This is a genomic window from Symbiopectobacterium purcellii, assembly GCF_052050035.1.
Classification (GTDB): Bacteria; Pseudomonadota; Gammaproteobacteria; order Enterobacterales; family Enterobacteriaceae; genus Symbiopectobacterium; species Symbiopectobacterium purcellii_A.
The window spans coordinates 5,170,379-5,226,287 of sequence record NZ_CP189882.1 but is presented as its reverse complement, the minus strand read 5'-3'; the positions used below and the strand labels follow the sequence as shown (position 1 = coordinate 5,226,287).

The 55,909-nt window shown below is 44.5% G+C and carries 61 protein-coding genes and 12 pseudogenes (2 of these 73 cut by a window edge); 42 read left to right on the top strand and 31 right to left on the bottom strand.

Annotation, left to right across the window (positions count from 1 at the left end; all coding sequences use genetic code 11):
- From ACQGXV_RS35485 to fcl, 7 genes are all read left to right on the top strand, one after another.
- Window positions 1-627: the 3' portion of a hypothetical protein gene (locus tag ACQGXV_RS35485; RefSeq protein WP_440864636.1), read on the top strand. Its footprint begins 252 nt before the window's first position; only the last 627 of its 879 coding nucleotides appear in the window; its start codon lies off the left edge, out of view; it ends in the stop codon at window positions 625-627.
- Complete coding sequence (locus tag ACQGXV_RS35480; RefSeq protein WP_440864635.1) at window positions 618-1,832, top strand: glycosyltransferase; 1,215 nt, start codon at window positions 618-620, stop codon at window positions 1,830-1,832. The genes ACQGXV_RS35485 and ACQGXV_RS35480 overlap by 10 nt, the downstream gene beginning before the upstream one ends.
- A 246-nt stretch (window positions 1,833-2,078) precedes the next feature.
- Window positions 2,079-2,819, top strand: coding sequence for a glycosyltransferase (locus ACQGXV_RS35475; RefSeq protein WP_440864634.1), 741 nt, complete (start codon window positions 2,079-2,081; stop codon window positions 2,817-2,819).
- Entirely contained in the window at window positions 2,809-3,639 is an 831-nt protein-coding gene (locus ACQGXV_RS35470; RefSeq protein ID WP_440864633.1) for a DUF6492 family protein, read from the top strand. The genes ACQGXV_RS35475 and ACQGXV_RS35470 overlap by 11 nt, the downstream gene beginning before the upstream one ends.
- On the top strand, window positions 3,636-4,724 hold the full coding sequence (locus ACQGXV_RS35465) for a glycosyltransferase (protein ID WP_440864632.1): 1,089 nt from the start codon (window positions 3,636-3,638) through the stop codon (window positions 4,722-4,724). Before ACQGXV_RS35470 ends, ACQGXV_RS35465 begins: the two co-directional genes overlap by 4 nt.
- A gap of 92 nt (window positions 4,725-4,816) precedes the next feature.
- Complete coding sequence (gmd, locus tag ACQGXV_RS35460) at window positions 4,817-5,932, top strand: GDP-mannose 4,6-dehydratase (protein ID WP_440864631.1); 1,116 nt, start codon at window positions 4,817-4,819, stop codon at window positions 5,930-5,932.
- A 5-nt stretch (window positions 5,933-5,937) separates the two neighbouring features.
- On the top strand, window positions 5,938-6,903 hold the full coding sequence (gene fcl, locus ACQGXV_RS35455) for a GDP-L-fucose synthase (RefSeq protein ID WP_440864630.1): 966 nt from the start codon (window positions 5,938-5,940) through the stop codon (window positions 6,901-6,903).
- Between the two features lie 709 nt (window positions 6,904-7,612).
- Here the strand turns inward: fcl and ACQGXV_RS35450 are convergent.
- On the bottom strand, window positions 7,613-8,572 hold the full coding sequence (locus tag ACQGXV_RS35450) for an IS30 family transposase (protein WP_440867809.1): 960 nt from the start codon (window positions 8,570-8,572) through the stop codon (window positions 7,613-7,615).
- 303 nt (window positions 8,573-8,875) lie between these two features.
- On the opposite strand from ACQGXV_RS35450, the gene ACQGXV_RS35445 reads away from it, so the two are divergent.
- The 4 genes from ACQGXV_RS35445 (at window position 8,876) to ACQGXV_RS35430 (ending at window position 13,857) form a co-directional block, all read left to right on the top strand.
- Window positions 8,876-10,285: a mannose-1-phosphate guanylyltransferase/mannose-6-phosphate isomerase gene (locus ACQGXV_RS35445; protein WP_440864629.1), complete on the top strand. Its 1,410-nt coding sequence runs from the start codon at window positions 8,876-8,878 to the stop codon at window positions 10,283-10,285.
- Between the two features lie 20 nt (window positions 10,286-10,305).
- Entirely contained in the window at window positions 10,306-11,739 is a 1,434-nt protein-coding gene (locus ACQGXV_RS35440; protein WP_440864628.1) for a phosphomannomutase, read from the top strand.
- Window positions 11,740-11,834: 95 nt separating this feature from the next.
- Complete coding sequence (locus tag ACQGXV_RS35435) at window positions 11,835-12,560, top strand: glycosyltransferase family 2 protein (RefSeq protein ID WP_440864627.1); 726 nt, start codon at window positions 11,835-11,837, stop codon at window positions 12,558-12,560.
- A gap of 130 nt (window positions 12,561-12,690) precedes the next feature.
- A complete protein-coding gene (locus tag ACQGXV_RS35430) occupies window positions 12,691-13,857 on the top strand; it encodes a nucleotide sugar dehydrogenase (protein ID WP_440864626.1) in 1,167 nt (388 codons plus the stop codon).
- 287 nt (window positions 13,858-14,144) lie between these two features.
- On the opposite strand, the pseudogene ACQGXV_RS35425 reads toward ACQGXV_RS35430, so the two are convergent.
- Together ACQGXV_RS35425 and ACQGXV_RS35420 are read right to left on the bottom strand one after the other, a co-directional pair.
- Window positions 14,145-15,082 (bottom strand): annotated as a pseudogene (locus ACQGXV_RS35425) (integrase core domain-containing protein); the annotation flags it as partial.
- A 36-nt stretch (window positions 15,083-15,118) separates the two neighbouring features.
- Window positions 15,119-15,667, bottom strand: a pseudogene (locus ACQGXV_RS35420) (transposase); the annotation flags it as partial.
- Between the two features lie 85 nt (window positions 15,668-15,752).
- On the opposite strand from ACQGXV_RS35420, the gene ACQGXV_RS35415 reads away from it, so the two are divergent.
- Window positions 15,753-16,652, top strand: coding sequence for a transposase family protein (locus tag ACQGXV_RS35415; RefSeq protein WP_440862689.1), 900 nt, complete (start codon window positions 15,753-15,755; stop codon window positions 16,650-16,652).
- Window positions 16,653-16,689: 37 nt separating this feature from the next.
- Here ACQGXV_RS35415 and ACQGXV_RS35410 read toward each other — a convergent pair whose 3' ends face one another.
- Both ACQGXV_RS35410 and ACQGXV_RS35405 read right to left on the bottom strand, forming a co-directional pair.
- A complete protein-coding gene (locus tag ACQGXV_RS35410; RefSeq protein ID WP_440864625.1) occupies window positions 16,690-16,875 on the bottom strand; it encodes a hypothetical protein in 186 nt (61 codons plus the stop codon).
- A gap of 625 nt (window positions 16,876-17,500) precedes the next feature.
- Window positions 17,501-18,666 (bottom strand): IS3 family transposase gene (locus ACQGXV_RS35405; RefSeq protein ID WP_440864624.1). Its coding sequence is split into 2 segments (ribosomal slippage): window positions 17,501-18,423 and window positions 18,423-18,666, totalling 1,167 coding nucleotides; the frame shifts between segments, so codons are not numbered across the junction.
- 160 nt (window positions 18,667-18,826) lie between these two features.
- On the opposite strand from ACQGXV_RS35405, the gene ACQGXV_RS35400 reads away from it, so the two are divergent.
- Both ACQGXV_RS35400 and ACQGXV_RS35395 read left to right on the top strand, forming a co-directional pair.
- Window positions 18,827-19,192, top strand: a complete 366-nt coding sequence (locus ACQGXV_RS35400; RefSeq protein WP_440862584.1) for an IS630 transposase-related protein — start codon at window positions 18,827-18,829, stop codon at window positions 19,190-19,192.
- A complete protein-coding gene (locus ACQGXV_RS35395; protein WP_440862665.1) occupies window positions 19,116-19,649 on the top strand; it encodes an IS630 family transposase in 534 nt (177 codons plus the stop codon). The genes ACQGXV_RS35400 and ACQGXV_RS35395 overlap by 77 nt, the downstream gene beginning before the upstream one ends.
- A 79-nt stretch (window positions 19,650-19,728) precedes the next feature.
- Here the strand turns inward: ACQGXV_RS35395 and ACQGXV_RS35390 are convergent.
- The 4 genes and pseudogenes from ACQGXV_RS35390 to rfbA form a co-directional block, all read right to left on the bottom strand.
- A pseudogene (locus tag ACQGXV_RS35390) lies at window positions 19,729-20,366 on the bottom strand (transposase).
- A gap of 278 nt (window positions 20,367-20,644) precedes the next feature.
- Window positions 20,645-21,490 (bottom strand): dTDP-4-dehydrorhamnose reductase, encoded by an 846-nt coding sequence (rfbD, locus tag ACQGXV_RS35385; RefSeq protein ID WP_440867808.1) that lies wholly within the window; start codon window positions 21,488-21,490, stop codon window positions 20,645-20,647.
- Window positions 21,490-22,023 (bottom strand): dTDP-4-dehydrorhamnose 3,5-epimerase, encoded by a 534-nt coding sequence (gene rfbC, locus ACQGXV_RS35380; protein ID WP_440864623.1) that lies wholly within the window; start codon window positions 22,021-22,023, stop codon window positions 21,490-21,492. Before rfbC ends, rfbD begins: the two co-directional genes overlap by 1 nt.
- A gap of 139 nt (window positions 22,024-22,162) precedes the next feature.
- Window positions 22,163-23,035, bottom strand: coding sequence for a glucose-1-phosphate thymidylyltransferase RfbA (gene rfbA, locus ACQGXV_RS35375; protein WP_440864622.1), 873 nt, complete (start codon window positions 23,033-23,035; stop codon window positions 22,163-22,165).
- A 188-nt stretch (window positions 23,036-23,223) separates the two neighbouring features.
- Here rfbA and ACQGXV_RS35370 point away from each other — a divergent pair, with 188 nt between their 5' ends.
- Complete coding sequence (locus tag ACQGXV_RS35370; protein WP_440864621.1) at window positions 23,224-24,144, top strand: sugar phosphate nucleotidyltransferase; 921 nt, start codon at window positions 23,224-23,226, stop codon at window positions 24,142-24,144.
- 34 nt (window positions 24,145-24,178) lie between these two features.
- Here the strand turns inward: ACQGXV_RS35370 and ACQGXV_RS35365 are convergent.
- Window positions 24,179-24,664: pseudogene (locus tag ACQGXV_RS35365) on the bottom strand (integrase core domain-containing protein); the annotation flags it as partial.
- Window positions 24,665-24,754: 90 nt separating this feature from the next.
- Between ACQGXV_RS35365 and ACQGXV_RS35360 the strand changes: the two are divergent.
- From ACQGXV_RS35360 to ACQGXV_RS35345, 4 genes are read left to right on the top strand one after another with little or no spacing between them, the layout of a single operon-like run.
- Complete coding sequence (locus tag ACQGXV_RS35360; RefSeq protein ID WP_440864620.1) at window positions 24,755-25,216, top strand: transposase; 462 nt, start codon at window positions 24,755-24,757, stop codon at window positions 25,214-25,216.
- Entirely contained in the window at window positions 25,217-25,582 is a 366-nt protein-coding gene (locus ACQGXV_RS35355; RefSeq protein ID WP_440862584.1) for an IS630 transposase-related protein, read from the top strand.
- Window positions 25,506-26,039: an IS630 family transposase gene (locus ACQGXV_RS35350; RefSeq protein ID WP_440862665.1), complete on the top strand. Its 534-nt coding sequence runs from the start codon at window positions 25,506-25,508 to the stop codon at window positions 26,037-26,039. Before ACQGXV_RS35355 ends, ACQGXV_RS35350 begins: the two co-directional genes overlap by 77 nt.
- A complete protein-coding gene (locus ACQGXV_RS35345; RefSeq protein ID WP_440864619.1) occupies window positions 26,000-26,611 on the top strand; it encodes an IS30 family transposase in 612 nt (203 codons plus the stop codon). Before ACQGXV_RS35350 ends, ACQGXV_RS35345 begins: the two co-directional genes overlap by 40 nt.
- Before the next feature lie 38 nt (window positions 26,612-26,649).
- Here the strand turns inward: ACQGXV_RS35345 and ACQGXV_RS35340 are convergent.
- A pseudogene (locus tag ACQGXV_RS35340) lies at window positions 26,650-27,207 on the bottom strand (helix-turn-helix domain-containing protein); the annotation flags it as partial.
- A gap of 281 nt (window positions 27,208-27,488) precedes the next feature.
- On the opposite strand from ACQGXV_RS35340, the gene gndA reads away from it, so the two are divergent.
- The 7 genes from gndA to adrA all read left to right on the top strand — a co-directional run bounded on the left by gndA (window position 27,489) and on the right by adrA (window position 35,949).
- Window positions 27,489-28,895: an NADP-dependent phosphogluconate dehydrogenase gene (gene gndA / locus ACQGXV_RS35335; RefSeq protein WP_440864618.1), complete on the top strand. Its 1,407-nt coding sequence runs from the start codon at window positions 27,489-27,491 to the stop codon at window positions 28,893-28,895.
- Window positions 28,896-29,035: 140 nt separating this feature from the next.
- Window positions 29,036-29,974 (top strand): IS30 family transposase, encoded by a 939-nt coding sequence (locus tag ACQGXV_RS35330; RefSeq protein ID WP_440864617.1) that lies wholly within the window; start codon window positions 29,036-29,038, stop codon window positions 29,972-29,974.
- Window positions 29,975-30,607: 633 nt separating this feature from the next.
- Window positions 30,608-30,961, top strand: coding sequence for a hypothetical protein (locus ACQGXV_RS35325; RefSeq protein WP_440864616.1), 354 nt, complete (start codon window positions 30,608-30,610; stop codon window positions 30,959-30,961).
- Between the two features lie 75 nt (window positions 30,962-31,036).
- Window positions 31,037-31,714: a YjbF family lipoprotein gene (locus tag ACQGXV_RS35320; protein WP_440864615.1), complete on the top strand. Its 678-nt coding sequence runs from the start codon at window positions 31,037-31,039 to the stop codon at window positions 31,712-31,714.
- Between the two features lie 9 nt (window positions 31,715-31,723).
- Window positions 31,724-32,503 carry a capsule biosynthesis GfcC D2 domain-containing protein gene (locus ACQGXV_RS35315; protein WP_440864614.1) on the top strand — a complete coding sequence of 260 codons (780 nt, stop codon included), beginning with the start codon at window positions 31,724-31,726 and terminating at the stop codon, window positions 32,501-32,503.
- Window positions 32,503-34,671 (top strand): YjbH domain-containing protein, encoded by a 2,169-nt coding sequence (locus ACQGXV_RS35310; protein ID WP_440864613.1) that lies wholly within the window; start codon window positions 32,503-32,505, stop codon window positions 34,669-34,671. Before ACQGXV_RS35315 ends, ACQGXV_RS35310 begins: the two co-directional genes overlap by 1 nt.
- 216 nt (window positions 34,672-34,887) lie before the next feature.
- Window positions 34,888-35,949 carry a diguanylate cyclase AdrA gene (gene adrA / locus ACQGXV_RS35305; RefSeq protein WP_440864612.1) on the top strand — a complete coding sequence of 354 codons (1,062 nt, stop codon included), beginning with the start codon at window positions 34,888-34,890 and terminating at the stop codon, window positions 35,947-35,949.
- A 32-nt stretch (window positions 35,950-35,981) separates the two neighbouring features.
- Here the strand turns inward: adrA and ACQGXV_RS35300 are convergent, their stop codons facing one another.
- The 4 genes from ACQGXV_RS35300 to ACQGXV_RS35285 are packed head-to-tail and all read right to left on the bottom strand — an operon-like array spanning window position 35,982 to window position 38,727.
- Window positions 35,982-36,572: a hypothetical protein gene (locus tag ACQGXV_RS35300; protein WP_440864610.1), complete on the bottom strand. Its 591-nt coding sequence runs from the start codon at window positions 36,570-36,572 to the stop codon at window positions 35,982-35,984.
- A complete protein-coding gene (locus ACQGXV_RS35295; RefSeq protein WP_440863855.1) occupies window positions 36,511-36,705 on the bottom strand; it encodes a hypothetical protein in 195 nt (64 codons plus the stop codon). The genes ACQGXV_RS35300 and ACQGXV_RS35295 overlap by 62 nt, the downstream gene beginning before the upstream one ends.
- Complete coding sequence (locus tag ACQGXV_RS35290; RefSeq protein ID WP_440864608.1) at window positions 36,683-37,894, bottom strand: IS256 family transposase; 1,212 nt, start codon at window positions 37,892-37,894, stop codon at window positions 36,683-36,685. The genes ACQGXV_RS35295 and ACQGXV_RS35290 overlap by 23 nt, the downstream gene beginning before the upstream one ends.
- A gap of 50 nt (window positions 37,895-37,944) precedes the next feature.
- Window positions 37,945-38,727, bottom strand: coding sequence for a transposase family protein (locus ACQGXV_RS35285; protein ID WP_440864607.1), 783 nt, complete (start codon window positions 38,725-38,727; stop codon window positions 37,945-37,947).
- 676 nt (window positions 38,728-39,403) lie between these two features.
- Here ACQGXV_RS35285 and ACQGXV_RS35280 point away from each other — a divergent pair.
- A pseudogene (locus tag ACQGXV_RS35280) lies at window positions 39,404-39,571 on the top strand (transposase); the annotation flags it as partial.
- A gap of 23 nt (window positions 39,572-39,594) precedes the next feature.
- Here ACQGXV_RS35280 and ACQGXV_RS35275 read toward each other — a convergent pair.
- The gene (locus tag ACQGXV_RS35275) at window positions 39,595-40,128 is read right to left on the bottom strand and encodes an IS630 family transposase (RefSeq protein ID WP_440862665.1); all 534 of its coding nucleotides are present in this window, start codon (window positions 40,126-40,128) and stop codon (window positions 39,595-39,597) included.
- Window positions 40,052-40,417 carry an IS630 transposase-related protein gene (locus ACQGXV_RS35270; protein ID WP_440864605.1) on the bottom strand — a complete coding sequence of 122 codons (366 nt, stop codon included), beginning with the start codon at window positions 40,415-40,417 and terminating at the stop codon, window positions 40,052-40,054. Before ACQGXV_RS35270 ends, ACQGXV_RS35275 begins: the two co-directional genes overlap by 77 nt.
- 36 nt (window positions 40,418-40,453) lie before the next feature.
- On the opposite strand from ACQGXV_RS35270, the pseudogene ACQGXV_RS35265 reads away from it, so the two are divergent.
- The 3 genes and pseudogenes from ACQGXV_RS35265 to ACQGXV_RS35255 form a co-directional block, all read left to right on the top strand.
- Window positions 40,454-41,209 (top strand): annotated as a pseudogene (locus ACQGXV_RS35265) (IS5 family transposase); the annotation flags it as partial.
- 210 nt (window positions 41,210-41,419) lie between these two features.
- Window positions 41,420-41,665, top strand: a pseudogene (locus ACQGXV_RS35260) (transposase); the annotation flags it as partial.
- The gene (locus ACQGXV_RS35255) at window positions 41,643-42,431 is read left to right on the top strand and encodes a transposase family protein (protein WP_440864604.1); all 789 of its coding nucleotides are present in this window, start codon (window positions 41,643-41,645) and stop codon (window positions 42,429-42,431) included. The pseudogene ACQGXV_RS35260 and the gene ACQGXV_RS35255, both read left to right, overlap by 23 nt.
- Window positions 42,432-42,468: 37 nt before the next feature.
- Here ACQGXV_RS35255 and ACQGXV_RS35250 read toward each other — a convergent pair whose 3' ends face one another.
- From ACQGXV_RS35250 to ACQGXV_RS35215, 8 genes and pseudogenes are all read right to left on the bottom strand, one after another.
- Window positions 42,469-43,425, bottom strand: coding sequence for an IS110 family transposase (locus tag ACQGXV_RS35250; protein WP_440864603.1), 957 nt, complete (start codon window positions 43,423-43,425; stop codon window positions 42,469-42,471).
- 146 nt (window positions 43,426-43,571) lie between these two features.
- Entirely contained in the window at window positions 43,572-43,781 is a 210-nt protein-coding gene (locus ACQGXV_RS35245; protein ID WP_440864602.1) for a ParE family toxin-like protein, read from the bottom strand.
- Window positions 43,782-43,956: 175 nt separating this feature from the next.
- The gene (locus ACQGXV_RS35240) at window positions 43,957-44,298 is read right to left on the bottom strand and encodes a phage antirepressor KilAC domain-containing protein (protein ID WP_440867807.1); all 342 of its coding nucleotides are present in this window, start codon (window positions 44,296-44,298) and stop codon (window positions 43,957-43,959) included.
- Window positions 44,299-44,307: 9 nt separating this feature from the next.
- A protein-coding gene (locus ACQGXV_RS35235) for an IS3 family transposase (protein WP_440867806.1) occupies window positions 44,308-45,452 on the bottom strand; the annotation gives its coding sequence in 2 pieces (ribosomal slippage) (window positions 44,308-45,230 and window positions 45,230-45,452; 1,146 coding nt in all).
- Window positions 45,453-45,670: 218 nt separating this feature from the next.
- Entirely contained in the window at window positions 45,671-45,922 is a 252-nt protein-coding gene (locus ACQGXV_RS35230) for a hypothetical protein (protein ID WP_440867805.1), read from the bottom strand.
- Window positions 45,923-45,945: 23 nt separating this feature from the next.
- Window positions 45,946-46,116, bottom strand: a pseudogene (locus tag ACQGXV_RS35225) (IS5/IS1182 family transposase); the annotation flags it as partial.
- A 22-nt stretch (window positions 46,117-46,138) separates the two neighbouring features.
- Complete coding sequence (locus ACQGXV_RS35220) at window positions 46,139-46,672, bottom strand: IS630 family transposase (RefSeq protein WP_440862665.1); 534 nt, start codon at window positions 46,670-46,672, stop codon at window positions 46,139-46,141.
- On the bottom strand, window positions 46,596-46,961 hold the full coding sequence (locus ACQGXV_RS35215; protein WP_440862584.1) for an IS630 transposase-related protein: 366 nt from the start codon (window positions 46,959-46,961) through the stop codon (window positions 46,596-46,598). The genes ACQGXV_RS35220 and ACQGXV_RS35215 overlap by 77 nt, the downstream gene beginning before the upstream one ends.
- Before the next feature lie 253 nt (window positions 46,962-47,214).
- On the opposite strand from ACQGXV_RS35215, the pseudogene ACQGXV_RS35210 reads away from it, so the two are divergent.
- The 3 genes and pseudogenes from ACQGXV_RS35210 to ACQGXV_RS35200 all read left to right on the top strand — a co-directional run.
- Window positions 47,215-47,427 (top strand): annotated as a pseudogene (locus ACQGXV_RS35210) (hypothetical protein); the annotation flags it as partial.
- Between the two features lie 8 nt (window positions 47,428-47,435).
- Window positions 47,436-47,831 (top strand): phage tail protein, encoded by a 396-nt coding sequence (locus ACQGXV_RS35205; RefSeq protein ID WP_440867847.1) that lies wholly within the window; start codon window positions 47,436-47,438, stop codon window positions 47,829-47,831.
- Window positions 47,831-48,442 (top strand): tail fiber assembly protein, encoded by a 612-nt coding sequence (locus ACQGXV_RS35200; protein WP_440864601.1) that lies wholly within the window; start codon window positions 47,831-47,833, stop codon window positions 48,440-48,442. Before ACQGXV_RS35205 ends, ACQGXV_RS35200 begins: the two co-directional genes overlap by 1 nt.
- A 31-nt stretch (window positions 48,443-48,473) precedes the next feature.
- Here ACQGXV_RS35200 and ACQGXV_RS35195 read toward each other — a convergent pair whose 3' ends face one another.
- Together ACQGXV_RS35195 and ACQGXV_RS35190 are read right to left on the bottom strand one after the other, a co-directional pair.
- Window positions 48,474-49,418, bottom strand: a complete 945-nt coding sequence (locus ACQGXV_RS35195) for an Rpn family recombination-promoting nuclease/putative transposase (protein WP_440864600.1) — start codon at window positions 49,416-49,418, stop codon at window positions 48,474-48,476.
- Between the two features lie 316 nt (window positions 49,419-49,734).
- Entirely contained in the window at window positions 49,735-50,286 is a 552-nt protein-coding gene (locus tag ACQGXV_RS35190; protein ID WP_440864599.1) for a tyrosine-type recombinase/integrase, read from the bottom strand.
- A gap of 72 nt (window positions 50,287-50,358) precedes the next feature.
- Between ACQGXV_RS35190 and ACQGXV_RS35185 the strand changes: the two genes are divergently transcribed.
- From ACQGXV_RS35185 to ACQGXV_RS35160, 6 genes are all read left to right on the top strand, one after another.
- Entirely contained in the window at window positions 50,359-50,637 is a 279-nt protein-coding gene (locus tag ACQGXV_RS35185; protein WP_440864598.1) for a transposase, read from the top strand.
- A 59-nt stretch (window positions 50,638-50,696) separates the two neighbouring features.
- Complete coding sequence (locus ACQGXV_RS35180; protein WP_440864597.1) at window positions 50,697-51,080, top strand: IS3 family transposase; 384 nt, start codon at window positions 50,697-50,699, stop codon at window positions 51,078-51,080.
- Entirely contained in the window at window positions 51,049-51,198 is a 150-nt protein-coding gene (locus tag ACQGXV_RS35175; RefSeq protein WP_440864596.1) for a hypothetical protein, read from the top strand. The genes ACQGXV_RS35180 and ACQGXV_RS35175 overlap by 32 nt, the downstream gene beginning before the upstream one ends.
- 32 nt (window positions 51,199-51,230) lie before the next feature.
- Entirely contained in the window at window positions 51,231-51,596 is a 366-nt protein-coding gene (locus ACQGXV_RS35170; protein ID WP_440862584.1) for an IS630 transposase-related protein, read from the top strand.
- Complete coding sequence (locus tag ACQGXV_RS35165) at window positions 51,520-51,969, top strand: transposase (protein WP_440867379.1); 450 nt, start codon at window positions 51,520-51,522, stop codon at window positions 51,967-51,969. The genes ACQGXV_RS35170 and ACQGXV_RS35165 overlap by 77 nt, the downstream gene beginning before the upstream one ends.
- A gap of 202 nt (window positions 51,970-52,171) precedes the next feature.
- Window positions 52,172-52,795, top strand: coding sequence for a lambda exonuclease family protein (locus tag ACQGXV_RS35160; protein ID WP_440864595.1), 624 nt, complete (start codon window positions 52,172-52,174; stop codon window positions 52,793-52,795).
- 7 nt (window positions 52,796-52,802) lie between these two features.
- Here ACQGXV_RS35160 and ACQGXV_RS35155 read toward each other — a convergent pair whose 3' ends face one another.
- From ACQGXV_RS35155 to ACQGXV_RS35145, 3 genes and pseudogenes are all read right to left on the bottom strand, one after another.
- The gene (locus tag ACQGXV_RS35155; RefSeq protein ID WP_440864594.1) at window positions 52,803-53,225 is read right to left on the bottom strand and encodes a DUF1640 domain-containing protein; all 423 of its coding nucleotides are present in this window, start codon (window positions 53,223-53,225) and stop codon (window positions 52,803-52,805) included.
- A 158-nt stretch (window positions 53,226-53,383) separates the two neighbouring features.
- Window positions 53,384-53,668: pseudogene (locus ACQGXV_RS35150) on the bottom strand (DUF3289 family protein); the annotation flags it as partial.
- 135 nt (window positions 53,669-53,803) lie between these two features.
- On the bottom strand, window positions 53,804-54,166 hold the full coding sequence (locus ACQGXV_RS35145; protein WP_440867804.1) for a DUF3289 family protein: 363 nt from the start codon (window positions 54,164-54,166) through the stop codon (window positions 53,804-53,806).
- A gap of 49 nt (window positions 54,167-54,215) precedes the next feature.
- Here ACQGXV_RS35145 and ACQGXV_RS35140 point away from each other — a divergent pair.
- The 3 genes and pseudogenes from ACQGXV_RS35140 to ACQGXV_RS35130 form a co-directional block, all read left to right on the top strand.
- A pseudogene (locus ACQGXV_RS35140) lies at window positions 54,216-54,305 on the top strand (IS5/IS1182 family transposase); the annotation flags it as partial.
- 269 nt (window positions 54,306-54,574) lie between these two features.
- Window positions 54,575-55,042 carry a phage tail protein gene (locus tag ACQGXV_RS35135; RefSeq protein ID WP_440864593.1) on the top strand — a complete coding sequence of 156 codons (468 nt, stop codon included), beginning with the start codon at window positions 54,575-54,577 and terminating at the stop codon, window positions 55,040-55,042.
- Complete coding sequence (locus tag ACQGXV_RS35130; RefSeq protein WP_440864591.1) at window positions 55,042-55,653, top strand: tail fiber assembly protein; 612 nt, start codon at window positions 55,042-55,044, stop codon at window positions 55,651-55,653. The genes ACQGXV_RS35135 and ACQGXV_RS35130 overlap by 1 nt, the downstream gene beginning before the upstream one ends.
- Window positions 55,654-55,684: 31 nt before the next feature.
- Here the strand turns inward: ACQGXV_RS35130 and ACQGXV_RS35125 are convergent, their stop codons facing one another.
- Window positions 55,685-55,909 carry the final stretch of an Rpn family recombination-promoting nuclease/putative transposase gene (locus ACQGXV_RS35125; protein ID WP_440864590.1) on the bottom strand. It continues 768 nt past the right edge of the window, so only the last 225 of its 993 coding nucleotides appear in the window; the start codon falls outside the window, past its right edge — the gene reads right to left on this strand; it ends in the stop codon at window positions 55,685-55,687.

Genomic DNA, 55,909 nt, shown 5'->3' with positions numbered 1-55,909 from the left:
ATTATTATCGAAGATGACATAGTGACATCAATATTCTTTCTAAAATTTATGAATGACGCGTTGAATAAGTATAAAGATAATAAAAATGTTTGGCATATAACTGGTTGGAACTATCCGATAGGTCCACTTATTGGTGATGATATGCATGATGCATTTTTATGGAGAACAATGAATTGTTGGGGGTGGGCAACGTGGAAGGATCGATGGAAACACTTTGAGAAAAATCCTCCTCAGTTGATTAATTCATGGGATAAAAAACAGATTTATGAGTTCAACCTCAATGGTTCATACGATTTTTGGGAACAGGTTAAAAGAAATCAGAGTGGTTCTTTAAATACGTGGGCTGTTTTTTGGTACTGCACTATAGCTCAAAATAACGGTCTTTGCTTAAACCCTAAACAAACGCTAGTAAGAAACATTGGAAACGATGGGAGTGGTGAAAATTGTGGGCGAGATTCAAAATATAATGGAGATTTTTCACCAATAGAGGCGTTTTCCTTGCCCGATAACATTAAAGAAAACTCAATATGGCTTGAAGAAATAATTATTTTTTATAAAAAAAATAAAGCAAATAAGGTGTTGTTATTCATGTCTAAAATTAAAAGATATTTAATGAAATGGATATAGTAATAGCCTCATATTCAGATCGTTCAGGAGGAGCAGCTAAAGCAAGCTTTAGATTAGCATCTGCGTTGCATAGCCAATGCGCGACTAATAATATTCATTTAATGACAAATGAGTTTTCGGGAGATGAAGCATTTGTATATGGCGAAACTAATAACTATACGAAATTACTAAATTTGTTTCGTATTAAGATTTCAGAGTCATTGCTAAGACTACAGAAAACACCTAATACAGTATTGCACTCTTTAAATGTGTTACCATCAAATACTTTTAATAGAATACATAATTTAAGCCCAGACATTGTGAATCTTCATTGGATCAATAGGGAATTTATATCTATTAAGCAGATATCAAAAATTCAATCACCTATGGTTATGACACTACATGATATGTGGGCATTTTGCGGCGCAGAACATTATATAAACCCTGAAGATAAACGTTATATAAATGGGTACTTTAATCGCTTTCACGAAACCGGTATCAATATAAATTCTTTTGTATGGAAGAAAAAGTTAAAATATTGGAAAGATTTTCAAATTGTTACTCCAAGTCGCTGGTTAAGTGAATGTGCTAGGAATAGCTATCTTTTTAATGATTTCAATATCGCTACAATCCCAAATGCAATAAATACCGGAATATTTAAACCACTGGAAAAAAATTATTGCAGAAGCTTATTTAACCTTAATCACAATGTGAAAATGATTGGTTTTGGTGCTATTGGAGGTGCAAGAGACGAACGAAAAGGGTTTGATCTATTGATAGCTGCTTTAAAAAAAACGAATCCGAATGTAGAATGTATTGTTTTTGGCCAATCTAAAGAAATAAATATAGATATTAAATGTAAATTTATCAGTGTGGGGCATATTAGTGATGATTATAGTCTGGCTGCTCTTTATAACTGTCTAGACGTCATGATTGTTCCTTCAAGATTAGAAGCATTTGGTCAAACAGCTAGTGAGGCAATTGCCTGTGGAATTCCAGTAGTTTCATTCGATACATCTGGCTTAAAAGATATTGTAGACCACCATGTTAATGGTTATAGAGCAGAATTGGAAAATTCTGATGACTTAGCTGCTGGAGTTGATTTTTGTTTAGGTAATAATTTTGATAGTAGTCAATTGCACTTAAAAGCTGTTAATAATTGGTCTTATGAAGTTATAGCAAGGAAATATAATAACCTTTACACAAAGATTATAAATAATAATTAGATTATTAATTTTATTTACATGGTGATTTATATATCTATCAGTGTTAGTTTTTTGTGCATAGAGGCAGTAGTTCAAGCTATTATGTGTTAATTGTAGTGAATGTTCATGGGCATAATGATAACCGCAAGAATACTAACATCAGAGTAAACTATATTTTTTAAGTTTCTGCATTTCATGCAAGTAGAATATTAGCGTAACTTTTATTCCTATTTGTGTTTTTTTATAATTTTAAGTTAAGATGTAATTATGAAACTATCAATCATTTCAATAAATTATAATAATAAAGATGGGTTAAGGAAGACAATTAATAGTGTTTTAAGCCAATCTGCAAGAATAAATGTCGATTATGAATATATAATTGTCGACGGTGGCTCTTCAGATGGGGGTCATGATCTTTTTTTAGATTTACCAGCAAAAATTATCTCTGAAAGAGATGAGGGCATAAGTGATGCTTTTAATAAAGGAATTAACAGTGCTTTTGGTGATTATATATTAATGTTAAACTCAGGTGATGTTTTTTTTGATTCATATGTCGTTGAGCGTTTTATACAAGCCGTGGTTGGGAATATATTTGACTCAGATATTATTGTGGGAAGTGTGTTTATTGAAAATTCACATAAAAAGATAGGCGTTAATAAAAAAGGGCTAATTTATCCAGACACAATTCCACATCAAGGTGCTTTTGTTAATAGAAAGATATATAAGGAGATCTTATATTCGTTGGGGTTTAAAATTCGTATGGATTATGATTTTTTTTCAAAAGTGATAAAAAGCAAGAAAAACTATACAATAAAAATATATAACTTTAATGTTGCTATTTATGAGATTGGCGGTGCATCTATGCAAATGAAGAATCGCTATTTATTTTATTGGGAAGCCGCATGTGTAGATTTAAGAGATAAAAATATAACTTTTTTTAAAAATTTTTTAAAAGCAATTGTATTTTATCTTAGTAATATGAAAACCAGAGGTAACAATGATATTTGACGTGATTCTTGTTGTTTCAGGTGATGATTTAGATAAACTTAATAAAGTTTGTTTTTATATTAATAAGAATATTAAACCAAATGAAATTGTTGTAATTACTAATGAGAAAGAAAAAGCAAAAAAACTAATAACAGAAAAAAACGTTTGTGTTCAAGATGAAAAAAATATTTTAGAGCCCTTATCACAAACGGAAATACTTAAGTACTCTATTGTAGGATTTCCTAAACGATATTTCTGGTATTATCAACAATTCCTCAAGATGGCATATTGCTATTCATGTAAAAACAAGTATTATCTAATATGGGATGCAGATACTATACCATTAAAAAGAATGGATTTTTTTTGTGAAGATAAAGTAACGCCCATAATTACTATAGGTACAGAAAAACTACACCATGAATATGTGGCAACTGCTGAAAAGTTACTAAGTGCTAAAATAGAAACTAATAACTCATTTATATCACAACATCTTTTAGTTGACTCGTTAGTAATGCGTGAATTAATTGAATCTATTGGAGGAAAAATGATTTTCTCCACTCAAATATTACAGAGCCTTGATGGAAAAACGGCAAGTCAATTTAGTGAGTATGAAACATACGTTAATTATTATTTGTTAAAAAACAATAAAGTAAAAATCATTAAACGCAATTGGTTTCGTTTCGGAAGTTCATTAATTGGTTTTTCTCCCGAAGATACTATGTTGACAAAAATGTCAAAGTATTATGAGTATATTGCGTTTGAAAAATTTGATATCGGATTGAAAAATAAAATAAGAAGCAATTTTCTTCATATAAAGAACATGTTCAAGAAGGTTTTATGAATATAATTTTTCAGCCTTACTATCACTGGCTAGGGCATTTCAAACAATATTCAGATTATTTATCAGATAATGCTGATAATATCTTAAAACCAACGAGGTTAAATAAACCATCTGTTTTTTTTGATTTTATATTACTACGCTTTTTTCTTTGTGCAGGGCTTTTTGTTAAATTAATTTTTTTTGTACCTAAAAATAAAGTAAAAGAAATAATTTTCTTAGATGTAGATCCAGTAAGTTCATTGTTTTTTCTTTCGATGTTTCATTTTAATAAAACAAAGCTAATATTTACCATTCATGCAATACAAACAAGCTGTTATGATTCGGGAATCAAGCAAGCAATAGCTAATACACAGCGGATGATTTTTAATTTTTTTTTACGAATGATGTCGAAAAGAAAAAATGCTTTCTTTGTGGTTCATTCTGACTTACATAAAAAGCAATTAGGCGAAATAATTAAAGAAAATATATTCAAGATTTACGTTATAGAGTATCCAGCACCTTTGCCAAAAGTTGCAGATTTAGATGATGTTAGAATTATGGAAAAACAACGTATTGACTTACTCGTTTTTGGTGCTATGCGTGTTGATAAAGGAATATTCAATTTCCTTACCGAATTATGCTCCTTAAAGATCGAAAACATAAAGATTACCTTTGCTGGTAAAGTATACGATAAACGAATTGATTCAATCAAAAGTAAGCTTCCTGAAAATATTCTCATCATTGATAATTTCATAGAGCAATCAATGTTAGATGGTATAATAGCCGATTCTGATTATATATTGGTACCATACTCATTAAATTATAAAGGAGGGGCTGGGCCATTGAAAGATGCCACTGCTTATGGTAAACCTGTTCTTGCAAGTAATTTGCCCTTATTTATTGAAATTGCTGATAAATATGGGTTTGTGAAAATTTTTTCAAATTTGAAGCAGCTAGTCCCCCTTGTGAATAGTATATCGAGCTCTGAGTATCGTGACCTGGCTCGAAATTCTTTGAATTTCTCTAGGGGAAACAATTGGAGTAAAATACGGAAGAGTTATTCAGAGGTGGGGGCAAGTTTTGATGAATTTTTAAAAAAAACTTAACCTAAAAACAGCTCATTAACTGATTAACTGTTAGATGCATAATGTATTTTAAGTGATAGTAAACGTATTTCATTTTTTTTGTTGAGGATTAGATGAAGAAAGCAATTATTACTGGTGTAACTGGTCAAGATGGCTCTTATTTGGCCGAGTTTTTATTAGGTAAAGGGTATGAAGTACATGGGATAAAAAGAAGAGCATCTTTATTCAACACTAAACGTATAGATCATATTTATCAAGATCCACATGTGGGAAATAAAAATTTCATATTGCATTATGGAGATTTATCGGATACATCAAATTTGGTTAGAATAATAAAAGAGGTTGAGCCTGATGAAGTGTATAATCTTGGCGCGCAATCCCATGTTGCAGTTTCATTTGAATCACCAGAGTACACTGCTGATATTGATGCCATTGGAACTTTACGCTTGCTCGAAGCTATAAGAATTTGTGGGTTTGAGAAAAAAACTCGTTTTTATCAAGCTTCAACGTCTGAACTATACGGACTTGTGCAAGAAACTCCACAACGTGAGACTACCCCATTTTATCCGCGCTCTCCTTATGCAGTAGCGAAGCTTTATGCATACTGGATAACTGTTAATTACCGAGAATCATATGGTATGTATGCATGCAATGGCATTCTCTTTAACCATGAATCCTCTCGTCGTGGTGAAACTTTTGTAACAAGAAAAATAACCAGAGCTATTGCTAATATTTCTCAAGGTATTGAGAATTGCTTATATCTAGGAAATATAGACTCTTTACGTGATTGGGGGCATGCAAAAGATTATGTCAGAATGCAGTGGATGATGCTGCAACAAGAAAAGGCTGAGGATTTTGTGATTGCTACGGGTAAGCAAATATCTGTAAGAGATTTTGTGCTTATGGCGGCTAAGCAAATCGGTATTGAAATTGAGTTTAGTGGTAGCGGTATAGATGAGATAGGCAAGGTTATCAAAAAATCGGATATAGCAATCGGAGTAAATATCGGTGATATTATTGTCCGTATTGATCCACGTTATTTCAGACCTGCTGAAGTAGAAACACTTTTAGGTGATCCATCAAAAGCTCAAAAGCAGTTAGGTTGGGTACTGGAAATTACTGTTGAGCAAATGTGTGCTGAAATGGTTCAACAAGATCTGATAAATGCACGGCAACATAATTTATTGAAAAATAATGGATTTGATGTAGCTATTTCAATGGAGGATTAATTCCTATGATAAGAAAAAAAATATTTGTAGCTGGACACCGTGGTATGGTTGGTTCTGCCATATGTCGAAAATTAGAGATGGATGATTCGGTTGAAATAATTACTAAAACCAAAAATGAACTGGATCTTACAAACCAAAATGCAGTACAGGATTTTTTTGAGAATTATAAACTTGATGAAGTTTATCTATCTGCAGCTAAAGTTGGGGGGATTTATGCAAATAATACATATCCTGCCGAGTTTATATATGAAAACTTGCTAATAGAGGCTAATGTAATACATTCGGCACATCAGGCTGGTGTGAACAAACTCCTTTTCTTAGGTTCAAGCTGTATCTATCCAAAATTTGCACCACAACCAATGAAAGAAAACACGTTATTAACAGGTGTTTTAGAATCAACAAATGAGCCATATGCAATTGCAAAAATCGCTGGGATTAAGATGTGCGAATCTTATAATCGTCAATGCAATCGCGATTATCGATGCATAATGCCGACGAATTTGTATGGAATAAATGATAATTTTAATTTAGATAATTCACACGTTGTGCCTGCTTTAATAAGACGTTTTCATGAGGCTAAAATTAAAAATTTAGATAATGTAACGGTTTGGGGAACTGGCAATCCCAAGCGAGAGTTTTTGTATGTTGATGACATGGCTTCTGCAGCAGTCCATATTATGGCATTAGACCAAAAACTCTACGTTGAAAAATGCCCCCCAATGCTATCTCATATAAACGTCGGAACTGGTGAGGATTGTTCAATTCGTGAAATTGCTGAAATGATTGCTCAAGTTATTCAATTTAAAGGCGATATATTCTTTGATAGTTCTAAACCGGATGGTACGCCTAGAAAGTTAATGGATGTTGATCGCATTCATAGCTTGGGTTGGAAACATAATTATAGCTTGCAGCAAGGTTTACAAAATACATATGAATGGTTTTTGAAAAACTATGAAGCATCAAGGAAATAATTATTTTCGAGCACTTGTTTTGATGAAATATATTTCTATTTCCTTCTTATTTAACGTCTTTTAGTTTTATAAAATAGTCATGCGCTTTGAGAATGGAAATTTCTATATTACTTTTTTGTAGAATGGATATTTCTATCTCTCGCTGCTAATGTTCTCAGAAAATCACTTAGCGGTTTTGTCGGTATTAATTTTAGAAGTGATGAAGAACTGCCTGGGTACTGGAGTATGTGCACAGTAATATTGCTTTATTTCGACAGATCTATGGACTGCTCTGCGGAAAATTTGTATATTGATATCAGATACGTTATGAGAGATTTTTACTAAAGATCTGTATAGTTTGACGCGTTTTTATTAAGACTGTAGATGTTTTGCATGCTATTGCGAGTATACTAATGGTGGAGTGTTGCTATAAAAATGATCGAATAGAAGATATATGTATATTTTAGCAACATTGATGGAATTAATCTTACTAGGGTTTTATGAATAGACCTCCATATTTGCTGTGAGAAAAATATCTGAATTGAAGCCGGTTTTTATATGTTCAACGTTCGATCTAATCGTATTTCTTTTATTTAGATACTTGCTCATATTTCTCTGGAGGGATATGCTCCTTTTTAAGAAATCAACCGCCTTTAAGTAGATGACAACATGTTTGGCTGTTATTGCCGTAGCCCCATTCCCATTCGAAACGCAACAAAACGGTAGAGGCTTATGCCACCAGTAAGTGCGTTAAAAATACCTCATTGGGGGAACGATAGCCCAGCGATTTTCTGCCCATTGTATTGAGTATGTGTTCGAGTTCGGCAATCTTACGATGCCTGACCTGACTGAAGTCTGTTCCCTTTGGGTAAAAACGTCGTATCAGCCCGTTGGTGTGCTCATTCAAGCCCCTCTCCCAGGAATGATAAGGATGGGCAAAGTAGACCTGCGCCCCTGTGATTTGAGTAATTTGCTCGTGCAGAGCGAATTCAGGGCTGTTATCAGCTGTTAGGGTCTTAAACTTGCAAAAGGTATTAGCTTCAATGTCCCTGAAAGCAGCAACCACAGTCTCCGCACGCTTATTAGGCAGTTTGCGAATGATGACGGTTTTCAATGCTTTATCTACGATGGTTAACAAGAATGACTTCTGGTCTTTGCCAAAAATAGTGTCAATTTCGAAGTGGCCAGGCTCCTGTTTAAGCTCGGCTTGAGCTGGGCGATACTCAATACCAACACGGTTGGGAATAGGGCCTGATTTGAGGTTTTCGGCATTGTACCTGTAACGTTTTCCCCGATGAGGAAGTTGCTGATATAGCTCCCCGCCAGCCTGTCTCTCCTGCAGGATATAGCGATATAGCGTATTCTTGCTGACAGATATACCGAATTCCAGGTGCAAACGGCCACTGATAATTTCAGGTGAAGAGTGAGTGGAAAGCGCCTGCCTGATGAAGTTCTGAATGTGTGGCTCCAACGGGTAAAAAGCATTGTTTGGCAGAGGCTTATGACGGCGTTCCCGGGCCAGAGTGTCCGCCCTTCTACAGCAGTAGACACCATTGAAAGTAGGGTCGGTATTGCGTCTGAGTTCCCTGGTGATGGTCGAGCGAGGCAGAGCAAGCTCTCTGGCGATGGTAGCTTGGTTGACACCTTCACCACGCCGCTTTTCGATGTAGAACCGTTCTTTCGGAGTCAGATGTTTTCCCTGTATGCAACAGGCTCTCCAGTATGGCCAGAACGGTGATTTTATCCGACTCTGGCAAGTGGGTCACTTTGTTGCGTTTCGAGTGGGAATGGGGCGTAGATTTGAATATCGATGATAATTAAATTTATTTACTCTTAATTCTATCGCATTAACAAATATTATTAATATTTCGGTGAGCATTTAATTTCTTCAAATTAGTGAGTGGGTTTATTTATTTTTTAGCACCATAATAAATATTAACTGCCACATAGTTCAGCGTTATATGAAAGATATTTAAATTATAGGTAATTCTTTATGCTACTTCCTATTATAATGGCCGGAGGGTCAGGTACGCGACTGTGGCCTCTTTCTCGTGAGTTATTCCCTAAGCAATTTTTATCATTGGCTGGGCATGAAACAATGCTACAGCAAACGATTAATCGTTTAACTGATATTGAACATTTGGATCCTGTGATAATTTGCAATGAGAACCATCGATTTATAGTAGCAGAACAATTAAGAAATTTAAATATTAAGAGTAATGGAATATTGCTTGAGCCTATTGCTAAAAATACAGCACCGGCTCTTGCTCTTGCAGCACTTCATACTCTAACTATAGACGAAGATCCCACACTTCTTGTATTGGCTGCAGATCATGTAATTGATAACATGGATGCATTCACTGAAGCTGTAAATCAAGCTAAAAGCTTAGCTGATGATAATAAATTAGTGACTTTCGGAATTATTCCTGACTATCCTCACACTGGTTATGGATATATTAAGCGAGGTGATAAGATCTTTGGTGGTTATTCAGTGATTTCCTTCGTTGAAAAACCTGATATAGATACGGCTGTAAATTATCTTAACAGTGGCCATTATTATTGGAATAGTGGTATATTTATAATGAAAGCTTCTGTTTATATCAGTGAATTAATAAAATACAACTATGATATATATATTTCATGTAGAGATGCATTAGCACAAGCTCGTACCGATCTTGATTTTATTCGAGTTGATCCAGATGTTTTTTCCAAATGTCCAGAAGATTCTATTGATTATGCTGTTATGGAAAAAACGGATCTAGGTATCGTAGTTCCTCTTGATGCACAGTGGAGTGATGTTGGATCCTGGTCAGCTCTATGGGACATAAGTGCAAAGGATGAAAATGCTAATACTTTATGTGGTGATGTTATTACGGAGAATACATTAAATAGTTATATTCATTCTGATACAAGATTAGTTGCTGCTATCGGGCTCGATGGTGTTGTTATTATTGATACTAAAGATGCGATACTGATTGCTGATAAGAAAGAAGTGCAAAAAGTTAAAAACATCGTTAATATTCTAAAAGATAAAAATAGAATAGAGTATTTGCAACATAGAGAAGTATTCCGTCCATGGGGAAGTCATGATACGATCGCTGAAGGTAAAGGATTTCAAGTAAAATATGTGATGTTATATCCTGGTAAAAAAACAGCAAAGCAGGTTCATTATCACAGGACTGAACATTGGGTGGTGGTTTCCGGTACCGCTAAAATATCCTACGATGATAAAGTCTATATCGTTGCTCAAAATGAATCAACGTACATACCTAGCGGCGTTGAGCACTCTATTGAAAATCCAGGGAAATTACCTCTCGAAATAATAGAAATACGCTCTGGTAGTTATTTAGAAGAAGATGATATTGTTAGAATGCCGAATGATGTCTATTCTAAATGTTTTTAATTATTTTATAAGATGATTTTATGGAAAAATTTCTTTGTTGTGATGAAGTAAATAACTCAGGTGTGAAGTTTGGGACCAGTGGTGCTCGAGGGTTAGTCCTAGATTTCACGCCTAAAGTATGCGCTGCATTTGCAGCTGCATTTATCGATGTGATAAAAGATGAATTTGAATTTTCATCAGTTGCTATAGGTATTGATAATCGGCCTAGTAGTTACTTAATGGCCCAATATTGTGCTGCTGCAGTACAACAAGCTGGATACGAACCTATATATTATGGAACGCTTCCTACACCAGCACTAGCTTATACTGCTTTTAAAAAGAATATTCCTTGTATTATGGTCACAGGTAGTCATATACCTTTTGACCGAAATGGGTTGAAATTTTATCGCCCAGATGGTGAGCTTAACAAAACGGATGAAATAAAAATAACAAAAAGCCGCGCTTGTTTTTACCCATTTTCTAACTTGCCATTATTAACGACGGATGATGGTGCTAAAATAAATTACATTAACCGTTATTTAAACTTTTTAACGAAAAGCTCATTGAGCGGAATGAGAATAGGAATATACGAACATTCTAGTGCAGGGCGGGATATATATAAAACCATATTCTCTTCACTTGGTGCAGAGGTGATATCTTTAGGTCGTAGCGATGATTTTGTGCCTATAGATACAGAAGCAGTATCAGATGAAGATAAGAAAAAAGCGATTGAATGGTCAAATAAATATTCATTAGATGCAATATTTTCTACTGATGGTGATGGTGATCGACCTTTATTAGCTGATGAACATGGCCAATGGGTTAGAGGTGATATTTTAGGCCTATTAGCATCTTTTTTTCTTGGTATAGATGCGTTGGCTGTTCCAGTCAGTTGTAATACCGCAATTGAACGTTCCAATTTTTTTAAAAATGTTATTAGAACTAAAATTGGTTCTCCATATGTAATAGAATCAATTAAAGATTTATTAAATAATTATTCTTCTGTTGCGGGTTTTGAAGCAAATGGAGGATTTTTACTTGGCAGTAAGGTTTCTTACAACAACTGTGCTATTGAAGCGTTACCCACTAGAGATGCTGTTTTACCGGTTTTAGTTGTATTAGCAGCTAAAAAAAATAAGCCTATTTACCAATTAACTTCAGATTTACCTCAGCGTTATACCTACTCAGATAGAATTGTTGATTTTTCATTCGGATGCAGTAAGTCTATTCTATCTAATGCTTTAGAAAATCCGGATGATTTTTTAAAGGAATTAGAGATTTATGATTTAAAAACTAATGCGGTAGATATTACTGATGGCGTAAGAATATATACTTCTAAGGAAGTGATAATACATCTTCGTCCTTCTGGGAATGCACCAGAATTTAGGTGTTATGTTGAGTCAAATAAGGAGGGTGAGGCTATGGGCTATGTTTCGTTTATTCTTTCTCAGATACGTAAGTTATATTCTAATTGAGTGGGGGATATGTGGGTGCTATGGTTAAAATCTATCAGCACTAATTTTTTATGTAATGATGGAGTGTATTTCTGATGCCCTTGGTTAGTATAGTTATGCCCGCGCATAACTCTGAAAGAACAATAGTTACTGCTGTTGATTCAGTTTTGAATCAGTCATTCAAAGATATTGAGTTAATAATTTGTGATGATTGCTCAGATGATGATACACCAAACATTTTGGCTAAATATAAAGATATAGACCCTCGGGTTATTGTAATTAGAAATGATTTTTCAGAAGGAGCTGCTAGAGCTAGGAATAACTGTTTATGTATAGCATCTTCACGGTATGTTGCATTTCTTGATAGTGATGATTATTGGGAGGGAAATAAAATTGAGCTTCAGTTGGAGTTCATGTTAAAAAATAATGTTGCCATTTCACATGGTGAGTATAAGATGTTTGATGAATCTGGCGGATGCAAGGTAATTAGACCTTCATCGAAAATTACTTACTCTGACTTGCTTAGAGCCTGTAATATCGGATGCCTAACTGTAATGATTGATACAGAAACTGTTGGGGTGGGGAGTTTCCCAATTGTCCCTAAAGAGGATTACGCACTTTGGCTTACTATTCTTAAAAAAGGGCACTCTTCTTTCTTATATCCTGGCTGTTTAGCTAATTATAGAAAGCAAAATGTATCTTTGTCATCTTCAAAAATTAGAGAAATAAAAAAACAGTGGTATGTCTTAAAACATGTCGCAAGGATAAGCTTTTTGTTTAGAGTCTTTTATATAACTACTTATTTTTGTAATGGTTTTTTGAAACATTACTTGCTTAGATAACATTTACAAATGACTTGTTATCAATATTTTTTATAAATGTCTTTTAACTTGACATGCAAAGATATAAGATTTGTTGTATGATTAATTAATATTTGCATGGCGTTTTATACGTTAATAATATGGTCGCAAAATGAGATTATCTATTGTAGGCACAGGCTATGTTGGCCTCTCTAACGCAATATTGCTGGCGCAACATCATCACGTTGTAGCACTGGATGTAATACCTGAGAAAATAAAGTTATTAAATGACAAGATTTCTCCTATCAATGACACTGAAATTGAAATTTTCCTACGTAGTAAGTCATTAAATTTTCACGCCACACTTAATAAGCAAGATGCTTATTTGGGATCGGATTATATTATTATTGCCACTCCAACTGACTATGATCCAATAACTAATTATTTTAATACACAGTCAGTTGAATCAGTGATTCGTGATGTTTTGGCAATCAATCCAAGTGCCGTAATGATCATTAAATCTACTGTACCTGTCGGTTTTACAAAATCAGTTAAAGAGAAATACGCTACCGACAACATCATTTTCTCCCCTGAATTTTTACGCGAGGGCAAAGCACTCTACGATAATCTCTACCCATCGCGTATTGTTGTTGGTGAACGCTCAGCGCAGGCAGAGCAGTTCGCTAACCTTCTGCTTGAAGGTGCCATCAAAAAGGATGTCCCGATCTTATTCACAGACTCTACCGAAGCAGAAGCAATTAAGCTATTTTCTAATACCTATCTGGCAATGCGTGTAGCTTACTTCAACGAGCTTGATAGCTATGCGCAGATGAATAGTTTGAATAGCAAACAAATTATTGAGGGTGTAGGGTTAGATCCACGTATTGGCAGCCATTATAACAACCCATCTTTTGGATACGGTGGTTATTGCCTGCCTAAAGATACTAAGCAACTGCTCGCTAACTATGCCAGTGTGCCAAATAGTCTGATTAGCGCTATTGTTGAAGCAAATCGCACCCGCAAAGATTTTATTGCTGATTCCATTATTGCGCGTGATCCCAAAGTAGTGGGCGTTTATCGCTTGGTAATGAAGGCAGGTTCAGATAATTTTCGCGCGTCCGCAATTCAAGGTGTGATGAAACGTATTAAAGCTAAAGGCATCGAAGTTGTTGTTTATGAGCCAGTCCTTCAGGAAGACACTTTCTTCCGTTCTCGTGTTGTTCGCGATTTTGATGCGTTCAAAGAAATGGCAGATGTGATTATCTCAAACCGTATGGCACCGGAATTGGCGGATGTTGCGGATAAAGTGTATACGCGTGATCTGTTCGGTTTAGATTGATTAAGTCTGCAAATGAAGTGGAGATTTGCGAATACGCATTCATTTACTGAAGCAGTAAACCCCTTGCCACTCACCGCCGAAGGCGATATCGTTAATATGTATCTACAAAATTAAGTGCCAGGATTGAAACCCTGCCTGATGGTACAGATCACGTTTGCGTTTTTTTGTGTCGTGCGCTTAGCTGCCCTTCTAGGGTGGACTTGGAGAGGGGCATCGCAAAATGCATAGTTGTACTAGCTCAGACCTGATCTGACAGTTACCGGTTATTTATACAGGTGTCTGTCAGATTACATCCGGTTCAGATCCTTATTCTGCCCAGACCAGTTTTCCATCAAGTAACGTTGCCATTGGCGTTCGCCCGCAGCACATTTTTCCCTGATGAGTTCGCTCATTATTGTAATGCCACAACCAGTTGTCCAGATCTGCCTGCAGGCTCTCCAGGTCCCCATATAACTTCTTGCGGAACGTAACCTGATAAAAATCCTGCAAAATCGTTTTATGGAAGCGCTCGCAGATGCCGTTCTTCTGCGGAGACATCGCCTTCGTTTTTGTATGGTCGATATCGTTGATGGCCAGATACAGCTGGTAATCATGCTGCTCCACCTTACCACAGTACTCCGTTCCCCTGTCGGTCAGTATTCTCAGCATCGGCAGTCACTGAGCCTCGTAGAACGGCAGTACGCGATCATTTAGCAGGTCTGCGGCAGTGATCGGCGTTTTACTCGTATAAAGCTTGCAGTGTGCCACTTTCGAGTACGTATCCACGAACGTCTGCTGGTATAGCCAAGCGACATTATTTTGATAACAGCCAGCTATGCTTCTTTGCCGCATATCAGGGCATAGGATGTAATCATTTTTAAGTCGGTTGGCTATACATACGGCCTACCGCTTTCAGATTGCCAACGTAGAAGGTCTCCTGCGACCCGAGATAACCCGGATGAGCCGTCTCGATTTCGCCGCTGGCCTCATCATCATCATCATGCGCCTTTTTCTCCAGCGCTGCGATTTGGACATCGGTAAGCACGATGCCTTCTCTGGCAACTTTTTCCTCAAGCGCCTTCATGCGTTTACGGAAGTTCTCCAGATCGTGCCGTTGCCAGATGGACCGCACGCCGCTGGCGGAGATAAATACGCCTTTTTTACGCAGCTCATTACTGGTCCGGTGCTGCCCGTGGGCCGGGAACTCAACGGCATATTCAACAACCGCGCGTTCAGTGGCTTCGTCGCGGTGCGTGTCAAGGTAGTTGTCGCCCCAGTTGATTCATACGGCCTGTTTTTCCCGTTCCGGATTTAGCCACACTTCGTCCTGCCGCTCCCAGTTTCTTGTTGGCCCTGACCAACGATGCGGGTTCTGCATTTTTGCTGCCTCATACACCGATTTTCGCTTTACCAGCAACTGGCTGTCTTCGCCTCTGTGCCGCTGGCCCGGCGTGACATACCGGATACCGCTATGGCGATGTTCCTCGTTGTACCAGCCGACGAAGGTTTCCACCCAGGCTCGCGCATCTTCCAGCGTTGCAAAGCCTTTTTCAGACCATGCAGGCACGTATTTCAGCATCCTGAACAGCGATTCCACGTGGGCGTTGTCGTTGCTTACCCGCGGCCGACTGTGTGACGGGGTTATCTTCAGCTCCGCAAGCTTCACCTGCAGCACCTGTGACTTCATCGGTGCACCGTTATCCGCATGCAGTACCAGCGGCTCCTGCCAGCAGCGCTCGCTCAGCACCGTTCGCTTCAGCAGTTCTGCTGCATACTCGCCGCTTTCGACCGGGTACACTTCATAACCCACTATTTTGCGACTGAACACATCAAACTAGTTGCTGAATAGAGACTTGCATTTTTTGTCAGGCTATTGAGAATAAAAAGAGGTTTAACTTAGAGAATAAAGGTTTGAAATGATCAACAAAGAGCGGTTGTTACGAGATAATCGTTTATGTAAAGCAATCATTGGATTATCAGTCGAAGAATTGAAAAATTTAGCCGCTGAATTTTCAGCTTGTTATTTGATTTATCGGAAAAAGAATCGAAAAGATCACGAGCGGCAGATGGGTGCAGGGCAGAAAGGATTTATCCCAACCCCATTAGATAAACTGCTTTTTATTTTATTGTATTTAAAATGTTATCCGACCTATGATTTGCAAGGACTTCTTTTTGGTTTAGATAGAACACGGGTATGTCGCTGGGTAAAAATATTATTGCCGGTTTTAGAGATGACCTTGGGGCGAGAATGTGTTTTGCCCGCTCGTCAAATTCGCTCTGCTGAGGAATTTTTTCGCGCCTTTCCTGGAGTTAAAGACGTCTTTATTGATGGGACAGAGCGACCTGTCCAAAAGCCTAAGAATCTGCGTCGGCGAAAAAAAATGTATTCGGGAAAGAAAAGACAGACCACTCGAAAAGGGCTTATTATGACTGACGAAACAAGGCAAATTGGATTTATCCCCATGAGCAAAAATGGGCGCCGTCACGATAAACGCTTACTCGATAAAGTCGATATAATTCGCCATATTCCTCCTGAGGTAACCATCTGGGCAGATACCGGTTTTCAAGGTATAGATAAACAGCATCCTAATACACAAATCCCAAAAAAAGGAACTCGAAAAAGACCTTTATCGCCTGAACAAAAACAAGAAAATAAAATAATCTCGGGCATCCGTATTACAGTTGAAGACGCCATCGCGGGTATCAAGCGCCTCGGTTGCATGACCCAAATTTTACGGAATCGTAGACCCTTTATTGATGATACCTTCTTACTCCTTAGCGCCGGTCTTTGGAATTTCCATCTCAGAACAGCGTAAAATTTACTTCAATCACCGAAACACCCTTATTTCACTATTAAGCAACACGCTTATCTTCTATGAGATACAGGTAGAACCAGTGACCCGCCGTCAGCGACTTCAGCCAGGTGATGTCCCACGACCACACCTGGTTCGGCGCGATCGCCTTCCATGTCGACAGCGGCTTACTTTTCGGGGCCTGCTGACGCCCGCGATGACTGACCTCTCCGGCACGGCGCAACACCCGGTAAAACGTCGATTCACTGGCAACGTAACGCCCCTCATCGGCTAGTGCCGGTACGATTTGCGCCGGCTACAGACTGGCGAATCGTGGCTCATGGCAGATGGCCAGCACCTGCTGTTCCTCTTCAGCACTGAGCCTGTTTTTCGGCATTGGCCGTGATGCCGTCGGTCGTCAGGACTTAGCCGCCAGCGCTGGAACGTCCGCTCGCTAATACCTACAGACCTGCAGGCATGGCTTTGCCGGACGCCGGCAGTGGCAGCCTCCTCCAGCATCTTCATCAGCCGTAACCTGTCGGCTGTGCGCGTCATTCGACCTCGCGTTCTTCGTCGAAGAACGCCTTGAGCTTTTTTTCCAGGATGAGCAGTGCCGCCGCTTCGGCGAGGGCTTTGTCCTTGCGGGCTATTTCACGATTAAGCTGCTAAATTTCTTTTTGCTGTTTCTTTATTAAGGCTCTTTCTGCACGCTGACCTGGCTGCATAAACTCGTCCTTCCACTGCTGAATCTGTTCAGGATAGAGGCCTTTACGGCGACAGTATTCAGCCACAGCATGAGCAGAAAGCGGCGCGGTTTCAACGATAACGGCGAAGCGCGAATCCTGAGACCACTCCAGGTGGAGTTGTAGTGGTCAACTAAATTTGGCCACCCTACCTGACTGTTGATGGAACAGCCGTTCTGATTCATTTGGTGTTAACCCACCGTTATACCAGTGAGGTCTGACATCGCTATAATAATGAGTTATGTAGCGAATAATGGATGATTGAGCAGTACTAAAGCTTTGGTAGCCAGTCGTTGGCACCCATTCAGTCTTCAGACTACGGAAGAATCGCTCCATCGGACTATTATCCCAATAATTTCCTCTGCGACTCATACTTTGGGTCATCTGATAACGCCACAATGCCTGCCTATACTGACGACTGGTGTAATGGCTTCCTTGGTCACTATGAAACATGACTTGTTTGGGATGCCCACGCAGTTCCCAAGCCATTTGTAGTGCTTTGGCTGTTAATTCTGAATCTGGCGAAAACGACATTGCCCAACCCACGGGTTTTCGGGCAAATAAATCTAATACCACCGCCAGATACGCCCATCGGTCGCCTGTCCAAATATAGGTTACATCGCCGCACCAAACCTGGTCAGGCTTGGTAACAGCGAACTGCCTATTGAGCAGATTTGGAATATCAATACGTTCATTTCCACCGCGGTTGTATTGATGTTTTCTTGTTTGGCAACTAACGAGGGTTAATTCTTTCATCAACTTACCCGCTAACCACCGCCCAAGTTTCACGTCGTGTGTATTGGTAACCATCGTGGCGATAGTCCTTGCGCCCGCAGACCCGCCACTAACGTTCCACGCTTCGCTGACCAGGCTACGTTTTATCGTCCGCTCAATATCTGGCTCCTTAGGTCGACACCAATAGCGATAACTGCTTCGGTGAACATTAAAAATACGACACAACGCTTTCACTGGATAAAGCGCTCTTAGCTTTTCAACTACCGAGAATTTTTCAGTGAGTCGGACATTAAGAGCGCAGTAGCCTTTTTTAAGATGGCATTCTCCATTTCCAGTCGGTGGATTTTTTTCTTCATTTCTCTGAACTCAATTTGTTCAGGTGTTAATGGCAGACCAGGCGATGCTTTCCCTTGACGTTCTAAACGAAGGGCTCTTACCCACCGGCTAATCGCTGAAAGACTGACGTTCATGGCTTTCGCGGCTTCCTGGTAGGTATAATTTTGGTCAAGGACTAATTTGGCGGTTTCACATTTAAATTCAGCAGTAATTATTTTACTCATTTTGGCACCTATAAAAATTATGAGGTAAGCATATCACCTCTACTTAGGTGGCCAAATTCAGTATGCCACTACACTCTCAACCTTTCAAGGCCATGTGTCAGATCAAGTCGCGACTAATACACATATAGCTAAACGACTTAATTTTGATTACATTATTTAAATGAGCTATTCAATTGATTTTAGACGTAAAGTGATATCTACACGGAAAAACGAAGGGTTGAGTATCCGAGAAACAGCGAAGCAATTTCGGATTGGCCCTGCCTCTGTATCGCGTTGGATTAATCAAATAGAGTCAAAAGCATCGACCACGCGTCAGCGAAAGATCGATAAATCCGAGTTGATAAAAGATGTTGAACAATATCCAGATGCTTACCAAAAAGAACGTGCAGAGCGTTTTGGCGTTTGTCAGAAGGCCATTTGGCAAGCGCTTAAAAAGCTGGGATTGACCTATAAAAAAAACTCTACGTCATCCGAAAGCCGACGAAAACGCCCGGCAGGGATTTCAACAAAAAAAACAACAGTATGAAAAAGAAGGTAAACCTATTGTTTTTATTGATGAAAGTGGTTTTTCACACGATGCCCCACGGACTCACGGCTATTCCCCAAAAGGTCAACGGTGTTTTGGCCTGAAGAACTGGGGAGCTAGGGGAAGAACAAATGTTATCGGCGCTTTATTAGGCACAACGCTGTTTGCTATCGGATTATTTGATATCAATATTAACAGCGATGTTTTCTATGCCTGGGTCACACAAGTCCTTATCCCAGTACTCCCTAAAAACAGTGTAATCATGATGGACAATGCCACTTTTCACAAAAAACATAATATTCAACAAGTCATCATCGATGCAGGGTATATGGTGGAGTATTTGCCTACATATTCGCCAGATCTTAACCCAATTGAGCATAAATGGGCACAAGCAAAAAGCAAAAAAAGAGAGATGGGTTGCGATACAGAGAGTTTGTTCTCAGTCCATATGGTGTAATCAAAATTAAGTCGCTTGGCTATAGGTGTCACTGTGGCCGGTAGTTCCAACTCTGTCCGGTTACGTAAGCACACCGGTTTTAGTTCCACACACTTTGTGAGATTTCCGGTTTTTCTGTCATCAGTTGGTATTCTTCCGGCGTCGTCAGGTTATTCAGGGGGTCATGGGGCCGCTCGCTGTTATATTCCGTCTGTGATTTCCCTCGCTTCATTCAGGGTTCTGAATAGATAAAAAACCAGTATCTCTGTCCGGCACGTTCGATTAATGCATTTTGCGTTGGTTTTCCCGGTTTGATAAATTCCATTATCACGCCATGCTCTTCAGCACACAGGGCCAAAGTCAGCGGGGCCATTTTCCATCCGTAGTTTCAGTGGATAACCACGGTTTGCCACGATCTTATACAGTACTCTGACCACCCGCTGCACTGGAAGATTCAGATCGATTTCTATTCCGAGAGCATCGTGGTTAAAGCCATCCACCACTTTGAAGGCTCGAAAGCGTCTGCTTCAGAGCACGACACTCGAGATCCAGATCGGCAAACATCTGTTTGAGACGACGATTTCCGTCCTCCAGATCTTTCATCTTTTTGATATCAGGGGCCTCCATACCGCCAAACTTCGCTTTCCAGCTGTAATAGTTGGCTTTGGAAATATAGGCTTTGCGACAGACATCCTTGACGGTACGTCCAGCTTCTACTGACTTCAAAACGGCAGGAATCGGGTTTTGCGCATTACGATCTCCTCAGGGAACATACTCAGTATGTTGGAAGAGCTCTAAAAGTGAATGGTTAGGTTTACCCGGATACTTACAGCTGCTTTAGGCGGTTAATTGAGTATTGATGTAAAACTTCCTATAGGCAAAAGAGTTTCCTTTCATCTTTAAGCAAATGGTTTTTTCATAGCGGTTTTCGTCGTTGAAATGCTTATGCTAAAAACACCGGATGCATTGCTATTGCATCTGGTACTTACCATTTTTAAGCGGTATTGGCGAGAATCTCAGATCGTTTTATTCAGTGCACCTTGCCAGTCAGATAACGTAATGCCTAGCGCTTTGATTTTGTCCCCAGCCAGTGTTGAATAGGCCGGTCGGTGTGCCGGTGTGGGATACTGCGCTGTATTAATCGGTGTGAGCGTTGGCGCTTTATTCAGAACCGCTTTCTGCACCGCCACCGTAAATATCGCCTGTGCAAATTCAAACCAACTTACTTCCTTGTCACCCGCGTAGTGATAAACGCCACCAGCAGCATTTTGTTGTAGCAGTGCAATAATCGCCTGGGCCAAATCCCCCGCATAAGTGGGGCAGCCGCGCTGGTCGTCAACAATGCTTAACGCATCACGTTCTTTGCCTAAGCGCAGCATAGTTTTCACGAAGTTATTGCCGTATTCACTAAATACCAAGGCGGTGCGCACGATAATCGAGTCAGGTGCAGCTGTGCTGACAGCTCGTTCACCAGTAAGTTTAGTAACGCCATAAACGCTGAGCGGGTTGGTTGGGCTCTCTTCAGTGTAAGGCGTGTTAGCATTGCCATCGAAAACGTAATCGGTTGAAACATGCACCAAACGAATGCCGTGCTGGGCAGCCACACTTGCCAGATTAGCCGCGCCTGCGGCGTTAATGCGTTCCGCCAATTCTACGTCGCTTTCTGCTTTATCCACTGCCGTATAAGCCGCTGCATTGACAATAGCATCCGGTTTAAAAGCACTTACGGTTGCAGTAACTTGAGCCAGAACGGTGATATCCAATTCGGCCGAGTCAGTCGCAAGAATTTGCCAGCCAGCGGGTAATCTGTCTTGAAAACAGCGTCCAAGTTGGCCGTTTGCGCCAGTCAATAATACTTTCATCAATCCAGTTCCTTGAAGCGTTTGCCGAGTTTATCCTTCTCTGAAAGCAACGGCGATTCCAGCGGCCATTCAATGCCCAAATCCGGGTCGTTCCACAGTAAGCAGCCTTCATCAGAGGGTTGATAATATTCCGTGCATTTATATTCAAAATCCGCAACGTCAGAGAGCACGGCTAAACCGTGCGCCAACCCCGGTGGCAGCCAAAGTTGGGTTTTGTTCTCTTCTGTGAGTAGTACACCAAACCATTTGCCATAGCTGGGAGAATCACGGCGAATATCTACCGCAACATCATAAACTTCACCGCGCACCACGCGCACCAACTTACCTTGCGGTCGTGATTTTTGAAAATGCAGCCCACGCAACACGCCTTTGCTGGAACGCGAGTGGTTATCTTGCACAAAGTCCAGATCGATATTCAGAATCTGCTGATAACGATTTTTCTCAAACGTCTCTAAAAAAAATCCGCGCGCATCACCAAAAACCTTGGGTTGAATCACTTTTGCGCCATAAATGGGGGTATCGATCACTTGCATAGTGTTTGTTCAATAATGGCAAGGTTAGCTAAATGCGTGCACCAGATATTCCTGGCTTATGCCGAGGACGGTAAGTATCACGTTTGCTGAGCATAAAGAAATTAGCATTTCACGAACGCTGTGACATGTTATCGGCTTACTAACGAGTTTCTTCAACCAGTCGCGCCAGATACTGCCCATATTGTGTTTTGCTCAGTAATTGGGCTTCTTTTGCTACTTGTTCACGCGAGATCCAGCTTTTACGGAAGGCAATTTCTTCCAGACAAGCGACTTTCATTCCCTGACGTTTTTCAATGGTATGAATAAACTGTGATGCTTCGATCAAGCTATCATGGGTGCCGGTATCCAGCCAGGCAAACCCCCGGCCTAACAACTCTACGTTGAGCGTGCCTTGTTCCAGATACATCTGGTTCAGTGTAGTAATTTCCAATTCATCGCGTGCGGAAGGCTTAACCTGCTTAGCCATTTCCACCACATTATTGTCGTAAAAATAGAGCCCGGTCACCGCCCAGTTAGATTTAGGTTTGAGCGGTTTCTCTTCAATCGACAGGGCTTTAAAGTCGGCATCAAATTCCACCACGCCAAAGCGCTCTGGGTCGGTTACCTGATAACCAAACACCGTTGCGCCTTGTTCCTGCGCCACTGCACTTTCCAGCTTTTTACCAAAGCTCTGACCAAAATAGATATTGTCACCCAAAATCAATGCACAGCGCTTACCATTGATAAACTCTTCACCGATAATGAACGATTGAGCCAGCCCATCCGTGCTCGGCTGCTCCGCATAGCTGAGGTTAATACCAAAGTGTCTGCCATCGCCTAATAGGCGCTGAAATGAAGGAAGGTCTTCGGGGGTGCTGATAATCAAGATATCCTGAATGCCTGCTAACATCAGCACAGAGATTGGGTAATACACCATGGGCTTGTCATAGATAGGCAGCAGTTGCTTCGATATGCCACGAGTGATGGGGTAAAGTCTTGTGCCAGAACCACCTGCCAATACGATGCCTTTCATTGTTTTAACCTTTGCTGTGGATACTTGAAGTAGCAGGTTGTCATCATACAATATCGATGCAGAATTGTCTGATCTATCAGAAATCTTAAGTCACCAAGATCGCTTTGTGGCCAATTGGGTGTAACCTTATTCTAACCGCCGCGTTATGATGGCAGAAGAATGACAACGGATAACAAGAGAGTTAATGCATGGCAACAAAATTGAAAGCGATTATCCCCGTCGCCGGGTTAGGTATGAACCTGCTGCCGGTAACAAAAGCGATCCCAAAAGAGATGCTGCCGTTGGTGGATCGTCCGGTAATAGAGAAAATCGTTAACGAGTGCGTAAATGCCGGTATCAAAGAAATTGTGCTGGTGACGCACGCCTCAAAAAACGCTATTGAAAACCATTTTGATACCTCTTTCGAGCTGGAATCGTTGCTGGAAGAGCGGCAAAAACGCCAACTGCTGGCCGATGTACAAGCCATCTGCCCTAAAGGCGTGACGATTATGAATGTGCGTCAGGGCGAAACGCTGGGGCTGGGTCATGCCATCAACTGCGCGCGTCCCATCGTTGGGGATAATCCGTTTGTGGTGGTGTTGCCGGATGTGGTGATGGATGAAGCCAGTGCCGATCAGAGTAAAGAGAATCTGGCACAGTTGATTGCGCGTTTTGAAGCAACGGGCCACAGCCAAGTGTTGGTGAAACATCGTCCTTATGAAGTGCTGCCGGAGTACTCTGTGGTGGAATGTGCTAACCCATTGGACCACGCTGGTGACGCCGCTGTTATCACTTCCATGATTGAAAAACCGGAAGTGCCACCGGAAGAAGGATCAGATTTGTCGGCGGTCGGGCGTTATGTACTGTCTGCGGATGCCTGGTCTATTTTGGAAAAAACCTCCGCAGGAGCCTGGGGCCGTATTCAACTGACCGATGCCATTGCTGAACTGATTGAGCAAAACCATCAGGTGGATGCGGTGCAGATGGCGGGTCGCAGCTTTAACTGTGGGCGTAAGCTCGGTTATATGCAGGCGTTTGTTGCTTATGGTCTGCGTAATCCTAAGTTTGGTGATGCGTTTAAAGCCAGCATTAAAGCATTGCTGAATTGTACTAGCTCAGACCTTATCTGACAGTTATCGGTTATTTATACAGGTGTCTGTCAGATTACATCCGGTTCAGATCCTTTTCTGCCCAGACCCGTTTTCCATCAAGTAACGTTGCCATTGGCGTTCGCCCGCAGCACATTTTTCCCTGATGAGTTCGCTCATTATTGTAATGCCACAACCAGTTGTCCAGATCTGCCTGTAGGCTCTCCAGGTCCCCATATAACTTCTTGCGGAACGTAACCTGATAAAAATCCTGCAAAATCGTTTTATGGAAGCGCTCGCAGATGCCGTTCGTCTGCGGAGACATCGCCTTCGTTTTTGTATGGTCGATATCGTTGATGGCCAGATACAGCTGGTAATCATGCTGCTCCACCTTACCACAGTACTCCGTTCCCCTGTCGGTCAGTATTCTCAGCATCGGCAGTCCCTGAGCCTCGTAGAACGGCAGTACGCGATCATTTAGCAGGTCGGCGGCAGTGATCGGCGTTTTACTCGTATAAAGCTTGCAGTGTGCCACTTTCGAGTACGTATCCACGAACGTCTGCGCCCCATTCCCAGTCGAAATGCAACAAAGTGACCCACTGGCCAGACCCGGATAAAATCACCGTTCTGGCCCTACTGGAGATCCCGTTGCATGCAGGGAAAACATCTGACTCACAAAGAGCGGTTCTACATCGAAAAACGGCGTGGTGATGGGGTTAACCAGGCCACCATCGCCCGGGAACTGGAGCTTCCTCGTTCTACCATCAGCAGGGAACTCAGAAGCAATACCGACGCCGCTTTCAACGGGGTCTATTCCTGCAGAAGGGCCGAAACGTTGGCCAGAGGGCGGCGGCAGAAAACACGGCCGGACAGCGTGATTAACCAGCTTGAACCGCACATTCAGGACTTTATCAGAACGGCGCTGTCTACCCACACCTCACCCGAGGTCATCAGTGGGCGCCTGGTCCTGGAATTTGGCCTGTCCGTCAGCAAGAACTCGCTCTATCGCTATATCCAGCAGGAGCGCCGGGCCGGCGGTGAGCTGTATCAGCAGCTCCCTCATCGGGGTAAACGGTATATAGCTAAACGACTTAATTTTGATTACATTATTTAAATGAGCTATTCAATTGATTTTAGACGTAAAGTGATATCTACACGGAAAAACGAAGGGTTGAGTATCCGAGAAACAGCGAAGCAATTTCGGATTGGCCCTGCCTCTGTATCGCGTTGGATTAATCAAATAGAGTCAAAAGCATCGACCACGCGTCAGCGAAAGATCGATAAATCCGAGTTGATAAAAGATGTTGAACAATATCCAGATGCTTACCAAAAAGAACGTGCAGAGCGTTTTGGCGTTTGTCAGAAGGCCATTTGGCAAGCGCTTAAAAAGCTGGGATTGACCTATAAAAAAAACTCTACGTCATCCGAAAGCCGACGAAAACGCCCGGCAGGGATTTCAACAAAAAAAACAACAGTATGAAAAAGAAGGTAAACCTATTGTTTTTATTGATGAAAGTGGTTTTTCACACGATGCCCCACGGACTCACGGCTATTCCCCAAAAGGTCAACGGTGTTTTGGCCTGAAGAACTGGGGAGCTAGGGGAAGAACAAATGTTATCGGCGCTTTATTAGGCACAACGCTGTTTGCTATCGGATTATTTGATATCAATATTAACAGCGATGTTTTCTATGCCTGGGTCACACAAGTCCTTATCCCAGTACTCCCTAAAAACAGTGTAATCATGATGGACAATGCCACTTTTCACAAAAAACATAATATTCAACAAGTCATCATCGATGCAGGGTATATGGTGGAGTATTTGCCTACATATTCGCCAGATCTTAACCCAATTGAGCATAAATGGGCACAAGCAAAAAGCAAAAAAAGAGAGATGGGTTGCGATACAGAGAGTTTGTTCTCAGTCCATATGGTGTAATCAAAATTAAGTCGCTTGGCTATAACTATCAGACCGATGAGAACAAACGCGGTCCTATTCCCAACCGTGTTGGCATTGAGCAGCGGCCGGCCGTTGCTGACCTCAAGCAGGAACCCGGGCATTTCGAGATTGACACCATCTTTGGCAAAGATCAGAAATCATTCCTGCTGACGGTGGTCGATAAAGCCGTCAAGCTGGTCATCATTCGCAAACTGCCCAACAAGCGAGCAGAGACAGTGGTAGCGGCCTTCAGGGACATCGTTGCCAATACCTTCTGCGAGTTTAAAACCCTGACTGCTGACAACGGTTCTGAATTTTCCCAGCACGGGGAAATTACAAAAGTCACGGGGGCACCGGTCTACTTTGCCCGGCCATATCATTCCTGGGAACGCGGGTTGAATGAGCATACCAACGGGCTGATACGGCGTTTTTACCCGAAGGGAACGGACTTCAATTATGTCACCCATCGCAAGGTTGCAGCACTCGAACACCTGCTCAATACGCGAGGCAGAAAATCGCTGGGTTATCGTTCTCCAAATGAGGTATTTTTAACGCACTTACAGGCGGCATAATGCCCTACCGTTTTGTTGCGTTTCGACTGGGAATGGGGCTGCTGGTAGATACGGCCCACCGCTTTCAGATTGCCAACGTAGAAGGTGTCCTGCGACGCGAGATAACCCGGATGAGCCGTCTCGATTTCGCCGCTGGCCTCATCATCATGCGCCTTTTTCTCCAGCGCTGCGATTTGGACATCGGTAAGCACGGTGCCTTCTCTGGCAACTTTTTCCTCAAGCGCCTTCAGGCGTTTACGGAAGTTCTCCAGATCGTGCCGTTGCCAGATGGACCGCACGCCGCTGGCGGAGATAAATACGCCTTTTTTACGCAGCTCATTACTGGTCCGGTGCTGCCCGTGGGCCGGGAACTCAACGGCATATTCAACAACCGCGCGTTCAGTGGCTTCGTCGGCGCGGTTCTTCAGGTTGGGAACCCGGCGGTTCTGGTTAACCAGTGCATCGATGCCACCTTCAGCAGCCAGTTCCTGATAACGGTAAAACGTGTCGCGCGACACGCCCATGATCTTGCAGGCTTTTGATACGTTACCAAGTTCTTCGGCGAGATTGAGCAGGCCTGCTTTGTGTTTGATGATGGGATTGTTAGTATGAAGCATGAGAGTTACCTCGCGTTTTGTTTAAGGATTAGACACCCATATCAAAACCGGTAACTCTCAACCTTTCAAGGTCATGTGTCAGATCAAGTCGCGACTAATACAGCTGAATAAATAATTAGCATTTCTCCCCTGTTAAGCACTGCCACCGTGAAGGGCTTTTCTCTTCTTTAGACCTATCACTATCCACATGCCTTAAACTGAGTTACTATATCCGCCTGCTTTTGCGTTGTCTTTCGTCGTCGTGATACAGGCAGGTTATCCTTCAGACAGGAGTTGCTTTAATGTCCAAACAGCAAATTGGCGTGGTGGGTATGGCGGTGATGGGGCGCAATCTGGCGCTTAACATCGAAAGTCGTGGTTACACCGTGTCCATTTTCAACCGCTCTCGTGAAAAAACCGAAGAAGTGGTGGCCGAAAATCCCGGCAAAAAACTGGTGCCTTATTATACCTTTGAAGAATTTGTGGCGTCGTTGGAATCCCCGCGTCGCATTCTGTTGATGGTCAAAGCCGGTGAAGGCACGGACAAAGCGATCGAATCCCTGAAGCCCTACCTGGATAAAGGCGACATCATCATTGATGGCGGTAACACTTTCTTCCAGGACACCATCCGCCGCAACCGTGAGTTGTCTGCGGAAGGGTTCAATTTTATCGGCACCGGCGTCTCCGGTGGTGAAGAGGGCGCGCTGAAAGGCCCTTCTATCATGCCGGGTGGGCAGAAAGATGCCTATAAGCTGGTGGCACCTATTTTGGAAAAAATTGCTGCCCGTGCCGAAGGCGAAGCCTGCGTTACCTATATTGGACCAGACGGCGCCGGTCACTATGTAAAAATGGTGCACAATGGCATCGAATACGGCGATATCCAATTGATTGCCGAAGCCTATTCACTGCTGAAACACGGCTTGAACCTGTCCAACGATGAGCTGGCAAAAACCTTATCTGAATGGAATGCCGGGGAACTGAGCAGCTATTTAATCGACATCACCAAAGATATCTTCACCAAGAAAGATGAAGAAGGTAACTATCTGGTTGATGTAATTCTGGATGAAGCGGCCAACAAAGGCACCGGCAAATGGACCAGCCAAAGCTCGCTCGATCTTGGCGAACCGCTGTCTCTGATTACAGAGTCTGTGTTTGCGCGCTATATCTCTTCACTGAAAGAGCAGCGTGTTGCTGCTTCCAAGGTGCTGACCGGGCCGCAGGCAAAACCGTTTAGCGGTGATAAAGTGACCTTTATCGAGAACGTGCGTCGGGCGCTCTATCTGGGTAAAATTGTTTCCTATGCGCAAGGTTTCTCCCAGTTGCGTGCAGCGTCAGAAGAGCATCAGTGGAACCTGAACTACGGTGAAATCGCCAAGATTTTCCGTGCCGGTTGCATTATTCGCGCCCAGTTCCTGCAAAAAATCACTGATGCCTACGCGGTAACGCCGGATATTGCCAACCTGCTGCTGGCACCGTATTTCAAGAAAGCGGCCGATGATTACCAGCAGGCATTGCGTGATGTTGTCGCCTATGCGGTGCAAAACGGCATTCCGATACCGACGTTCTCGGCGGCCATCGCTTATTATGACAGCTATCGCTCCGCGGTGTTGCCTGCTAACCTGATCCAGGCGCAGCGAGATTACTTTGGCGCGCACACTTATAAACGTACTGATAAGGAAGGCGTATTCCACACCGAATGGTTGGAATAAGTTATTTCTTTAATTTACGTTGTTAAATAAACGCTGAATAGTGTCGCTATTGCCCCATTCCCAGTCGAAATGCAACAAAGTGACCCACTGGCCAGACCCGGATAAAATCACCGCTCTGGCCCTACTGTAGATCCCGTTGCATGCAGGGAAAACATCTGACTCACAAAGAGCGGTTCTACATCGAAAAACGGCGTGGTGATGGGGTTAACCAGGCCACCATCGCCCGGGAACTGGAGCTTCCTCGTTCTACCATCAGCAGGGAACTCAGACGCAATACCGACGCCGCTTTCAACGGGGTCTATTCCTGCAGAAGGGCCGAAACGTTGGCCAGAGGGCGGCGGCAGAAAACACGGCCGGACAGCGTGATTAACCAGCTTGAACCGCACATTCAGGACTTTATCAGAACGGCGCTGTCTACCCACACCTCACCTGAGGTCATCAGTGGGCGCCTGGTCCTGGAATTTGGCCTGTCCGTCAGCAAGAACTCGCTCTATCGCTATATCCAGCAGGAGCGCCGGGCCGGCGGTGAGCTGTATCAGCAGCTCCCTCATCGGGGTAAACGGTATAACTATCAGACCGATGAGAGCAAACGCGGTCCTATACCCAACCGTGTTGGCATTGAGCAGCGGCCGGCCGTTGCTGACCTCAAGCAGGAACCCGGGCATTTCGAGATTGACACCATCTTTGGCAAAGATCAGAAATCATTCCTGCTGACGGTGGTCGATAAAGCCGTCAAGCTGGTCATCATTCGCAAACTGCCCAACAAGCGAGCAGAGACAGTGGTAGCGGCCTTCAGGGACATCGTTGCCAATACCTTCTGCGAGTTTAAAACCCTGACTGCTGACAACGGTTCTGAATTTTCCCAGCACGGGGAAATTACAAAAGTCACGGGGGCACCGGTCTACTTTGCCCGGCCATATCATTCCTGGGAACGCGGGTTGAATGAGCATACCAACGGGCTGATACGGCGTTTTTACCCGAAGGGAACGGACTTCAATTATGTCACCCATCGCAAGGTTGCAGCACTCGAACACCTGCTCAATACGCGAGGGGCTTTGTTGAATAATTTAAGATACTGATTTATATAAGCATTATAAAATTTCAACGACTAATTTTTCCTCTCGGAATGCTTTTTATTGTGCTAACTATTTGATTTGTCGTTCTAACAAAATACATTCTCTGTAAATGCATTCTAACTAAAGAAGATGTAAATCAAACGGTTAAATTATTCAACAAAGCCTACGCGAGGCCGAAAATCGCTGGGTTATCGTTCTCCAAATGAGGTATTTTTAACGCACTTACAGGCGGCATAATGCCCTACCGTTTTGTTGCGTTTCGACTGGGAATGGGGCATTCGGCTTTTTGCATTGAAATTTCTCATTTAATTAAAGGTAATCATGCTGTTATGATTGATTTCCTTTTTGTCGCTACCCATCTTTGTTGACGTCAATATGAGCGTAATTTACAATTTCACTGTTTATTGTAGCGAGATCTTGCTATTTTTAATCGTGTGTGAAAAAACAGAGTCAGGGAATGGGGAGCGTTGAGATTCCCTGTCCTGTAGTCTATTGCTGAGAGTCTCCTCAGTGGAGCGATGTCGCCGCGGTCGGAGTTGGCTGTGCCGCGCATCGCGGTAAAGAAGGTAGGGATGCGGTTTTTCTTGAACGGTATTCCTCCCTGAAGCGCTTCATTTGTTAATAAAGGAAATCGTAATGAAGAAGACGTTACTTACGTTGGTCCTGGCTGTTGCTATGTCCTCCAGTGGGTTTGCAGCAGTTCCTGGTGCTGGTATTGCTGGTATTGCTGGTATTGCTGGTAGTGGTACTAGTGCTGCGGTAGCAGGTGCTGCGGTAGCAGGTGCTGCAGGTGCTGCGGTAGCAGGTGCTGCAGGTGCTGCGGCAGCAGGTGCTGCAGGTGCTGCGGCAGCAGGCGCTGCTGCGGGTACTACAGCCCTTGCTACTGTTGGTGTTACTGATGCCGTTGCCGCAGGCGTCGCTGTTGCTGTTGCCAGAAATGACAATGGTAGTAGCAGCACGGGTACTTCTACCACTACCCGGACGCAGTAAGGTCATTTTGTATCCAAGGCCACTTCGGTGGCCTTTCTTTTGTTATTTCTGGCTGTTTTGCGAGACATTCACACAATGATAAAAATAACGCTCGTGACTAAGCGCGGTGTGTTGATGCTGCTGCCATTGTTCGCGCTGGCATTGGTTGGTTGTTCACAAAAAATGGATGCGTTCCAAAAAATGGCCAAGCTGGCGATTTGGGGGGGGGGCGATGTGCAGGTCTCCTCTGAGAAGGTGGCACAAACTCCCTATGCATCTGCGTACCTGAGAGTTGGAAAAGCCCCCCAAGCTTTTGTGGTGTTGGCCTTTGCTGAGAATGGCCAGTTCAAATGGATTGGTGCCGATCGCAATATTGTCGTGACACAGAACGGCCGCATCGTTAAAACGCAGGGTTTCGGTGAAGATATTGCTCATGTCATCAATGTTACGCCTGATCCGCTTGCTGTCGGTTTGTTAAAACCCTCAACGTCATTGCATTGGCAGGGGAAAATGGCCTGGTCTCAGGTGCAACGTGGTGATTATGCGGTAGAATCCGAGTTTCAGGCGCGCGGTAAAGAGACCGTGACCATTTTGGACAAGCCGCGCCAGTTGTTGAAATTTACCGAACAGGTTTCGGTTCCCGCCTTAAATGCGGAATACACCAATTCCTATTGGCTCGAGCCGACCACAGGGCAGGTGGTGCAAACCTGGCAACATATGGGGCCGGACATGGCGCTGGTTAAATTCACGGTATTAAAACCCTACGTACAATAAAGGACTGACATGTTGGCATTTTCCCGTATGGCGCTCCTGATACTGTTAACTGCGGGGGGCGTACAGGCCGCACAGTTAACGGTAAAAACCCCGCAGCAAACGCTGGCGGTGGTGAAACAAACCGATGGTACCCGGCTGACGGCGTTTTATCAGCAGGTGGCGTTTCCCACTGACGTTAACTGGCGCACCGCATTGATTTCTGATTATGCCAGTACGCAAAAAGTCTATGCGCAGGCAGAAGCGCTGCGTAAATCACTGGCCGAGTTGGAAACACGCTGGCGTAACTCTGGTGATGGCGATCTGGCGATTTCCGCCTGGCTGATGCGCAAAATGCTGGATCAGGTCGATGTGGCCGGGAGAATCTTAACGCCGCTCGACCCTGACCGGATTCGTGTCAATCCACGCCTTAACCGCCCGTTGGTGGGCGACTATGCGCTGTATATTGCACCATTGGCATCCCGCTTTACCCTGGCTGGATTAATTAATACCGATCCTGATATTGCGGAGCTGAAAACCGTGGGCGATGTGGCGTTGCAATCCGGCGGGATGGTTAGAGATTATGTGCTGGAACGTCGCTTTCTGGCCGGGGCTAACCAGGATTTCGGCTATCTTATCGATGGGCAAGGTGCATGGCGCAAAGTGCCACTGGCACTGTGGAATCAACAGCATATCGAACCTGCGGCGGGTGAAACGCTGTTTATTGGTTTCGATCCCAGCGTATTGCCCAACGAGTTTGCGTCTCTGAACGATCAAATTGCTGATTTTCTGGCTAACCGGATTCCACACTAATGACGAAGAACAGAAGATTTAAAATAGGCTGTCTGTCGTTGGCCATCGGCGGCGTACTGAGTGGTCAGGCTATGGCGCAGGATGTCGTCCAGAAAAGTGATAGTCTTAAATATGTCACTAACTCGAATACCCGGTTTGATGGCGCAGGTATATCGCAGTCAGATTTCGGCGGCACCGGGTTGCTGCAAATGCCGACGGCGCGCATGACGCGCAGCGGTGAATTCAACCTGAATTACCGCGATAATGATGAATACCGGCGTTATTCTGTATCGATGCAACTGTTTGATTGGCTGGAAACCACGATGCGTTATACTGACATTCGCACGCGAGCTTACAGCAACAATACTGATTTTAGCGGCAATCAAAGCTATAAAGATAAGGCTTTCGATCTTAAGGCTCAGTTGTGGCAGGAAAGCGCGTGGCTGCCGGATGTCTCTTTGGGATTGCGTGATATTGCGGGTACCGGACTGTTTGATAGTGAATATCTGGTGGCTAGCAAGCGCATGGGGCCGTTTGATTTTACGCTCGGTATTGGCTGGGGCAATATGGCTGAGAGCGGCAATATCAAAAACCCGGCCTGTGAATTTAAAGCCAGTTTTTGCCAACGTAGCAGCAGCTTTAAAACGGGCGGTGGGCAATTTGAAGTAGGGAAATTTTTCCACGGCCCCGCTGCGCTGTTTGGCGGGATAGAATACCAAACCCCATGGAATCCTTTACGCTTTAAGCTGGAATATGATGGCAATGATTACAGCAACGAAGCTTCATATAATATTGCTCTTCGCGCAAAGTCAGAAGGGAAAATCAAACAAGACTCCCCCTTCAATATCGGTATGGTCTACCGTGTCAGTGATTTTTTAGATACCACGCTTTCCTGGCAGCGTGGCAACACCCTGATGTGGGGCTTTAGCCTGCGCACCAACTTTAACGACCTGCGCCCGGTGCATCCGGAAGATGTTCCACCTGTTTATGCGCCCGTTCGTTCTGATAATGGAACCAACTGGCAGCAAGTGGCGCGTGAGATGAATGAGAAAGCCGGTTACAGCGATGCCGATATTTATGTTGATGCCCAACAGGTTACTATCGTTGCCGATCAAGAGAAATACCGCGATAAACATGACGCTAATCAGCGTGCTGCTACCGTTTTAGCAAACCATGTGCCTGAGAGCGTAGGGGAATACCACATCGTACGCCGTAACGAGCGTTTGCCGATAGAGAGCACAGCGGTGGATGCCAAAGCATTCCGTGAGGTGCAAACAGCCTCAACGCCGTTAGGGCAGCAGGAGCCAGTGAGCCACCGTGCAGAGCCCGTTTCTGATATCAATGGGCAGCCAGTGTTGCGCAGCGAGCCATCGCGCTTTACTTACTCGTTAGAACCCGCATTGACGCAGTCTGTCGGTGGCGCTGAATCTTTCTACATGTATCAGGTCGCTCTCAACGGCAGTGCCGATTATCGTCTGAGCGATCACTGGTCTGTCGGTGGTGCCGCGTCATTGAACCTGATCAATAACTACGATCGCTTCAATTACAAAGCACCACCCAATGACAGTAGCTTACCGCGCGTCAGAACCTTAATTCGTGAATACGTAACCTCTTCCGACCTGCTGCTGACCAACCTGCAATTGACGCGCATGGATAACCCGGCAACTGACTGGTATACCCAGGTGTATGGCGGTTATCTGGAAATGATGTACGCGGGCGTTGGTTCAGAAGTGTTATACCGTCCGTTTGGCGAGCGTTGGGCGCTGGGGCTGGATGTCAACTACGTCAAGCAGCGTGACTGGAATGATATTATGCGCACTGCGGATTATGACGTGGTGACCGGGCACCTTACCGCGTATTGGGAAATGCCGTATGTTGAAGGATCGTTTGCCAAAATCAGCGTCGGGCGCTATCTGGCGGGAGACTATGGCGTCACGGTCGATCTGTCGCGTCGCTTTGACAGCGGCATCACCGCCGGGGTGTTTGCCACCAAAACCGATGTTAGCAGCAAAGACTACGGCGAAGGCAGCTTTACCAAGGGCTTCTATATCTCTATTCCGTTCGATCTGATGTTTACCGAACCGACGGTGAAACGCGGTGTTGTCGGCTGGACTCCATTGTCGCGTGATGGCGGTCAGATGCTGCAACGGCGTAACGGTCTCTACGGCGTGGCTGGTGAAATCCGTTAGCAGTAATACCTGGAAGGCATTAACCTGCGGCCTTACTCTTCGGAGTAGGGCCGCATTATTTTTATCTGAGAAAGGAATATTGTCGGCTCACAGTAGACGTTTTGTGTATTTCAGGTAACGATATAAATAACAAATTAACTGCGTTAATACGGGGCGAATGGCATGATTTAGGTCATACTGTTCACCCATTTGATGCAATGGAATGGGAGAGGCGTCATGTCTGTTAAATCGCCTACATTATTGACAGTGGACTCTCGTCTTTCTAGGATACGCTTTTCCAAGCGGGTCTTCCTGCCGCGTATTATCGGTACGCTGTTGTGCTCCCTCTTTATCGCTTCCGTGTTGGTGACAAAAACCACGCCGTTTTGGGTATGGGTACTGCTTTTTCTCAATGTGTTTGTGTGGCCCTATCTTGCCTATTACCTGTCTACACGTTCCGCCGATCCTATGCGCTTTGAGCGAGGGAATTTGTTGGTGGATGTCGTTAATGGTGGATTCTGGATCGGTATGATGGGGCTCAACGTGTTGCCCAGCGTCATTATCATCGCCATGGTAGGCATGAATAGTATGGCCGGGGGAGGCATCCGCTTGTTTATCCAGTGCGTTAGCTTGCAACTGCTCATCGCTGCCCTGGTCGCAGGCCTCAACGCACACCGCATCGATTTAGTGACGACACCCACTCAGCTCTACGCTTGTTTGCCCATGTTGCTCGTTTATCCGATGGCACTTGGCTATGTGACGTATGTGACGGCAACCAAACTGGCTGAACATAAGCGCAGATTGATGTTGATGAGTACCCACGATGGTATGACCAACGTCTATAACCGCCATCACTGGGAGCAGTTGTTGCACAACGAATATGAAATTTGTCGCCACATTGATGAACCCTCTACATTGGCGCTGATCGACATCGACCATTTCAAAACCATCAATGACAGTTTTGGTCACAATGTGGGTGATGAAGCGATCCTGTTTTTGACGGAAGAGTTGCGTAACGGTTTGCGCGCGACCGATGTGATTGGTCGCTTCGGGGGGGACGAGTTTGCGGTGATTTTGCCTGAGGCGCGAGCAACAGATGCGGTTGAAATCATTAACCGCATTCGTACTCGTTTGGCCGCTAAGCGCTTAACGCAAACGCCAAAGTTGGGGATTCGCATCAGCGTCGGCGTAGCAGAATATCGCCCGACCATGAACCACTATCATGACTGGCTCAAAGCGGCGGATATCGCACTCTATATGGCGAAAAACAAAGGGCGTGGTCGTACCGAAGTGGCCTAACGCCTCACCATCATGATATGCAATGGTGCTGGCTACGGCAGTGAGTTCAGCCGGTGGTAGATTTTGAAGTTAATAATCTGGTTGGTTATCTCTCCTAGGAGTTTTTCCGCATCAATCATGGTGTGAATATCCGTGGTGAGACGTGTGAAGTTCTCTAGGTTTACCGTTCGCTTTTTTTGATCGACATGCTGACTGATGGCATAAATAGCCGCTTTTGTTGCGTAAATGCCCGGTGAATTTCCATAGGATCGTGTCAGATGCTGGTTTACTTCACGGCGTAATCTGACTTCCGGGGCGGGTGTTGCTTTTTCTGTTGGCGAAACACCGTCTAAAAATCGCCGTATCTCCTTAACCCGATCGAGCGCATTGCCAAGTTGCTGGTACTTATCTTCCCGAATGCGTTGTTGATACGAGCGTAAATAGCTGTAGGGATACGTCTTGAAACGCGTCAGTGACTCCAGATGGCTGTCGGGTGCCGCCCTTTTTATCCTAAGCAGTGTTTCTGCAAAAAGCGTGTTGCTTAATAGTGAAATAAGGGTGTTTCGGTGATTGAAGTAAATTTTACGCTGTTCTGAGATGGAAATTCCAAAGACCGGCGCTAAGGAGTAAGAAGGTATCATCAATAAAGGGTCTACGATTCCGTAAAATTTGGGTCATGCAACCGAGGCGCTTGATACCCGCGATGGCGTGTTCAACGAGTCTGTAAAGAATTTTGTGTAAATGGCTCCATTGCTTAACCGGAGATTCGTTCTCCATACATCAACATGAATTGGCTCATAGCAGGTTTCCAGTCTCTGATTGGCAAGGTCCATTTAGCAGAGATATGATGCAAGGCTAGATAGAGTAATTTTATCACCGAGTCATCCGTTGGAAATATTCGTCGCGTTTTCGTTATCTTGCGCAATGAAGCATTTAACGACTCTATCGCGTTGGTGGTGTAGATAACCTTGCGGATCTCCGGCGGAAAGTCAAAAATGACGATGAGACGTTCCCAATTATTTCTCCACGACGGGCTGATCGTCGGGAACTGTTCATCCCATTTGGCCGCGAAGGCATCCAGGGCCTCTTCAGCGCCCTCTAGCGTTGCGGAACTATAGATGGTGCGCAGGTCAGCAGCAACGGCCTTACGCTCTTTCCAGCCGACGTAGCGCAGCGAGTTCCGCACCTGATGCACAATGCAGAGCTGTACCCGCGTATGCGGGTAAACAGCTTCAATGGCATCAGGAAAGCCTTTCAGGCCATCGCAGCAGGCGACGAAGATGTCCTTTAGCCCACGATTTTTCAGTTCTGTCATCACAGATAACCAGAACTTGGCCCCCTCAGTTTTGGCTATCCATAGCCCCAGCAGCTCTTTTTCGCCCTGGCCGTTGACGCCGAGGGCCAGATAAACAGACTTGTTGGCCACGGCTCCGCCGTCCTGGCTTTTGACAACAATACAGTCAAGGTAAACAATGGGATAAAGCGCATCCAGCGGCCGTTGCTGCCAGCGCTTAACTTCATCCATCACAGCATTGGTCACTTGAGAAATGAAGCCAGCGGAAACATCGACCCCGTAGACTTCTTTAAAGTGTGCCTGAATATCACGGGTTGATAACCCTCTGGAATAGAGAGAAATAATGCGGTCATCGAAGCCGTTAAGCTGTTTTTCGTGCTTACCGATCAGTGTCGGCTCGAAGGTACTGTTGCGGTCGCGCGGAATATCGAGCTCGATCTCCCCATTTTGGCTACGTACGCTCTTGGATGTCTTGCCATTGCGTGAGTTGCCTGAATGATTACCAGCCGGGTCATGCTTAGCATACCCAAGGTGCATCTCCATCTCAGCTTCAAGAACCCGTTCCGCCAGTCTTTTAGTCAGCACCTTGAGTAGGCCTGATTCACCCAGCAGATCCTGAGGGGAGTGACAATCTTGAAGCAGTTGGTCAATAAGTTCGTTGCTGATAGGCATTTTGTTATCCTTTGAAGGTTTTCCTCAAAATGCCATTTACACAGATTATTTTACAGTCTCTGTTCAACTGTAATACGGATGCCCGAGATTATTTTATTTTCTTGTTTTTGTTCAGGCGATAAAGGTCTTTTTCGAGTTCCTTTTTTTGGGATTTGTGTATTAGGATGCTGTTTATCTATACCTTGAAAACCGGTATCTGCCCAGATGGTTACCTCAGGAGGAATATGGCGAATTATATCGACTTTATCGAGTAAGCGTTTATCGTGACGGCGCCCATTTTTGCTCATGGGGATAAATCCAATTTGCCTTGTTTCGTCAGTCATAATAAGCCCTTTTCGAGTGGTCTGTCTTTTCTTTCCCGAATACATTTTTTTTCGCCGACGCAGATTCTTAGGCTTTTGGACAGGTCGCTCTGTCCCATCAATAAAGACGTCTTTAACTCCAGGAAAGGCGCGAAAAAATTCCTCAGCAGAGCGAATTTGACGAGCGGGCAAAACACATTCTCGCCCCAAGGTCATCTCTAAAACCGGCAATAATATTTTTACCCAGCGACATACCCGTGTTCTATCTAAACCAAAAAGAAGTCCTTGCAAATCATAGGTCGGATAACATTTTAAATACAATAAAATAAAAAGCAGTTTATCTAATGGGGTTGGGATAAATCCTTTCTGCCCTGCACCCATCTGCCGCTCGTGATCTTTTCGATTCTTTTTCCGATAAATCAAATAACAAGCTGAAAATTCAGCGGCTAAATTTTTCAATTCTTCGACTGATAATCCAATGATTGCTTTACATAAACGATTATCTCGTAACAACCGCTCTTTGTTGATCATTTCAAACCTTTATTCTCTAAGTTAAATCTCTTTTTATTCTCAATAGCCTGACAAAAAATGCAAGTCTCTATTCAGCAACTAGTTTAAAGGCGATGTGCTTGGGGGATTTTGTTTTGTCCGCAAGTTTGACAGCGGAGGTCAAGCTGTCAGCAAAACGTGCCCTGAAAGACAGCAGCAGTGTCGATGTTGCAATATAGCTAAACGACTTAATTTTGATTACATTATTTAAATGAGCTATTCAATTGATTTTAGACGTAAAGTGATATAGCCAAGCGACATTATTTTGATAACAGCCAGCTATGCTTCTTTGCCGCATATCAGGGCATAGGATGTAATCATTTTTAAGTCGGTTGGCTATAGTGCTTATCGGCTTTGTTGAATAATTTAAGATACTGATTTATATAAGCATTATAAAATTTCAACGACTAATTTTTCCTCTCGGAATGCTTTTTATTGTGCTAACTATTTGATTTGTCGTTCTAACAAAATACATTCTCTGTAAATGCATTCTAACTAAAGAAGATGTAAATCAAACGGTTAAATTATTCAACAAAGCCGTGCTTATCATGATGGTTTTTTGTGAACGTTGTGGTGGCGGTCGGCTTTGTTGAATAAATCGAACTTTCAGGGGATCGCCGGATCAAAGCACTATCATCGCTCCCGATAGCAGCTCCCCATGGCAAAGCAAAAGTTTAAAATCACCAACTGGCCCACCTACAACAAAGCACTCAGACAACGCGGCTCCCTGACGGTCTGGCTTGATGAGTCGGCCATCGCTGCATGGACTGACAGTTCTTCGCCTGAAGGTCGTGGTCGGCCGCTTTACTACACCGATATGGCTGTTATAGCCAAGCGACTTAATTTTGATTACACCATATGGACTGAGAACAAACTCTCTGTATCGCAACCCATCTCTCTTTTTTTGCTTTTTGCTTGTGCCCATTTATGCTCAATTGGGTTAAGATCTGGCGAATATGTAGGCAAATACTCCACCATATACCCTGCATCGATGATGACTTGTTGAATATTATGTTTTTTGTGAAAAGTGGCATTGTCCATCATGATTACACTGTTTTTAGGGAGTACTGGGATAAGGACTTGTGTGACCCAGGCATAGAAAACATCGCTGTTAATATTGATATCAAATAATCCGATAGCAAACAGCGTTGTGCCTAATAAAGCGCCGATAACATTTGTTCTTCCCCTAGCTCCCCAGTTCTTCAGGCCAAAACACCGTTGACCTTTTGGGGAATAGCCGTGAGTCCGTGGGGCATCGTGTGAAAAACCACTTTCATCAATAAAAACAATAGGTTTGCCTTCTTTTTCATACTGTTGTTTTTTTTGTTGAAATCCCTGCCGGGCGTTTTCGTCGGCTTTCGGATGACGTAGAGTTTTTTTTATAGGTCAATCCCAGCTTTTTAAGCGCTTGCCAAATGGCCTTCTGACAAACGCCAAAACGCTCTGCACGTTCTTTTTGGTAAGCATCTGGATATTGTTCAACATCTTTTATCAACTCGGATTTATCGATCTTTCGCTGACGCGTGGTCGATGCTTTTGACTCTATTTGATTAATCCAACGCGATACAGAGGCAGGGCCAATCCGAAATTGCTTCGCTGTTTCTCGGATACTCAACCCTTCGTTTTTCCGTGTAGATATCACTTTACGTCTAAAATAAATTGAATAGCTCATTTAAATAATGTAATCAAAATTAAGTCGTTTAGCTATACCACGGTTTTGATGATAAAGCGCGTGTTTAACCTGTCGCTCCGGGCATTACAGGGCTTTGTCGACTCGGTTTTTACACTGATGAGCCTGCCACTGCGCTGCCCGGACTACTCTCTGGTCAGTCGGCGGGCAAAAACCGTCAGTATCAGCATAAAAACGCCAACGCGTGGTGAAATCTCGCATCTGGTCATCGACAGTACCGGTCTGAAGGTCTTTGGCGAAGGTGAATGGAAAGTCAGGCAGCATGGGGCTGACAGACGAAGAGTGTGGCGCAAGCTTCATCTGGCAGCAGACAGTGCGACGCATGAGATTATCTGTGCCGACTTATCGCTCAGCGGAACGACAGATGCGCAGGCACTGCCGGGCCTGATTAACCAAACCCACCGAAAAATCAGGGAAGTGTCAGCAGACGGTGCTTATGACGCCCGTTACTGCCACGATGCGTTGCTAAGAAAGAAAATCAGGCCCCTTATCCCGCCGCGAAGCGGAGCCAAATACTGGCCGGACAAGTACCATGAACGTAACCATGCGGTGGCGAATCAGCGTCTGAGCGGGAGTAATGATATGTGGAAAAAGAAAGTGGGTTATCACCGGCGTTCAGTGGCAGAAACAGCGATGTTCCGCATAAAAACTTTGCTGGGTGGCCATCTGAGCCTGCGTGACTATGAGGCTCAAGTAGGTGAAGCCATAGCGATGGTCAAAGCGCTGAACCGTATGACGTTGTTGGGTATGCCACACAGCGTCAGGATAGGATAACAGGGCTTTGTTGAATAATTTAACCGTTTGATTTACATCTTCTTTAGTTAGAATGCATTTACAGAGAATGTATTTTGTTAGAACGACAAATCAAATAGTTAGCACAATAAAAAGCATTCCGAGAGGAAAAATTAGTCGTTGAAATTTTATAATGCTTATATAAATCAGTATCTTAAATTATTCAACAAAGCCGGATAACAGGTGTAGCAGAGGGAGTCATCCTGTCGGCTAATTCTGATTTATTCAACAAAGCCCACCAACGCGATAGAGTCGTTAAATGCTTCATTGCGCAAGATAACGAAAACGCGACGAATATTTCCAACGGATGACTCGGTGATAAAATTACTCTATCTAGCCTTGCATAATATCTCTGCTAAATGGACCTTGCCAATCAGAGACTGGAAACCTGCTATGAGCCAATTCATGTTGATGTATGGAGAACGAATCTCCGGTTAAGCAATGGAGCCATTTACACAAAATTCTTTACAGACTCTTTATCCCAACCCCATTAGATAAACTGCTTTTTATTTTATTGTATTTAAAATGTTATCCGACCTATGATTTGCAAGGACTTCTTTTTGGTTTAGATAGAACACGGGTATGTCGCTGGGTAAAAATATTATTGCCGGTTTTAGAGATGACCTTGGGGCGAGAATGTGTTTTGCCCGCTCGTCAAATTCGCTCTGCTGAGGAATTTTTTCGCGCCTTTCCTGGAGTTAAAGACGTCTTTATTGATGGGACAGAGCGACCTGTCCAAAAGCCTAAGAATCTGCGTCGGCGAAAAAAAATGTATTCGGGAAAGAAAAGACAGACCACTCGAAAAGGGCTTATTATGACTGACGAAACAAGGCAAATTGGATTTATCCCCATGAGCAAAAATGGGCGCCGTCACGATAAACGCTTACTCGATAAAGTCGATATAATTCGCCATATTCCTCCTGAGGTAACCATCTGGGCAGATACCGGTTTTCAAGGTATAGATAAACAGCATCCTAATACACAAATCCCAAAAAAAGGAACTCGAAAAAGACCTTTATCGCCTGAACAAAAACAAGAAAATAAAATAATCTCGGGCATCCGTATTACAGTTGAACACGCCATCGCGGGTATCAAGCGCCTCGGTTGCATGACCCAAATTTTACGGAATCGTAGACCCTTTATTGATGATACCTTCTTACTCCTTAGCGCCGGTCTTTGGAATTTCCATCTCAGAACAGCGTAAAATTTACTTCAATCACCGAAACACCCTTATTTCACTATTAAGCAACACGCTTTTTGTTAGCCATTCCCACCACCGCAACGCTGGTTGTCCGCCTTTTCAGCAGCTCCGTAACCCACGGGTTCGGCTCTTTCGCCAGCAGCGTCGCAGCCCTGGCTCCGTGGATAAACAGCGTCCGCAGATAAGCATCGCCGCGTTTACTGATGCCCAGAAGCCGCACTTTGCCGCCGGTGCCTGTTTGCTTTGGCACCAAGCCGATGTAGGCTGCGAACTCCCGTCCTGATCGGAAGGCTCCCGCATCTCCCATGATGGTAATTGCTGCGGTGGCAACCAGTGGGCCAAGACCTGGAATGTCCATAATCCGCCGACAGGCCTCATTCTGTTTCGCCCAAGTGGCAAGCTGTTTTTCGATACCCTCTATCTGCATATCCAGGTCATTGAGGCGCCGATGCTGGTCTTCAAACTGGTAGATCAGGAACGGTGGCAGCTTTTCCTTAAGTCGCTCAAGCACCTCTGGCATCGCCTTGTCCAGTGACGCCCGGCCTTTATGCACAGTTTCGCCGAACTCCAACAGCAATCCGTGTAGCGCGTTGATTTGCGCGGTGCGGAACTTCACTAACTGGCGGCGCATTTTGTGCAGCGACAGTACTGCCTGCTGTTCCTCAGTTTTGACGGCAACGGCTTTAGCTGGCTGCTGGACCGCCATCCAGATAGCACGGGCATCCATCACGTCATTTTTATTGCCCATCACGAAGGCCTTGACGAATTTGCCCTGGTGTAGTCTGACCTTATGCCCCAGTTTTTCCAGCTCCCGCGCCCAGTGCTGGGAACCGCCGCAAGCTTCCATGCCAATCAGGCAAGGCTCACGATTGCTGAAGTATTCCAGCAGCGCGTCGCGCTTTATCTGTTTATCGATGACTTCACCGGTATGTTCATTAATGAAATGAACCTGCATCAGATGTTTTGCGATATCGACGCCAACAGGGGTATATTTCATGTCGTGGATACTCCAGTTATCAGGGAGCTTTATGCATCCCGTGTTGGGCACAATGATGCCGGAAGTCTGCGAGGATCCACACCTTACCTGCCGAACCCTTCGCTGCTCTCAAATGTGTGGGATGCGTTCATCTCATTCTCCTGTTTTTATAGTGTTATTTGGGTGTCGTACTTGGCGTGGCTCATGGTCTTCCAACTCAGGCCATTATCTTTGGATAACATGCGCCAGTAGAGGGAGAGTCGTATTGATAAATAACCGGTTCGTCGTATGCGTATTGCGTGGATAAGTCCTTCACGGTATAAGCGCTTAAATCGCTTCTCACGCTCTCTTATTCTGACTGGTATTTTAGGTTTCATTTGTAGCCCCTCTTACATCTGGATGGCGCTTTTCTGTCAGTTCGGCAATCTCACGGCTGGAAAGGGTTAAAATATGTTCAGATATTAAATTTTGCATGCGTAAAGTCCTCGTTAGTAAAAACGATGAAGAAAATGTAACCCCGGTGTATTACCGGGGCGGTGAAAGGACATTTAATTACGCCGGTTCGAGGCAGAAGGCTTGAGACAGCTTCGCCAGTCCCTTCGGTGTCACCAGCACCTGCTCGCGGATTTTGTCGGTGCCGTCGTCACAGGGGATAAGTGATATTTTATGCTCGAGGTAGCCTGACTGGATTTTGCTCTGGTAGGCTATCCAGTTCTTGATGCCGATACGGCGATAAATCCAGCCACGCTCACGGAGGAAAGCGAACAGATCTTTGGGGCGTACCTGTAACTCCTTGGCGGCGTTGGTGATGCACATGCCGCCGTCAGATTTGGCGATGCGGTGCAGGGCTTTCACGTCTGGGGCCATCTCCTCAACTTTGCTTTCGAGGGCGATATGTAGTGGTCAACTAAATTTGGCCACCCTACCTGACTGTTGATGGAACAGCCGTTCTGATTCATTTGGTGTTAACCCACCGTTATACCAGTGAGGTCTGACATCGCTATAATAATGGGTTATGTAGCGAATAATGGATGATTGAGCAGTACTAAAGCTTTGGTAGCCAGTCGTTGGCACCCATTCAGTCTTCAGACTACGTAAGAATCGCTCCATCGGACTATTATCCCAACAATTTCCTCTGCGACTCATACTTTGGGTCATCTGATAACGCCAAAATGTCTGCCTATACTGACGACTGGTGTAATGGCTTCCTTGGTCACTATGAAACATGACTTGTTTGGGATGCCCACGCAGTTCCCAAGCCATTTGTAGTGCTTTGGCTGTTAATTCTGAATCTGGCGAAAACGGCATTGCCCAACCCACGGGTTTTCGGGCAAATAAATCTAATACCACCGCCAGATACGCCCATCGGTCGCCTGTCCAAATATAGGTTACATCGCCGCACCAAACCTGGTCAGGCTTGGTAACAGCGAACTGCCTATTGAGCAGATTTGGAATATCAATACGTTCATTTCCACCGCGGTTGTATTGATGTTTTCTTGTTTGGCAACTAACGAGGGTTAATTCTTTCATCAACTTACCCGCTAACCACCGCCCAAGTTTCACGTCGTGCGTATTGGTAACCATCGTGGCGATAGTCCTTGCGCCCGCAGACCCGCCACTAACGTTCCACGCTTCGCTGACCAGGCTACGTTTTATCGTCCGCTCAATATCTGGCTCCTTAGGTCGACACCAATAGCGATAACTGCTTCGGTGAACATTAAAAATACGACACAGCGCTTTCACTGGATAAAGCGCTCTTAGCTTTTCAACTACCGAGAATTTTTCAGTGAGTCGGACATTAAGAGCGCAGTAGCCTTTTTTAAGATGGCATTCTCCATTTCCAGTCGGTGGATTTTTTTCTTCATTTCTCTGAACTCAATTTGTTCAGGTGTTAATGGCAGACCAGGCGATGTTTTCCCTTGACGTTCTAAACGAAGGGCTCTTACCCACCGGCTAATCGCTGAAAGACTGACGTTCATGGCTTTCGCGGCTTCCTGGTAGGTATAATTTTGGTCAAGGACTAATTTGGCGGGGCTTTGTTGAATAATTTAAGATACTGATTTATATAAGCATTATAAAATTTCAACGGGCTTTGTTGAATAATTTAACCGTTTGATTTACATCTTCTTTAGTTAGAATGCATTTACAGAGAATGTATTTTGTTAGAACGACAAATCAAATAGTTAGCACAATAAAAAGCATTCCGAGAGGAAAAATTAGTCGTTGAAATTTTATAATGCTTATATAAATCAGTATCTTAAATTATTCAACAAAGCCCAATAACCTTTTCGGTGTAGGTAAGCAGGATGCCACGCATGGCCGCTGGGTCATTGAGCATCTGAACGGGATCGGCAGGCAGGGACTTGATGCGCTTCTCACACTGTATAAAGTACTGACGTGCCTCCTTGCCTTTCTCGTTACGCTCAACCATCGAAAGCTCTTTCTCCATGTCGATGCTGATGTAGTAATCTTTCATTGGGCGTTGGGCTTTGTTGAATAAATCAGAATTAGCCGACAGGATGACTCCCTCTGCTACACCTGTTATCCAATCCTGACGCTGTGTGGCATACCCAACAACGTCATACGGTTCAGCGCTTTGACCATCGCTATGGCTTCACCTACTTGAGCCTCATAGTCACGCAGGCTCAGATGGCCACCCAGCAAAGTTTTTATGCGGAACATCGCTGTTTCTGCCACTGAACGCCGGTGATATAGCCAAGCGACTTAATTTTGATTACACCATATGGACTGAGAACAAACTCTCTGTATCGCAACCCATCTCTCTTTTTTTGCTTTTTGCTTGTGCCCATTTATGCTCAATTGGGTTAAGATCTGGCGAATATGTAGGCAAATACTCCACCATATACCCTGCATCGATGATGACTTGTTGAATATTATGTTTTTTGTGAAAAGTGGCATTGTCCATCATGATTACACTGTTTTTAGGGAGTACTGGGATAAGGACTTGTGTGACCCAGGCATAGAAAACATCGCTGTTAATATTGATATCAAATAATCCGATAGCAAACAGCGTTGTGCCTAATAAAGCGCCGATAACATTTGTTCTTCCCCTAGCTCCCCAGTTCTTCAGGCCAAAACACCGTTGACCTTTTGGGGAATAGCCGTGAGTCCGTGGGGCATCGTGTGAAAAACCACTTTCATCAATAAAAACAATAGGTTTACCTTCTTTTTCATACTGTTGTTTTTTTTGTTGAAATCCCTGCCGGGCGTTTTCGTCGGCTTTCGGATGACGTAGAGTTTTTTTTATAGGTCAATCCCAGCTTTTTAAGCGCTTGCCAAATGGCCTTCTGACAAACGCCAAAACGCTCTGCACGTTCTTTTTGGTAAGCATCTGGATATTGTTCAACATCTTTTATCAACTCGGATTTATCGATCTTTCGCTGACGCGTGGTCGATGCTTTTGACTCTATTTGATTAATCCAACGCGATACAGAGGCAGGGCCAATCCGAAATTGCTTCGCTGTTTCTCGGATACTCAACCCTTCGTTTTTCCGTGTAGATATTACTTTACGTCTAAAATCAATTGAATAGCTCATTTAAATAATGTAATCAAAATTAAGTCGTTTAGCTATAGTGCTTTGATCCGGCGATCCCCTGAAAGTTCGATTTATTCAACAAAGCCCTCAATAGCCTGACAAAAAATGCAAGTCTCTATTCAGCAACTAGTTTAATCAAGTGTGGGGCGCTGAAACATTTCTCGCATGGGCGAGAAATACGGCAAATGGCAGTAGGGTTTTTCGCAACGACACGGCTACACCATACAGCAAACGATACGGCTCAGGCGTTTTTATGAGGGCTGGTGATACATGGTCCCTAATTTCTGTAGGAGCTATCGCGGGCGGTCCTGATGTAAACGGCGTAAGAATATCGAGCGGGAATAACAGCGGTTCGGAAACTCAATCTTATGAATTGTGGACAAACCAAAACCTACCAAACCCTATATCAGCATCGGAGTTTGCAGGTATTCCGCTCCCGTTCCCTGGGGCTGTTGTGCCAGCTGGTTGGCTGAAATGCAACGGCAGGCCTTTAACAAAACAACCTATCCGATTCTCGCGGAGCTCTACCCATTCGGTCATTTACCTGACCTGCGCGGTGAGTTTATTCGTGGGTGGGATGATGGGCGCAAGATTGATTTGGGACGTACCTTACTCAGTGCACAGGGAGATGCGATGCAACCGATAACGGCAAAATGGACGCTTGATGACCAAACGGCTGACCCTGGCGTCAATTATCCCCCGACAGGTGCTTTATACATCGATAGTTCAGCACCGGTGAATTACGACGCGACATCAAGTCGCACGAATACGGGCGCCCGTGCTGTTTTTGATTCATCACGCCAAACGCGAACCGCTACCGAAACCCGCCCACGCAACATCGCCTTTAACTACATAGTGAGAGCAGCATAATGAGCACCTATTCAACTGATATTGAAAATGCCGAATTAGGCGAAAACGGACTCACCAAAAAGGCGGGTTGGATCACTGTTTATCAAGCGCACCCGGTCACGCGCGAATACCAAAGCGCCAGCATGGAATACCTCATGTTCGATGTAGGCCTTCCAGCCCACAGTTACCCCGATAAGCCAGAGTTACCGCCTGTTGGGCAAGCGCTATGTCGCGCGGCAGATGGCAAGTCATGGGAGCACGTGGAGGATAATCGCGGCCAGACAGTTTACAGTACCGAAACACGGCAGGAACAGATTGTCACCCAATTCGGCGAACTGCCGGATAACCTCACGTTACTGAAACCACAAACCGAATTTGATGTGTGGAACGGGAAAAAATGGGTGACAGACACGCAAGCCCAGCAAGCGGCTGAATCACGAGCTGCGCAGCAGGAGGCACAACAGGCGTTAACCTCACGTCTTACCGTGGCGAATACGCGTATTCAGCCACTTCAGGATGCGGTAGACCTCGATATGGCCACGGAGACAGAAAGGGCGCAACTTGTTGCGTGGAAGAAATACCGCGTGCTGCTTAATCGGCTGGATATAAGCAAAGCGGCGGCTATAAACTGACCTGAGCCGCCGGACGCGGAAAAGGCGGGGATTAATGCCCGTCGTTGAACAGGGAAGCAAGTTCATCATCGGACAGGCCGGTATAGCGCTTGATGGCTGATTTTCCTACACCATCAGCAAGAAGTTGCCTTGCAATTTTGAGCGAGGCGCTATGCTCGCCTTCTTGGCGACCTTCTTGGCGACCGAGAAGCATTCCCTTTTCGATGCCGCGCTGTTCGCCTTTAGCTTCAAGCTGCTCTGCTATAGTCATCACGTCCTCCCGGTAATCCGTGGTTTTGGTGGCGATCCCCTGCAAGAATTGTTCGGCGTTCGAGGTATTGCCACGTTCGAGAATATAATACATCAAGCCCCGGAACTGCTCTTTTGGTACGGCCCACTGCTCGAGCAATCCGGCCAGTTCGTTAACCAGTTCCAGCATATCACGGGTACGAATGTGCTTCTGCACCAGTTCCAGCAACGCCACGCGCCGATGGGTCAGGATTTCGTCATCCGGCATAGCGGTGATATCAACGAGCGGGAATGCCTGCGTATAGACTGATTCTGCCAGTTCAGGGTCAGCAAAGCAATCGAGCCATTGGGTGCTGTAGGGGTAGGGCGACGTGGTGCCGTGGTAGAACAGGAGCGGGATGACCACGGGCAAGGTCTCGTTACCTTGCTCAAGGTGCCGCTGCATGGCTGCCACACTGTACCGTAGCAGCCTGAATGCCATGAGCTTTTCTGGCCTGCTCTGGTGCTCGATGAGTGTATAAATGTAGCCTTTCCCCGCATTCGTCTGCACGGAATAGAGCATATCCGAACACTGGGTGCGCAGGTCGTCTTCGATAAAGCTGCCCGACTCCATTGCCAACGTACTGAAGTCGCAGCGTTCACGCAGGTGGGGCGGCAGATGGATTTCCAAAAAGTCTCGGGCCACAGCGATATCGCCGAGAAACTTTTTGAACAGCGAATCGTGTTGTGAGAGTGAAGATGTTGTCATTGGCGCAGTATACCTTGCTCAGGTTACGGTATGCCATCGAAATCCCCCTCCCTCAAGTCTGTCAAATTTGGGCGATTCTGGCGTAGCTAGCAAGTCGAAATGGACGGTAACGTATTGATAAAAATGTCGTGTATTGTCGTGCTTTGTTGTGTTTTGTCGCCTATTTCTTGAGCGATAAATTCATTCAATACATTGATATTTATAGTTTTTATGTATTTTAACTCTGCTGTGTGTCGCACAGCGGCATTAAAATATCACCCTTTTCATTCAGTGAGTTACAAACAATCGATCGAAATTACTCGAAATTCGATCGAAATTATTCAATCTGCTTCCATTCAGCCCCCCGGTCATCGCGGTACCTATCTGTCATGGCAGAGCTTTTGTGACCTAACAATTTTTGTGCATATTCTTTCCCTTTCTCATCGGTGTAGAGACGCGCTGACAAACTTCTGATTTCATGAAATGAGGGAGGTTTGCGTTCCCATATTAATCCTGATATACGGCGCGCCTTCAAAAAAGCGGCAGATATCGTTTTTGCGGCAAATTGCTTGTATTTAGCGTTTGCGACGATATGTGCTCTCCCGTTGTTTAATCTCCTAAACTGGTTCAGTACATCGGCAAGGCATAAATTGAGGCAGTCGATGTGGGTTGTCTCGCAGAAAGCAAGCATCATGCCTGTTTTCGCCTGCTTGATGTAAAGGCGTCCGTCTTTGATATCCTCCCAGCGTAGCGCCTGTATATCCCCTAAACGTTGACCGGTGACTAAAGCAAGGTCAAGACAGGGTCCAATCCATGCGGGTAATGTATCAGCTGCCTTGCGTATAAGCCTCCACTCATCCAGAGTTATACGCTCCCTCTCAATGTCCACCCGCTGATTACGAGTAACTGTAGTGGTTGAATAATCAGGACACTAAACTTACATCCAAAACGGAGGTGTTTAGTGAACCATAAACGACAATTTACCCCTGAGTTTAAAAAGGAAGCCGTTGCCCTGGTAACAGAGCAGGGCTATACGATAGCCAGGGCAGCAGCATCGCTGGGCATAAGCAACAAAACCCTGCATACATGGGTCTCGCTGGCACGCGAGCAGAGCAACGGCGTACTCAGCGATGATGAACGTGCAGAGTTAAAACGGTTACAAAAGGAAAACAAAGAGTTACGTACAGAGAAGGAGATACTAAAAAAGGCGAGTGCCTTCTTCGCGAAACATATGCCGTGAGATACCGGTTCATTCTCGACAATGCCACTGACTTCAGCGTTCGTACACTCTGTCGGGTCATGCGTGTGACGGCCTCTGCCTGGTATGCATGGCGAAAAAAGCCCGCCGAACCGCTGCAAAAAGACGTGGAGGTCCGGGTCAGGTTAAAGGCGCTGTTCGCCGCCAGCAGGCAGGGAGCAGGAAGCCGGACGCTGGTCAAAAGGCTTCGTGGAGAAGGCATCATAATCAGCCGCTGGCGGGTGAGGAAACTCATGCAGGAAGAGGGGCTGGTCTGCCGACAGCGCCGGACTTATAAGGTCACGACAAAACCCCGCCCGGGTGCAGAGGTGGCCCCAAACCTGCTGAACCAGAATTTTAACCCGCCGGGGCCAAATCAGGTGTGGGCGAGTGACATCACGTATCTGAAGACCGGTGAAGGCTGGCTGTATAGCCAACCGACTTAAAAATGATTACATCCTATGCCCTGATATGCGGCAAAGAAGCATAGCTGGCTGTTATCAAAATAATGTCGCTTGGCTATATCTGGCGGCTATTATGGATTTGTACTCCCGGCAGATATAGCTAAACGACTTAATTTTGATTACATTATTTAAATGAGCTATTCAATTGATTTTAGACGTAAAGTGATATCTACACGGAAAAACGAAGGGTTGAGTATCCGAGAAACAGCGAAGCAATTTCGGATTGGCCCTGCCTCTGTATCGCGTTGGATTAATCAAATAGAGTCAAAAGCATCGACCACGCGTCAGCGAAAGATCGATAAATCCGAGTTGATAAAAGATGTTGAACAATATCCAGATGCTTACCAAAAAGAACGTGCAGAGCGTTTTGGCGTTTGTCAGAAGGCCATTTGGCAAGCGCTTAAAAAGCTGGGATTGACCTATAAAAAAAACTCTACGTCATCCGAAAGCCGACGAAAACGCCCGGCAGGGATTTCAACAAAAAAAACAACAGTATGAAAAAGAAGGTAAACCTATTGTTTTTATTGATGAAAGTGGTTTTTCACACGATGCCCCACGGACTCACGGCTATTCCCCAAAAGGTCAACGGTGTTTTGGCCTGAAGAACTGGGGAGCTAGGGGAAGAACAAATGTTATCGGCGCTTTATTAGGCACAACGCTGTTTGCTATCGGATTATTTGATATCAATATTAACAGCGATGTTTTCTATGCCTGGGTCACACAAGTCCTTATCCCAGTACTCCCTAAAAACAGTGTAATCATGATGGACAATGCCACTTTTCACAAAAAACATAATATTCAACAAGTCATCATCGATGCAGGGTATATGGTGGAGTATTTGCCTACATATAGCCAAGCGACATTATTTTGATAACAGCCAGCTATGCTTCTTTGCCGCATATCAGGGCATAGGATGTAATCATTTTTAAGTCGGTTGGCTATACAATTCAGGCATGGAACAACGCCAAAACAGCTTATAAACGCGATGGTGACTTGCGCAAGGTGCTTGAGCGCATGGATATGTCCGAGGAACACCGTCAGCAGCTTATTAGCGAATGCAGGGAGGCTGCGGCATGATTTGGCATGATATCCAACAGAACACTGAGGAATGGGAAGCGCTGCGCGTAGGAAAGGCCACCGCATCGAATTTCGGGTTAATCATGGCTAACGCAGGGAAAGCGTTTGGCGACCCTGCAAAGCGCTATGCGCTCCAAATTGCACTGGAGCAAATAAAAGGCTGCAAGTCAGAGTTCAGCTTTTCAAATGAGCACATGGAGCGTGGTCACGAGCAGGAGCCGATAGCACGGATCCTGTATGAGGACATGAACTTCATCTGCGTAGATAACGGCGGTTTCTTTGACCACGACACATACGGTAATAGCCCGGACGGGTTGGTAGGTAGCGACGGTGTAATAGAGATTAAATCTGTTATCGCCCCAACCCACTACGCCACATTGCAGCGAGGTAGTTTCGACCCGTCATACCGCTGGCAGTTAATCGGCCATCTGGATTGCACCGGGCGTGACTGGGTCGATTTTGTCAGCTATTGCGCCGACTTCCCTGAAAACGGGCAGCTGACCACTCATCGGCTATACCGTGGTGATGTTGAGATAGAAATCGCTCAATTACAAGAGCGACGAAACGACTTTCTTGAACTGGTCAGCACCACGCTCGCCAAAATAAACGGCACTCCATAGCACACCGTCACATTTTGAGAATGGCAGCAATGATGCTCACGGCAGCGGCGACCATTAGACCAAGCCGGATGGTCATCTGCATGCCAAGTTTATCAAAACCGGCAGTCATATCTTTACGGACATCGGCTATCTGAGCTTCAGTTTTCTCGAAGCGAGCCTGCATCTGAGCTTCGTTCTTCTCGAAGCGAGCTTCCATATCTTTACGGACATCGGCTATCTCTGCGGACAGGTCCTTGCGCACATCGGCGACATTTCGGTTTACTTCGGCAATTTCGTGCTTGACTTCAACGATATCAGCCTTGGTAGCGACATCCGCCACTTCGTGAGACTTACGTACGACAAGCGAGATCGCCTTGGCCTGCTGACTGGTAAGCCCGGCGGTTTGAAGCTCTTCTGACGCCTGCAATGTATCAAATGCAACTTGACCCATGGGGGATCCTCCTGTTTAGGGCAAGTGTAGCGTATGCACCGCATCAACGGAAGGAAGAGTTTTCGATGGATAACAGTACCAAAGAAATCAGTATGTTATACTGCTCGCACCTTATGGCACATGAAATTGAACTTAAGGAATCCACCTATTGAAATTTATTAAATATAATTGCTTTTTCCCTCTGAAATAACAACAGTTGCTTGCATATTAGTCATGAAAGGTTTAAAGCTAAACTTATTCCAACGCTGAAGTATGAACCAAATACGAAATATCATAAAATGATGAAATCTGACATCTAGGATATCACTATCATCTAACCCAAAATGATCTTGTGCCTGAAAATTAATTGTAGCATAATATTTATCCTCTTTAACAAAAATTGATTGAACTGTAATAATAAGTGAACTTATTCCGTGGACCGCAAGGCCAAGCCCATTGAAAGTATTTTTTAGTCTAGGCTGTGTCCCTTAATTGCACGATAGATGAAAAATCGTACAAAGCAGGCTGTTTTTGACAGTAAAAAAAACCAAAATCAGTCCAAAAAACGAACAGACTCGATGTGTTTTTCTCATTTCCAATCAGTGAAAATTAATTAAGGGACACAGCCTAGTAAATTCTAGTGATTTAGCTGCCGCAATACTTTTAGTTATATATTCTTTTTTATTATCCGAAAAAACCTGATTCCAATCAATATGTTCATTAATGGTAGATTTAATTTTATTAAAAATGCTATCATTTCTTTTGTCATTGAGTATTAATTCATTCAATGCCTTATCAAGGAGTGGAGAAGAAAATGAATCACCCTTATTGTTTCTAAAATTTATTATCATCTTTTGTATTATGCCTGAATAAGGACCAAACGATAATACTCTAGCATAAAATCGGAATTCATCAAATAACTCTGTAATAAGCTGTTCGTCGGAAACACTCTTAGAACCTATCCCAAAAGGAATTGTCAGTTAATAAGTAATGGCAATTTCTGAGGGAAGTATGGCAAGCAATAAGTGGCAGATCAGCGATGAACTCTGGGGGAAAATGGTTCCGTTGCTCGCGGAACACAAAACCCACCATCCGCTGGGGGGCTTTGTTGAATAATTTAAGATACTGATTTATATAAGCATTATAAAATTTCAACGACTAATTTTTCCTCTCGGAATGCTTTTTATTGTGCTAACTATTTGATTTGTCGTTCTAACAAAATACATTCTCTGTAAATGCATTCTAACTAAAGAAGATGTAAATCAAACGGTTAAATTATTCAACAAAGCCGGAATAACGCTGTAGCCGACGCAAACGGCTTATGGAAGACGCCTGAAAGCCCTGCATTAACACCAGACTCAATAGGCGCATTGTCCATCCGTGAGATTGCAGGTATTCCGCTCCCGTTCCCTGGGGCTGTTGTGCCAGCTGGTTGGCTGAAATGCAACGGGCAGGCCTTTAACAAAACAACCTATCCGATTCTCGCGGAGCTCTACCCATCCGGCTATTTACCTGACCTGCGCGGTGAGTTTATTCGTGGGTGGGATGATGGGCGCAAGATTGATTTGGGGCGTACCTTAATCAGTGCACAGGGAGATGCGATGCAACCGATAACGGCAAAATGGACGCTTGATGACCAAACGGCTGACCCTGGCGTCAATTATCCCCCTGCAGGGGCCTTATACATCGACCGCACCGCGCTGGTTAATTTCGACGCAACATCAACGCGCACTAATACGGGTGCCCGTGCTGTTTTTGATTCATCACGCCAAACGCGAACCGCGAACGAAACCCGCCCACGCAACATTGCCTTTAACTACATCGTGAGAGCCGCATAATGAGCATCTATTCAACTGATATTGAAACCGCAGAATTAGGCGCAAACGGCCTCAGCAAAAAGGCGGGTTGGATCACTGTTTATCAAGCGCACCCGGTCACGCGCGAATACCAAAGCGCCAGCATGGAATACCTCATGTTCGATGTAGGCCTTCCAGCCCACAGTTACCCCGATAAGCCAGAGTTACCGCCTGTTGGGCAAGCGCTATGTCGCGCGGCAGATGGCAAGTCATGGGAGCACGTGGAGGATAATCGCGGCCAGACAGTTTACAGTACCGAAACACGGCAGGAACAGATTGTTTCCCAATTCGGCGAACTGCCGGATAACCTCACGTTACTGAAACCACAAACCGAATTTGATGTGTGGAACGGGAAAAAATGGGTGACAGACACGCAAGCCCAGCAAGCGGCTGAATCACGAGCTGCGCAGCAGGAGGCACAACAGGCGTTAACCTCACGTCTTACCGTGGCGAATACGCGTATTCAGCCACTTCAGGATGCGGTAGACCTCGATATGGCCACGGAGACAGAAAGGGCGCAACTTGTTGCGTGGAAGAAATACCGCGTGCTGCTTAATCGGCTGGATATAAGCAAAGCGGCGGCTATAAACTGACCTGAGCCGCCGGACGCGGAAAAGGCGGGGATTAATGCCCGTCGTTGAACAGGGAAGCAAGTTCATCATCGGACAGGCCGGTATAGCGCTTGATGGCTGATTTTCCTACACCATCAGCAAGAAGTTGCCTTGCAATTTTGAGCGAGGCGCTATGCTCGCCTTCTTGGCGACCTTCTTGGCGACCTTCTTGGCGACCGAGTTGTACGCCTTCATGAACACCATCCTGTCGGCCTAACTGGTAGCCTTCCTGCTTGCC

Coding starts and splice junctions, on each gene's coding strand:
- ACQGXV_RS35480 (WP_440864635.1), top strand. CDS start 618: ATGGATATAGTAATAGCCTCATATTCAGATCGTTCAGGAGGAGCAGCT.
- ACQGXV_RS35475 (WP_440864634.1), top strand. CDS start 2,079: ATGAAACTATCAATCATTTCAATAAATTATAATAATAAAGATGGGTTA.
- ACQGXV_RS35470 (WP_440864633.1), top strand. CDS start 2,809: ATGATATTTGACGTGATTCTTGTTGTTTCAGGTGATGATTTAGATAAA.
- ACQGXV_RS35465 (WP_440864632.1), top strand. CDS start 3,636: ATGAATATAATTTTTCAGCCTTACTATCACTGGCTAGGGCATTTCAAA.
- gmd (WP_440864631.1), top strand. CDS start 4,817: ATGAAGAAAGCAATTATTACTGGTGTAACTGGTCAAGATGGCTCTTAT.
- fcl (WP_440864630.1), top strand. CDS start 5,938: ATGATAAGAAAAAAAATATTTGTAGCTGGACACCGTGGTATGGTTGGT.
- ACQGXV_RS35445 (WP_440864629.1), top strand. CDS start 8,876: ATGCTACTTCCTATTATAATGGCCGGAGGGTCAGGTACGCGACTGTGG.
- ACQGXV_RS35440 (WP_440864628.1), top strand. CDS start 10,306: ATGGAAAAATTTCTTTGTTGTGATGAAGTAAATAACTCAGGTGTGAAG.
- ACQGXV_RS35435 (WP_440864627.1), top strand. CDS start 11,835: ATGCCCGCGCATAACTCTGAAAGAACAATAGTTACTGCTGTTGATTCA.
- ACQGXV_RS35430 (WP_440864626.1), top strand. CDS start 12,691: ATGAGATTATCTATTGTAGGCACAGGCTATGTTGGCCTCTCTAACGCA.
- ACQGXV_RS35415 (WP_440862689.1), top strand. CDS start 15,753: ATGATCAACAAAGAGCGGTTGTTACGAGATAATCGTTTATGTAAAGCA.
- ACQGXV_RS35400 (WP_440862584.1), top strand. CDS start 18,827: ATGAGCTATTCAATTGATTTTAGACGTAAAGTGATATCTACACGGAAA.
- rfbD (WP_440867808.1), bottom strand. CDS start 21,490: ATGAAAGTATTATTGACTGGCGCAAACGGCCAACTTGGACGCTGTTTT.
- rfbC (WP_440864623.1), bottom strand. CDS start 22,023: ATGCAAGTGATCGATACCCCCATTTATGGCGCAAAAGTGATTCAACCC.
- rfbA (WP_440864622.1), bottom strand. CDS start 23,035: ATGAAAGGCATCGTATTGGCAGGTGGTTCTGGCACAAGACTTTACCCC.
- ACQGXV_RS35370 (WP_440864621.1), top strand. CDS start 23,224: ATGGCAACAAAATTGAAAGCGATTATCCCCGTCGCCGGGTTAGGTATG.
- ACQGXV_RS35360 (WP_440864620.1), top strand. CDS start 24,755: ATGCAGGGAAAACATCTGACTCACAAAGAGCGGTTCTACATCGAAAAA.
- ACQGXV_RS35355 (WP_440862584.1), top strand. CDS start 25,217: ATGAGCTATTCAATTGATTTTAGACGTAAAGTGATATCTACACGGAAA.
- gndA (WP_440864618.1), top strand. CDS start 27,489: ATGTCCAAACAGCAAATTGGCGTGGTGGGTATGGCGGTGATGGGGCGC.
- ACQGXV_RS35330 (WP_440864617.1), top strand. CDS start 29,036: ATGCAGGGAAAACATCTGACTCACAAAGAGCGGTTCTACATCGAAAAA.
- ACQGXV_RS35325 (WP_440864616.1), top strand. CDS start 30,608: ATGAAGAAGACGTTACTTACGTTGGTCCTGGCTGTTGCTATGTCCTCC.
- ACQGXV_RS35320 (WP_440864615.1), top strand. CDS start 31,037: ATGATAAAAATAACGCTCGTGACTAAGCGCGGTGTGTTGATGCTGCTG.
- ACQGXV_RS35315 (WP_440864614.1), top strand. CDS start 31,724: ATGTTGGCATTTTCCCGTATGGCGCTCCTGATACTGTTAACTGCGGGG.
- ACQGXV_RS35310 (WP_440864613.1), top strand. CDS start 32,503: ATGACGAAGAACAGAAGATTTAAAATAGGCTGTCTGTCGTTGGCCATC.
- adrA (WP_440864612.1), top strand. CDS start 34,888: ATGTCTGTTAAATCGCCTACATTATTGACAGTGGACTCTCGTCTTTCT.
- ACQGXV_RS35295 (WP_440863855.1), bottom strand. CDS start 36,705: ATGGAGAACGAATCTCCGGTTAAGCAATGGAGCCATTTACACAAAATT.
- ACQGXV_RS35290 (WP_440864608.1), bottom strand. CDS start 37,894: ATGCCTATCAGCAACGAACTTATTGACCAACTGCTTCAAGATTGTCAC.
- ACQGXV_RS35285 (WP_440864607.1), bottom strand. CDS start 38,727: ATGATCAACAAAGAGCGGTTGTTACGAGATAATCGTTTATGTAAAGCA.
- ACQGXV_RS35270 (WP_440864605.1), bottom strand. CDS start 40,417: ATGAGCTATTCAATTTATTTTAGACGTAAAGTGATATCTACACGGAAA.
- ACQGXV_RS35255 (WP_440864604.1), top strand. CDS start 41,643: ATGGAGAACGAATCTCCGGTTAAGCAATGGAGCCATTTACACAAAATT.
- ACQGXV_RS35250 (WP_440864603.1), bottom strand. CDS start 43,425: ATGAAATATACCCCTGTTGGCGTCGATATCGCAAAACATCTGATGCAG.
- ACQGXV_RS35245 (WP_440864602.1), bottom strand. CDS start 43,781: ATGAAACCTAAAATACCAGTCAGAATAAGAGAGCGTGAGAAGCGATTT.
- ACQGXV_RS35215 (WP_440862584.1), bottom strand. CDS start 46,961: ATGAGCTATTCAATTGATTTTAGACGTAAAGTAATATCTACACGGAAA.
- ACQGXV_RS35205 (WP_440867847.1), top strand. CDS start 47,436: ATGCAACGGCAGGCCTTTAACAAAACAACCTATCCGATTCTCGCGGAG.
- ACQGXV_RS35200 (WP_440864601.1), top strand. CDS start 47,831: ATGAGCACCTATTCAACTGATATTGAAAATGCCGAATTAGGCGAAAAC.
- ACQGXV_RS35195 (WP_440864600.1), bottom strand. CDS start 49,418: ATGACAACATCTTCACTCTCACAACACGATTCGCTGTTCAAAAAGTTT.
- ACQGXV_RS35180 (WP_440864597.1), top strand. CDS start 50,697: ATGCGTGTGACGGCCTCTGCCTGGTATGCATGGCGAAAAAAGCCCGCC.
- ACQGXV_RS35170 (WP_440862584.1), top strand. CDS start 51,231: ATGAGCTATTCAATTGATTTTAGACGTAAAGTGATATCTACACGGAAA.
- ACQGXV_RS35160 (WP_440864595.1), top strand. CDS start 52,172: ATGATTTGGCATGATATCCAACAGAACACTGAGGAATGGGAAGCGCTG.
- ACQGXV_RS35155 (WP_440864594.1), bottom strand. CDS start 53,225: ATGGGTCAAGTTGCATTTGATACATTGCAGGCGTCAGAAGAGCTTCAA.
- ACQGXV_RS35130 (WP_440864591.1), top strand. CDS start 55,042: ATGAGCATCTATTCAACTGATATTGAAACCGCAGAATTAGGCGCAAAC.